This is a genomic window from Streptococcus mitis, assembly GCF_005144795.1.
Taxonomy (GTDB): domain Bacteria; phylum Bacillota; class Bacilli; order Lactobacillales; family Streptococcaceae; genus Streptococcus; species Streptococcus mitis_BB.
The window spans coordinates 1-57,671 of sequence record NZ_SWFJ01000011.1; the positions used below are offsets into that span (position 1 = coordinate 1).

45 protein-coding genes and 1 pseudogene (1 of these 46 running past the window's edge) are annotated in these 57,671 nt (G+C 40.5%); 4 read left to right on the top strand and 42 right to left on the bottom strand.

All coding sequences use genetic code 11. The annotated features are described in order from the left end of the window. The 8 genes from FBF73_RS08120 to FBF73_RS08155 form a co-directional block, all read right to left on the bottom strand. A partial coding sequence (locus FBF73_RS08120) for a Rib/alpha-like domain-containing protein (RefSeq protein ID WP_169435201.1) occupies nt 1–2,921 on the bottom strand: 2,921 nt, incomplete at its 3' end. 80 nt (nt 2,922–3,001) lie between these two features. Further along, complete coding sequence (locus tag FBF73_RS08125) at nt 3,002–4,066, bottom strand: YSIRK-type signal peptide-containing protein (RefSeq protein WP_136937492.1); 1,065 nt, start codon at nt 4,064–4,066, stop codon at nt 3,002–3,004. A 375-nt stretch (nt 4,067–4,441) separates the two neighbouring features. Beyond that, nucleotides 4,442–4,831: a YtxH domain-containing protein gene (locus FBF73_RS08130; protein ID WP_000517381.1), complete on the bottom strand. Its 390-nt coding sequence runs from the start codon at nt 4,829–4,831 to the stop codon at nt 4,442–4,444. 15 nt (nt 4,832–4,846) lie between these two features. Beyond that, on the bottom strand, nt 4,847–5,230 hold the full coding sequence (locus FBF73_RS08135) for a DUF948 domain-containing protein (RefSeq protein ID WP_136937493.1): 384 nt from the start codon (nt 5,228–5,230) through the stop codon (nt 4,847–4,849). Beyond that, entirely contained in the window at nt 5,231–6,019 is a 789-nt protein-coding gene (lgt, locus tag FBF73_RS08140) for a prolipoprotein diacylglyceryl transferase (RefSeq protein WP_136937494.1), read from the bottom strand. Next, nucleotides 6,012–6,947 (bottom strand): HPr(Ser) kinase/phosphatase, encoded by a 936-nt coding sequence (gene hprK, locus FBF73_RS08145; protein WP_169435205.1) that lies wholly within the window; start codon nt 6,945–6,947, stop codon nt 6,012–6,014. Before hprK ends, lgt begins: the two co-directional genes overlap by 8 nt. Before the next feature lie 129 nt (nt 6,948–7,076). After that, complete coding sequence (gene rpsU / locus FBF73_RS08150; protein ID WP_000048054.1) at nt 7,077–7,253, bottom strand: 30S ribosomal protein S21; 177 nt, start codon at nt 7,251–7,253, stop codon at nt 7,077–7,079. Nucleotides 7,254–7,403: 150 nt separating this feature from the next. Further along, nucleotides 7,404–8,111: a glucosamine-6-phosphate deaminase gene (locus tag FBF73_RS08155; RefSeq protein ID WP_125411285.1), complete on the bottom strand. Its 708-nt coding sequence runs from the start codon at nt 8,109–8,111 to the stop codon at nt 7,404–7,406. Nucleotides 8,112–8,261: 150 nt separating this feature from the next. Between FBF73_RS08155 and queA the strand changes: the two genes are divergently transcribed. Next, a complete protein-coding gene (gene queA / locus FBF73_RS08160; protein WP_125411284.1) occupies nt 8,262–9,290 on the top strand; it encodes a tRNA preQ1(34) S-adenosylmethionine ribosyltransferase-isomerase QueA in 1,029 nt (342 codons plus the stop codon). A gap of 79 nt (nt 9,291–9,369) precedes the next feature. Here the strand turns inward: queA and FBF73_RS08165 are convergent, their stop codons facing one another. The 5 genes from FBF73_RS08165 to FBF73_RS08185 form a co-directional block, all read right to left on the bottom strand. Then, the gene (locus FBF73_RS08165; protein WP_136937496.1) at nt 9,370–10,230 is read right to left on the bottom strand and encodes a YihY/virulence factor BrkB family protein; all 861 of its coding nucleotides are present in this window, start codon (nt 10,228–10,230) and stop codon (nt 9,370–9,372) included. A 132-nt stretch (nt 10,231–10,362) separates the two neighbouring features. Beyond that, on the bottom strand, nt 10,363–12,417 hold the full coding sequence (locus FBF73_RS08170) for a cation:proton antiporter (protein ID WP_136937497.1): 2,055 nt from the start codon (nt 12,415–12,417) through the stop codon (nt 10,363–10,365). A gap of 11 nt (nt 12,418–12,428) precedes the next feature. Beyond that, on the bottom strand, nt 12,429–12,683 hold the full coding sequence (locus FBF73_RS08175; RefSeq protein WP_023945631.1) for a hypothetical protein: 255 nt from the start codon (nt 12,681–12,683) through the stop codon (nt 12,429–12,431). Beyond that, a complete protein-coding gene (locus FBF73_RS08180; RefSeq protein WP_033684903.1) occupies nt 12,676–13,233 on the bottom strand; it encodes a tRNA (mnm(5)s(2)U34)-methyltransferase in 558 nt (185 codons plus the stop codon). The genes FBF73_RS08175 and FBF73_RS08180 overlap by 8 nt, the downstream gene beginning before the upstream one ends. Beyond that, a complete protein-coding gene (locus tag FBF73_RS08185) occupies nt 13,217–14,173 on the bottom strand; it encodes a TIGR01212 family radical SAM protein (RefSeq protein WP_023946280.1) in 957 nt (318 codons plus the stop codon). The genes FBF73_RS08180 and FBF73_RS08185 overlap by 17 nt, the downstream gene beginning before the upstream one ends. A 91-nt stretch (nt 14,174–14,264) precedes the next feature. On the opposite strand from FBF73_RS08185, the gene FBF73_RS08190 reads away from it, so the two are divergent. Continuing rightward, nucleotides 14,265–14,624 (top strand): DUF3397 domain-containing protein, encoded by a 360-nt coding sequence (locus tag FBF73_RS08190; protein WP_136937498.1) that lies wholly within the window; start codon nt 14,265–14,267, stop codon nt 14,622–14,624. Nucleotides 14,625–14,812: 188 nt separating this feature from the next. Here FBF73_RS08190 and FBF73_RS08195 read toward each other — a convergent pair whose 3' ends face one another. The 6 genes from FBF73_RS08195 to miaA form a co-directional block, all read right to left on the bottom strand. Further along, nucleotides 14,813–22,312 carry an Ig-like domain-containing protein gene (locus FBF73_RS08195; RefSeq protein WP_240798249.1) on the bottom strand — a complete coding sequence of 2,500 codons (7,500 nt, stop codon included), beginning with the start codon at nt 22,310–22,312 and terminating at the stop codon, nt 14,813–14,815. 240 nt (nt 22,313–22,552) lie between these two features. Then, nucleotides 22,553–23,308, bottom strand: a complete 756-nt coding sequence (locus tag FBF73_RS08200; RefSeq protein WP_136937499.1) for an SDR family NAD(P)-dependent oxidoreductase — start codon at nt 23,306–23,308, stop codon at nt 22,553–22,555. A gap of 20 nt (nt 23,309–23,328) precedes the next feature. Beyond that, complete coding sequence (gene rnz / locus FBF73_RS08205) at nt 23,329–24,258, bottom strand: ribonuclease Z (RefSeq protein WP_136937500.1); 930 nt, start codon at nt 24,256–24,258, stop codon at nt 23,329–23,331. 14 nt (nt 24,259–24,272) lie between these two features. After that, complete coding sequence (locus FBF73_RS08210) at nt 24,273–24,896, bottom strand: cystathionine beta-lyase (RefSeq protein ID WP_136937501.1); 624 nt, start codon at nt 24,894–24,896, stop codon at nt 24,273–24,275. Continuing rightward, complete coding sequence (gene hflX / locus FBF73_RS08215; RefSeq protein WP_136937502.1) at nt 24,889–26,127, bottom strand: GTPase HflX; 1,239 nt, start codon at nt 26,125–26,127, stop codon at nt 24,889–24,891. The genes FBF73_RS08210 and hflX overlap by 8 nt, the downstream gene beginning before the upstream one ends. Further along, entirely contained in the window at nt 26,120–27,004 is an 885-nt protein-coding gene (gene miaA, locus FBF73_RS08220) for a tRNA (adenosine(37)-N6)-dimethylallyltransferase MiaA (protein WP_136937503.1), read from the bottom strand. Before miaA ends, hflX begins: the two co-directional genes overlap by 8 nt. A 120-nt stretch (nt 27,005–27,124) precedes the next feature. On the opposite strand from miaA, the gene FBF73_RS08225 reads away from it, so the two are divergent. Further along, the gene (locus tag FBF73_RS08225) at nt 27,125–27,295 is read left to right on the top strand and encodes a DUF3042 family protein (RefSeq protein WP_001051780.1); all 171 of its coding nucleotides are present in this window, start codon (nt 27,125–27,127) and stop codon (nt 27,293–27,295) included. Between the two features lie 50 nt (nt 27,296–27,345). Here the strand turns inward: FBF73_RS08225 and FBF73_RS08230 are convergent, their stop codons facing one another. The 17 genes and pseudogenes from FBF73_RS08230 to FBF73_RS08310 all read right to left on the bottom strand — a co-directional run bounded on the left by FBF73_RS08230 (nt 27,346) and on the right by FBF73_RS08310 (nt 50,976). Next, nucleotides 27,346–28,185 (bottom strand): thymidylate synthase, encoded by an 840-nt coding sequence (locus tag FBF73_RS08230; protein WP_136937504.1) that lies wholly within the window; start codon nt 28,183–28,185, stop codon nt 27,346–27,348. 95 nt (nt 28,186–28,280) lie between these two features. Next, nucleotides 28,281–29,240, bottom strand: coding sequence for an ROK family glucokinase (locus tag FBF73_RS08235; protein WP_136937505.1), 960 nt, complete (start codon nt 29,238–29,240; stop codon nt 28,281–28,283). 111 nt (nt 29,241–29,351) lie between these two features. After that, nucleotides 29,352–29,804 carry an excalibur calcium-binding domain-containing protein gene (locus FBF73_RS08240; protein ID WP_136937506.1) on the bottom strand — a complete coding sequence of 151 codons (453 nt, stop codon included), beginning with the start codon at nt 29,802–29,804 and terminating at the stop codon, nt 29,352–29,354. A gap of 49 nt (nt 29,805–29,853) precedes the next feature. Beyond that, on the bottom strand, nt 29,854–30,471 hold the full coding sequence (locus FBF73_RS08245) for an alpha/beta fold hydrolase (RefSeq protein WP_136937507.1): 618 nt from the start codon (nt 30,469–30,471) through the stop codon (nt 29,854–29,856). Then, a complete protein-coding gene (gene pabB / locus FBF73_RS08250; RefSeq protein ID WP_136937508.1) occupies nt 30,472–32,193 on the bottom strand; it encodes an aminodeoxychorismate synthase component I in 1,722 nt (573 codons plus the stop codon). It abuts the gene before it with no gap. Between the two features lie 72 nt (nt 32,194–32,265). Further along, on the bottom strand, nt 32,266–38,190 hold the full coding sequence (locus FBF73_RS08255) for a ZmpA/ZmpB/ZmpC family metallo-endopeptidase (RefSeq protein WP_136937509.1): 5,925 nt from the start codon (nt 38,188–38,190) through the stop codon (nt 32,266–32,268). 2 nt (nt 38,191–38,192) lie between these two features. After that, nucleotides 38,193–38,756, bottom strand: a complete 564-nt coding sequence (locus tag FBF73_RS08260; RefSeq protein WP_169435202.1) for a TIGR01440 family protein — start codon at nt 38,754–38,756, stop codon at nt 38,193–38,195. Nucleotides 38,757–38,870: 114 nt separating this feature from the next. Then, a complete protein-coding gene (locus tag FBF73_RS08265) occupies nt 38,871–40,562 on the bottom strand; it encodes a cache domain-containing sensor histidine kinase (RefSeq protein WP_136937511.1) in 1,692 nt (563 codons plus the stop codon). Continuing rightward, entirely contained in the window at nt 40,559–41,296 is a 738-nt protein-coding gene (locus FBF73_RS08270; protein WP_136937512.1) for a response regulator transcription factor, read from the bottom strand. The genes FBF73_RS08265 and FBF73_RS08270 overlap by 4 nt, the downstream gene beginning before the upstream one ends. Nucleotides 41,297–41,366: 70 nt before the next feature. Next, complete coding sequence (gene msrB / locus FBF73_RS08275; RefSeq protein ID WP_136937513.1) at nt 41,367–42,479, bottom strand: peptide-methionine (R)-S-oxide reductase MsrB; 1,113 nt, start codon at nt 42,477–42,479, stop codon at nt 41,367–41,369. Between the two features lie 9 nt (nt 42,480–42,488). Beyond that, nucleotides 42,489–43,052, bottom strand: a complete 564-nt coding sequence (locus FBF73_RS08280) for a redoxin family protein (RefSeq protein WP_136937514.1) — start codon at nt 43,050–43,052, stop codon at nt 42,489–42,491. Nucleotides 43,053–43,065: 13 nt separating this feature from the next. Beyond that, on the bottom strand, nt 43,066–43,776 hold the full coding sequence (gene ccdA2, locus FBF73_RS08285; RefSeq protein ID WP_136937515.1) for a thiol-disulfide oxidoreductase-associated membrane protein CcdA2: 711 nt from the start codon (nt 43,774–43,776) through the stop codon (nt 43,066–43,068). A 165-nt stretch (nt 43,777–43,941) separates the two neighbouring features. Next, nucleotides 43,942–44,477: pseudogene (locus tag FBF73_RS08290) on the bottom strand (GNAT family N-acetyltransferase). Between the two features lie 448 nt (nt 44,478–44,925). Then, on the bottom strand, nt 44,926–45,750 hold the full coding sequence (gene nadE / locus FBF73_RS08295; protein ID WP_136937516.1) for an ammonia-dependent NAD(+) synthetase: 825 nt from the start codon (nt 45,748–45,750) through the stop codon (nt 44,926–44,928). Further along, entirely contained in the window at nt 45,747–47,207 is a 1,461-nt protein-coding gene (locus tag FBF73_RS08300; RefSeq protein ID WP_136937517.1) for a nicotinate phosphoribosyltransferase, read from the bottom strand. The genes nadE and FBF73_RS08300 overlap by 4 nt, the downstream gene beginning before the upstream one ends. A gap of 481 nt (nt 47,208–47,688) precedes the next feature. Beyond that, entirely contained in the window at nt 47,689–48,099 is a 411-nt protein-coding gene (locus FBF73_RS08305; RefSeq protein WP_125411260.1) for a GNAT family N-acetyltransferase, read from the bottom strand. A gap of 192 nt (nt 48,100–48,291) precedes the next feature. Further along, nucleotides 48,292–50,976 (bottom strand): SEC10/PgrA surface exclusion domain-containing protein, encoded by a 2,685-nt coding sequence (locus tag FBF73_RS08310; protein ID WP_136937518.1) that lies wholly within the window; start codon nt 50,974–50,976, stop codon nt 48,292–48,294. Between the two features lie 192 nt (nt 50,977–51,168). On the opposite strand from FBF73_RS08310, the gene FBF73_RS08315 reads away from it, so the two are divergent. Further along, nucleotides 51,169–52,101 carry a helix-turn-helix domain-containing protein gene (locus FBF73_RS08315; protein WP_136937519.1) on the top strand — a complete coding sequence of 311 codons (933 nt, stop codon included), beginning with the start codon at nt 51,169–51,171 and terminating at the stop codon, nt 52,099–52,101. Nucleotides 52,102–52,225: 124 nt separating this feature from the next. Here the strand turns inward: FBF73_RS08315 and FBF73_RS08320 are convergent, their stop codons facing one another. The 6 genes from FBF73_RS08320 to murC all read right to left on the bottom strand — a co-directional run. After that, the gene (locus FBF73_RS08320; protein ID WP_169435203.1) at nt 52,226–53,590 is read right to left on the bottom strand and encodes an amino acid permease; all 1,365 of its coding nucleotides are present in this window, start codon (nt 53,588–53,590) and stop codon (nt 52,226–52,228) included. A gap of 75 nt (nt 53,591–53,665) precedes the next feature. Further along, a complete protein-coding gene (greA, locus tag FBF73_RS08325) occupies nt 53,666–54,148 on the bottom strand; it encodes a transcription elongation factor GreA (RefSeq protein ID WP_000818750.1) in 483 nt (160 codons plus the stop codon). Between the two features lie 58 nt (nt 54,149–54,206). Then, a complete protein-coding gene (gene mltG, locus FBF73_RS08330) occupies nt 54,207–55,910 on the bottom strand; it encodes an endolytic transglycosylase MltG (protein WP_136937520.1) in 1,704 nt (567 codons plus the stop codon). A 177-nt stretch (nt 55,911–56,087) separates the two neighbouring features. Then, nucleotides 56,088–56,636: a GNAT family N-acetyltransferase gene (locus FBF73_RS08335; RefSeq protein WP_136937521.1), complete on the bottom strand. Its 549-nt coding sequence runs from the start codon at nt 56,634–56,636 to the stop codon at nt 56,088–56,090. Then, nucleotides 56,633–57,100, bottom strand: coding sequence for a GNAT family N-acetyltransferase (locus FBF73_RS08340; RefSeq protein WP_136937522.1), 468 nt, complete (start codon nt 57,098–57,100; stop codon nt 56,633–56,635). Before FBF73_RS08340 ends, FBF73_RS08335 begins: the two co-directional genes overlap by 4 nt. Before the next feature lie 9 nt (nt 57,101–57,109). Further along, on the bottom strand, nt 57,110–57,671 hold the 3' portion of the coding sequence (gene murC / locus FBF73_RS08345; protein WP_136937523.1) for a UDP-N-acetylmuramate--L-alanine ligase. Its footprint extends 773 nt past the window's final position; 562 of the gene's 1,335 nt are visible here — the last part of the coding sequence; its start codon lies beyond the right edge, outside the window; it ends in the stop codon at nt 57,110–57,112.

Sequence of the window (57,671 nt, forward strand, 5' to 3'; positions counted from 1 at the left end):
GGTGTGCCACTTGTGTAAGTTGTTCCTGTTGGGATTTTCTTACCGTTTGCTTCACTTACTGGAATCTCTACTGATTCTCCTGGTTTACCACTTCCGTCATTGTACTTCGGTGTGTAATCATCTTTATCACGGTTGACTACTGTTACAGTGACTGGGACTTCCTCTTCTGATCCATCTGGATATCTTACGAGAACTTTGCCTGTTACTTTATCACCTGGATTCTTATCTGATGGAATGGTTACTGTTACTTTTCCTGTAGTTTTATCTACTGTGATGATTCCTGGTGTGCCACTTGTGTAAGTTGTTCCTGTTGGGATTTTCTTACCGTTTGCTTCACTTACTGGAATCTCTACTGATTCTCCTGGTTTACCACTTCCGTCATTGTACTTCGGTGTGTAATCATCTTTATTTGGACGTCCTACGACTACTGGAACATTTACTGTATCATGTGAACCATCTGGGTATGTGACTTTCACTACCGCATTTCCGACATTACCTGATGTATTTGTTGACGGTTTACTTTGTACCGTTAAAGTTCCTGGAGCAAAGTTTTGTACTTTAGCCTTCACTTCATCATCCGTAATGTTATGGTTATACGGAACTGTTAAGGTTTCTCCTGTTGGGTTGTGAGCGTCCGCTTGGCTTCGTACTGTAATTCTAATTTGTTTTGTAGTTAAACGATTGTTTTTATCGTACGCCTTAATTGTTACAGTATAATAACCTACTCCTGCTGTTGGTGTTCCTGTAATTTGGTTGTTCGCATATCTTAATCCTGCTGGTAAATTAGTTACTTCAATCGGATTATTATCGCGCATTCCTACTCCACCTGTATTATCTACAGCTGTTACTGGAATTGGCGTAATAGATTCATTTTTCGTTACTGTTGCGCTTTCCGCTGTAATTGTTGGTCCTGTTACGTCGGTTACTGTAACTGGTACATTTACATTGTCAAATGTTCCATCTGGGTATGTGACTTTCACTACCGCATTTCCTGCGTTTCCTGCATTCGCTGTTGATGGTCTACTTACAATTGATAAAGTTCCTGGGCCTGCATTACTTACTTTTGCTTTTAATTCCGCATCTGTAATGGTATGGTTTTGATTTACAGTTAATCCTGCTCCTGTTGGATTGTGAGCGTCCGCTTGGCTCCGTACTGTAATTGTGATTGTTTTTGTAGCCATATTCCCATTTTTGTCATAGGCTTTAATGGTTACTGTACTATTTCCAGGCGCTCCAGTCGGTGTTCCTGTAATTCGATTATTCGCATATGTTAATCCTGATGGTAATCCTGTTACTTCGATCGGATTATTATCGCGCATTCCAACTCCACCTGTATTATCTACAGCTGTTACAGAAATTGGAGTGATTTGTTCACGGCTTGTTACTGTAGCATTACCTGCTGTGATTGTTGGTGGTATATTGTCACGTTTAGTTACAGTAAAAGTAAAGCTCACTGGTGCCGCTCTGTGATTAGCATTATCCGTAGCATTAAAAGTAATTGTATTAGTCTTACCAACATCTTCTGCCGTTGTTGTAATCGTAATAGTTCTTATTTTTTCAGTATCAGTGTCTGTTGGTGAAGTTACAGATGCTTTCCCTGAAAAGACCCTAGTACCGTATTTTGTTAGAAAATCATTAGCATCAAGATTAACATGTTTATTATCTCTTGCTGTTACTGTAAAGGTTACATTTTGTCCTTCAACTACTGTTTGATTAGCTGGTGTAATAGCTAATGTTGGAGCTTGTGTGTCTGGTGCTTCTGTTGGTGTAACTGGATCACTTTTCTCAGAAACTACAACTCCGCCATTGTCAACCGTTGTTTCAGCTTTAAGAGGATTTCCTGGTAAAGCTCCGGACACTGTAATTCTTGCAGTTGTCCCATTTGATGTCCCTTGTCCAATTACACGATCTCCATCATATAATTTTACAACAGATCCATTTTTAACCCCGCTGCCTACATTAACTTCTATTGTTTGATTTGTTAAGCCTTTTTTGTTCACTACGCTCGTTGTAATCGTCGGTTTTTTAGGGTTAACCGTAAAGTGAACTTTTCCATCTGATCCTGAATTTGCATCTTTTGATGTAGAGCCATCTTGGTATCTTGCAATTGCTGTATAAGTAAACTTACCAGCATTTGCTGTACTTGGAGAATTATTTCCTTCCCAACTCCAGCTCATTCCAGCAGGGAAATCTCCACTGCCCTTACGCGTAATATATTTATCCGCTACAGGATTACCAGTGTTTGGAATGGTGTCTCCTACAACTTTTGTATGTCTGCTACCTTGGATAGGATATAGTTTTGCTTGTTTTTCTCTTAAGGTTGGTTGTACTGGTTGGTCTGGATAATCTGTATATTTTGGTTCACTTGCATCTTTTCCTGAAATGAATGTATATGCTTGGTTTGTAGTAAGTCCAAATGTACCAACAACTGCTAATGCAAAGGCCTCTCTTACCTGATCATCTGTTACTCCAGCTTTTAGCTTAGCTTTCACTTGCATGTGAATCGCAGAATCTCTATCCTCTGTTTTAACCCCAAAACCATAAGAGTATCGATTAAATTTGCTTTCCGTTCTTGTTACCGCATGAATTAAAAGTGGATCATTGCTATTCCCCTTAAAAGTATCACGCATATCTCGATTATATTCACCGTTATGTCTAATATCTAAAGCATTGAAATACGTTAATTTTCTCCAACCTGAACCATAATCAGTTGAATTATTTAAGAAATTAACATTATGAGTAGCAGTTCTAGTAAAGTTTTCTGGATTTTGAGAAAGCGTTCCAGAGTTACCATTTCTCGTATAAGTTTCAAATTTTAAATCTCTTAAAGTATTACCTTTATAAAGACCCTCGCTTGTTAAATCTAAAATTTGAGGTGGTAAAATTAATCGATAGATTTGATATCTACTTAGGTGCGCCATTGAGGCACCATCATTATTGAAGAAAACATCATAAACTACATAACGTTCTCCATCGATTGTTGTCGTTTTAGCGAACATATCTACTTTTTTTCGGTATATTCTCTTAATCCATTTCTAACGACTCTGCTTCCATCACTCGCACGGTGACGTTGATAAATCAATAAGTTGTCACTTGAATCCCATCTTGAAGAAATTGAAGCCGCTCTTACATTTGTTCCTTCTTCAATTTTATTTCCGTTACGTGGGTCATTCTTACCTGAAGTTAGACGCAAAGTCGCTATCTTGACAGAATTAAATGTTCTTTTTACACGCTGATTCAAATCCTCAAGTTCATTAGATGTTACCCTAGTATTTGTCAATAACCCTTGAGCAAGTGAGAGAACTTCATTGGCTTTTTCCAACACTTCTTTAGTTGTTTCATTTTCAGGCAAATCAAGAAGCGCAGCTTGTAATTGATCAGTAGATAATTTTAAAGATTCTTTTTTCTCTGTTATGCTTTTATCAGCTTCCTTGTTTTGAGAAGTAGATTTTTCAGCTTCACCTAGTTCAGAAGTAATTTTATTATCTTTGACTTCAGTCTTGTTCTCAGTTGCAGTTTCTTGAACCTTGCTTGATTCTTTAGTAGCATTTGATAAGACAGTTAAGTCACTTTCTAAAAGGGAAAGTAGTTCATCTACATCCTTCTGTGTTGCAGTATCACTATCTAGTAGGGCTTGTCCTTTTTGAACTCTGTCCTTAATCGGAGAAATAACTGACTTGTCAAGATCTGATTTCGATGAAAGAGTAGTCTTTAACTCTTCAACTACTTTTTTTAATTTCGCTTTATCAACCACTTTGACAACGTTTTCATTTTTGGTTGTCGTCTTCTTCTCCAAAGGATTCTGTGCAGCTTCTACTTTGATAACAGTAGGTTGTTGAATCTCTGCGAGTGATTTATTCTTCTCTTTTTGATTATGCACATCTGTGGTATTTTGTGAGTTGTTTTCAATCACACTATCCGCACTAGCAACACGCGCACCCAAAAACATCAGTGCTGCAACAGCCACTGACGCCGCACCAAAGCTATATTTACGAATAGAGAAGCGTAGAACCTTTTCACGTTGGTGACGCTTTACTCTACTTAGTGAATTCGATTTGTTTTCCATTTTTCCTCCTTATGTCAAAACACAAAATCAAATTAAAAAGCAATTTTTATAGCTAATCCCAAGTAGGAATATAACCATAAAAAATCACTATGATGAGCATTTTACACATCACAGCTATTACAGCTCGATTATACCACAATCAACATATTTAATCAAATATGTAGCGTTATACTGATTAAAATTATAGGAAAATGCATATTTAAATATAATATTATAAATATATTAAAATATTGTGTAGCAAAAACAAATCTATTCATAGAAAAAGTATACTAATTTCTTTTTAATCAAGGTTTTATCTACATAAAAAACCTATAAGCTCTATAGAGATATAATCCACTAGAGAGTTTATAGGATCTAGAATAGTTACTATTTATTTTATTCTTCTGTTATGTCAATAACAATCTCTTCTGATTCATCAAGAGTTTCGGCCTTTTCTTGCCATTGCTCCTTGAGATTATTGAATCGATCTTTTGATGCTTCTGTCGCTTGACGAGCACATGATTTGGCTTGAGCAAGTACACTGTCCACAGTAATTTCACCTGACTCAACCTGTTCTTTGGTTTTAAGAACAAAATCTGTAGCCTGCTCCTTGACTTCTGTCAGTTTTTCACAGACTTGCTCCTTGGCATACTCAGGATCTTCTCTCAAATCATCCAGAAAATCTTGAGCCTGACTGCAAACTTGTTTGCCCTTATCGCTTGTTAAAAACAAGGCAAGAGCTGCACCTGAAACGGTTCCTAAAAGGATTGAGGATAGTTTACCCATAAGGATTCTCCTTTTTTATTTTTTGAAAAATTTACTTGCAAGACGAAGAGCTGACAAACTTGCACCAGTCTTGAGTGTTTTCGAACCAGCTGATGAAGCTTTCTTGCTCAAGACACGCGCATGGTCATTGAGGTCTGAAACAGATAGAGATAAATCTGCAACAGCACTAAAGAGTGGATCAATCGTTGCCACCTTGGCATTGATATCATCTGCCAAGACATTGACCTTAGCTAGTAATTCATTGGTATGATGCAAGGTCACATCCACATCTGAAGTCAAGGTTTTAATCGTCTTTTCTGTTTCATCAATCACACGTCCAAGCTTTTGTACAGTAATAATTAGATACACTAAAAATACAATCAAAGCAAGGGCTACAAGAATATATGCAACTTCTAACATTTACTTTTCCTCCTCTGAAATATAGTAAGGGGCCTTCTTTCGATTTTGATATAGAATGATAAAAATACCGAGACCGATAAGGACAACTGATAGCCACTGAGATACTCGAAGACCAAAGAACATGAGGCTATCTGTTCGCATGCCTTCGATGACCATACGACCAAAACCATACCAAATCAAGTAAAAGGCAGTGATATGACCTCGTCTGAGGCTCTTCCATTTTCGTCTGAATATCAGAATCAAGGCAAAGCCAAGCAAATTCCATAAGGACTCATAAAGGAAGGTCGGTTGACGGTAGCTCCCATCAATATACATCTGGTCACGGATAAAGCCAGGTAGATAATCCAGATTATCCACTGCTGCACCATAAGCTTCTTGGTTAAAGAAATTGCCCCAGCGCCCCAGACTTTGGGCAATCATGACGCTGGGCGCCGCAATGTCTAGAAAATCCCAAGTATTGATGAGTTTGCGATCAGCAAAGATGTAGAGTACAAGAGCCCCAGTTATTAAACCACCATAGATGGCCAAACCACCATTCCAAATGGCAAAAATTTCTCCCAAGTTCTGACTATAGTAATCAAAACGGAAAATAACATAGTAGAGACGAGCTCCTAAAATAGCCAGAGGAAAGGCTACTAAGATAAAATCTAAAATATCGTCTGGTATGATCTTCTTCCTAGGCGCTTCTTTCATGGTCAAATAAACCGCAAGAATCAAGCCTGTCACAATACACAAAGCATACCAACGAATGGCTATAGGGCCTAGATGAATAGCAATTGGATCAAGCATTAGGCACCTCGTTCTGAGCAATAAGATTTGTCAAGCGTTCTTCGAACAAACGCGTCGCATCAAAGCCCATTTCCTTAGCACGATAATTCATGGCAGCTGCCTCAATCACAACAGAGATATTACGACCTGTTTTCACTGGAATGCGGATACGAGGAATGGCTACGCCAGAAATTTCAAGTTCCTCTGCATTGTTTCCAAGACGATCAAAGGTCTTATGCGTATCATAGTTTTCCAAGTAAACAGCTAGCTGGACTTGTGAAGAATCCTTGACCGCACTCGCACCGTAGAGGCTCATAATATCGATAATCCCAACCCCACGAATTTCAATCAAGTGTTTCAAGATTTCAGCAGGTTCTCCCCAAAGAGTTAATTCATCCTTAGAATAAATATCTACCCGATCATCTGCCACTAAGCGGTGACCACGTTTGACAAGCTCCAGACCTGTCTCACTCTTACCGATACCACTATCACCTTGAATCAAGACACCCATCCCATAAATATCCATCAAAACACCATGAACACTGGTACGTTCTGCCAAACGAGAATCAAGGTAATTAGATAACTCTCCAGACAAACGACTGGTCGCCGTACGGCTGGTTAAAATGGCAATCTTACACTCTCTAGCTGCCTTTAACATTTCTTCTGGAACCACCAAACCACGAGCAACAATGACTGCTGGTGTCTCAGGTAGAAACATTTTTTTCAAAACTTGGTAACGGTTGTGAGAGGACATTGAAACGAGATAGGACCACTCCTTCATTCCCAAGAGCTGGATTCGCTCTGGCGTGTAGTAGTCAAAATAGCCCGTCATTTCAAGACCAGGTCGCGTAATATCCGCGGTATTGATTTCCTTTTCAAGTAATTCTGGTTCGCCATAGACAATGTCTAGTCTAAGCTTTTCAATCACTTCTTTTACTAAAACCGACATCATTTCCTCCTTCAAATGAGTTCTTCCCTCTATTATATCAAATTGTAGGAGGATATTTCAGATTTTTGCAAGCTTTGGAGTATTTATTTAAAAGAAAAAGACTAGATTTCTCTAGCCTTTCATTTCTAATTAGAATTTTTTACGTTTACGAGCTGCTTCTGATTTACGTTTACGTTTTACAGAAGGTTTTTCATAGAATTCACGTTTGCGTGTTTCTTGAAGAGTACCAGCTTTAGTAACCGCACGTTTGAAACGACGAAGTGCGTCGTCAAGAGATTCATTCTTACGTACTACTGTTTTAGACATTTTTTTCACTCCCTTCAAGTTCAATATCTATTATATTCTACACGTAAAAGGAATAATTGTCAAGAAAAAATGCGGTTTAATTTTGATTTTTTCTGCCATTTATACAAGTCGTGAAAGCATTAAATAGAAAAACTGAAAGAGTTCACTTTTTTATTTTTCAAGTAAACTAAGCGCTTCAGCATCTGCGATGATGGTCACATTCGGGTGATTTTGTAGGCTACTTGCTGGCAAACTCTCAGTCACTGGACCAGACACGGTTCCAGCAATAGCTTCTGCTTTCGACTCACCGTAAGCAAATAGAAGGATAGACTTGGCATCCAAGATATTCTTAATCCCCATTGAAATGGCTTGGGTTGGGACGTCTTCAATCTTGTCAAAGAAACGTGCATTTGCTTCAATAGTAGACTGATCAAGATCTACAAGGTGTGTTTGACTGTCAAATGGAGTACCAGGTTCATTAAATCCGATATGTCCATTGCGACCGATTCCCAAGATTTGGAGGTCAACTGGATGGTCGGCCAAAATTTGGTTGTAGCGTTCAACTTCAGCTTCAGCATTGTCCTTAACCCCACGAGGCAAGAAACTTTCTTTAAATGGTTTTTGGTTAAACAAGTTTTCTTGCATGAAGTAACGATAAGACTGTGGGTTGTCCCCATCAAGCCCTACATACTCATCTAGGTTGACACTGGTTAGATTTGAAAAATCAAGGTCGCTCTCAACAATTTCCTTGTAAAATTCAAGTGGACTGCTTCCTGTTGCAAGTCCTAGGGTTTGAGCGCCGTTGGCCAATTTTTCCTTCAAAATCTCAAAAGCAACTTTTCCACCTTCGATTTGGTTTTCAACTTTAATAACTTTCATCTTTTCATCCTCCGTTTTAATCTATATTTATTATATGGTATAGACCAATTCTTGTCAAGTGAAAACGATTTAATTTCTAAAAAAAGAGCGTCCAAACTTGAAACATGTTATAATGGATAGGATTAGAACTTAGAAAGAATGAACAGATATATGAATACAGCTGATTTTGATTTCCACTTACCCGAGGAATTGATTGCCCAAACGCCTCTTGAAAAACGAGATGCTTCTAAACTCCTCATTGTCAACCGTGAGACGGGAGAAATGCAGGATAAACACTTCCACTCTATTATTGATATGCTGGAACCTGGCGATGCCCTTGTCATGAATGACACCCGCGTTCTCCCTGCCCGCCTCTATGGTCAAAAGGAAGAAACTGGAGGTCATGTGGAACTTCTCCTGCTCAAAAATACTAGTGGAGATGAGTGGGAAGTTCTGGCTAAACCTGCCAAACGCCTCAAGGTCGGGACTCGTGTCAGCTTTGGTGATGGTCGCCTCAGCGCTGTCGTTACGGAAGAATTGACCCACGGTGGTCGTATTGTCCGCTTTGATTACCAAGGAATTTTCCTAGAAGTTTTGGAAAGTCTGGGTGAAATGCCGCTACCACCTTATATCCATGAAAAACTGGATGACCGCGAACGCTATCAAACTGTTTACGCCAAGGAAAGTGGCTCTGCTGCAGCACCTACTGCTGGTCTCCACTTCACCAAAGAACTGCTGGCAGAAATCCAAGCCAAGGGTGTTCATCTAGTCTATCTGACGCTTCATGTCGGGCTCGGAACCTTTAGACCCGTTTCAGTTGACAATCTGGACGAACATGAAATGCACTCAGAATTCTACCAACTTTCTGAAGAAGCAGCTACCACTCTTCGCTCTGTTAAAGAAAACGGTGGTCGTGTCATCGCTGTCGGAACTACTTCTATCCGCACCTTGGAGACTATTGGTTCCAAGTTTGATGGGCAAATCCAAGCAGATTCTGGCTGGACCAATATCTTTATCAAACCTGGGTATGAATGGAAGGTCGTAGATGCCTTCTCAACCAACTTCCATCTGCCAAAATCAACTCTGGTCATGTTAGTTTCTGCCTTTGCAGGTCGCGAATTAGTCTTAGATGCCTACCACCATGCCATCCAAGAACACTACCGCTTCTTTAGTTTCGGTGATGCCATGTTTATCTATTAATTTTCATAATCAAAAAACGCATATTATCAGGCATTATAAAACCTTGATAGTATGCGTTTTGTTATGGATAAAAAATGAATTAATTTATTCTAAAGCTCGGATCTTTCAAACTCTGCACACTGGCATTGATTACCGCACCGACAATCAAGATCTTAGCGATGAGAATAAACCAGAACATCATGACCACCACGACAATCGAACTGAAAAAACGGACGTCCACTAGGTGATTGACATAATTGTTGACATAGACTGAAAAGATATTAAGTAGTAAGACCAGAGTCAGCATGACAAAGGCACTACCTGGCAATACATGTCGAATTCGTCGGACCTTAACATTAGGCAAGAAATAATAAAGCATGACCAAGATTGCAAAAATCAAGGCATAGACCAAGGGGCCTGTTAGGTCTTGCAGATAATCAAAGAGAGGACTATCCGATTTCCCGTAGCTCTTGATAAGGTTGAGAAGCATGCGGCCAAAAACACTCAAAAACAGAGCTGAGGCGAAGAGAATCTGCAAGCCAAAACTGACAAACAAACTCATGAGCTGACTAGAAATCATTCCACGATTTTTAGCTACTCCGTAAGCTTTATTGAAGGCTTTCTGTAGGAAATTCATTGATTTTGAAAAGGTCCAGAGGGCTGACAAAACCGCAAAACTCAATAAGCCCGTTGACGGTTGGGTCAGCACTTCTGTAATAATCTTTGCGACCACATCATACATGGTTTCTGGCAAAAATTCATTGACAACCTTTAAAAAATTAGAGACTGGAATCTGAAAATAAGGGAGGATATTAACCACCACCAAAAGCAGGGGGAAAATCGAAATCAACCAATAGTAGGCTACTGCGACGCTGGTCAACTCACTATCTGATGCTTGATAATAATGTAAAAAAGCTTTTAATAAAGGTTTGTCTATCAGCTCTTTCCACCACTTCTTCATGTCACACTCCTTCACTTACAATCTTATACTCAATGAAAATCAAAGAGCAAACTAGGAAGCTAGCCGTAAGCTGTACTTGAGTACGGTAAGGCGACGCTGACGTGGTTTGAAGAGATTTTCGAAGAGTATTAACTAATTTCTTCTTACCAATTCCACCATATCATAAGGCAGGGTATTGGCAGTTTCCTTCAAGGAATAGTTCTCTAAGTTATTGACATTTTGTCGTAACTTCTTGGCATACTTGGTCGTAATCAATCGTTTTTCTTCGTATTCGAAAATCAACTTGCGCTCCAGATAATAGCCTCTCAGCATTTCATCGATATTGTTGGGCTTAACTCGGTTGATAACCCGCTCGACAAAGGCACCACTGGTGATAATAGCTGTTTCTCGGAGACGAGAATCCTGCATGAAGCTGATCAAAGAACTCTTGTAAACACCTTTTAGGTTCTCTAAACTTTCGATGATCATCTCAGTATTTTCTAGATAGAGCTCTGCAATTTGGTCATAGTCAAGGGCTCTGAGTTTCTGTGATTCTTCATTTTTCCAACTGCGAAAGGTCTTGCCTAAGGTAAAGACTTCATGAAGGAGAAAACGTAACATCCGCAAGGAAACAAGGAAATAATAGGTCAATCGTGAAGCAAATTTACGATTGATACTTTGTTCCATGTTTTTCAAATAACGTTGGTAGACTCGATAGGCACGCTCACTCATCTTGTCTTCTTCGTAAGCCTGTTCCAAACCATCACTTTCAATACTGAGGATGAGAAGTTTCAAGGCCTCCCAGTCCTCTTGTTCACCCTTATTTTCTTGACTCAGGATAAGATTCTCTATTCGTCCATGGTAATTGTCAATGGCTGCATAGAGAGGGAGCTTATTCTTATGAGTTTCAAGTTCTTTTTCTAACTCCGAAGTAACCTCATTCAAAATGGCGATATGCATGAGATAATCCTTGCTTTCTTCCTGTTCATCCGAAAGATGGGGCAAGACCAAGAGACCTGTTAAAAAGCTTACAAGTGTCACACCTGCGACGAGGAAAAGCAAGAGAGGATACTCCTGCTCTAGATTACTTGGTATCAAAAGAATCGTAGCAATCGACACCGTTCCCTTAACACCTGAGAAGGTCAAGAGAAGCATGTCCTTCATATACTTATTTAACTTTTTCTTGAGACGTCTAGTCCTATAGGCATAATAGCCATAAATCATGACAAAACGAATAGCAAAGAGGAGAAAGGTAAGGACTATAAGAGATACCAATAACAGTAAGGGATTATAGATTGGATTGGTCAAGATAGGCTCTGCTATCATTTCCAACTCCATCCCTAAAATCACAAAGACAGAACCGTTCAGCATAAAATTCACTGTATGCCAAACCGTCTCGGTCACCGTATCCACTTGGGCTTCGAGGAGCGTAATTTTCTTAAAACGGCTTGCCTTTAGAATCCCAGCAACTACAACGGCAATAATTCCTGAAACGTGTACTTCTTCTGCTAGAAAGAAGGTTATCAAGGGTAAACTCAATTCCAGAAGGAGCTCACTAGCAATATCTGTTGCTCTCACACTTAGCAAGAAACTATGGAGGAAACGGTTGGTCATGGCTGTTAAAAAGCCAATCAAAAAACCGCCTAGTATTGAAAAGATGAGCGAACTACTCGCTTGCCCAAGGGAAAAGGCCCCAGTTGTCCAAGCTGTCAAAGCTACCTGAAAGGCAACCAAACCTGATGCATCATTCAAGAGTCCTTCACCCTTAAGGATATTGGACACACGCTTAGGAAAGCTAAAACGCTCCGAAAGAGAAGCAAAAGCCACCAAGTCCGTAGGCCCAAGGGCTGCCCCAACAGCCAAACAAGCTGCCAAGGGAAGGCTGAGCCAAAGAAGATGGGCCAAGCCACCCAAACTCAGGGTCGAGATGAAAATCACTGGAAATATGAGATAAACAATGATTCGCCAGTGTTTTAAAATAGCCGTAATATCTGCTTCCTCTGACTCTCGGAAAAGCAAGGGCCCGATAACCAAGGCCAAAAACAACTCCGTATTGAGATGAAAATCGGTATTGGGTAAAAAGAGACCAATCACAATTCCCAAAAGAATTTGCACCAAAGGAAGAGGTAAAAAGGGCAGGAGCTTATTGGTTGTACTTGAGACAATCAAGACCAGTAAAAATAGGATGAGGTAAATCAGTAATTCCACGCACGACCTCCTTAATCTTTTTTACAACAAGATTCAAACATCTCCTTCTGCTCTTTGATTTTTTGGTCAATCTTGGAACAATCCTTGTGCTCAATTTTTCTCTGGCACCGTTCCATTTCAAGAGCAACTAATTTTTTCTTGATTTTAAGCATTTTTTTGCTCATATGCGCTTGGTCTAGCACTCCCACTGCTCGTTCGTGGTGGGTTGATTCGACAAAATTCTGGCGCATGGCATCCAGCTTTTCACGTAGGTATTGTTTATCCATGTCTATATCTCTCTAATTTTTCAATCATTACTAAAAATGGTGGGTTGTTAACTTGATTAAGAGTTCGGTAAATGGCAGCTGTGTACTCTTGTTGGTTCAACTGACTAACAAAATCCAAGACAGCATCCCTCTCGAGGTCGCCTCCTTCATGACCATAGTAGATCATGATAGCAATCCGTCCCCCTTTGACAAGCAAATGACACAGCTTTTCTAATGCTTCAATCGTTGTCTGAGGTCGGGTAATGACGGATTTATCAGCAGACGGCAGATAGCCCAGATTAAAGATCCCTGCCTTGGCTTCAGTCACAAACTGGTCCAGTATCTCATGACCTTGCAAGATTAACTGGGCATTTGTCAGGCCAGCCTGATGCAAACGCTCTTGGGTCTTTTCCAAGGCTTGTTCCTGAATATCAAAAGCATAGACTTGCTTGGCTAGCTTGGCTAAAAAAAGCGTGTCATGACCATTTCCCATTGTCGCATCCACTACGATATCATCCTGAGTCACTACCTCAGCCAAAAAATCATGTGCCATCTCAAGTGGTCTTTTCATTTTCAAACTCCTGTTTTACAGCCTTGCATCCTTGAACGCTTCCGCGACGTCGCATCTCCATCTCAATGCTGTTGAGAACTTCCCATTTATTGAGGCTCCACATAGGACCAATCAGCATATCCCTAGGTGCATCTCCTGTAATTCGATGAATGACGATATGCTTGGGAATGATTTCCAGTTGGTCACAGATGACCTTAACATATTCGTCTTGGCTCATCAGTTGCAAACGTCCCTCGTGGTAATCTCGTTGCATACGCGTATTGGTCATCAGGTGAAGCAAGTGCAGTTTAATTCCTTGAATATCGTTATCCGTAACACAGCGGCGGACATTTTCAATCATCATCTCATGGGTTTCACCAGGAAGTCCATTAATCAAATGAGAAACAATCTCAATCTTGGGATACTTTCTCAAACGCTTGACCGTTTCCACGTACAACTCATAGGAATGGGCACGGTTAATCAGATCAGAGGTTGTTTCATAAGTAGTCTGCAAGCCCAATTCAACCGTCACATGCATGCGTTCCGATAATTCAGCCAAATATTCAATGGTTTCATCTGGTAAACAGTCTGGCCGTGTTCCGATATTGATTCCTACTACACCTGGCTCATTGATAGCCTGCTCATAACGCTCTCGGATGACTTCCACCTTTTCATGGGTGTTGGTAAAATTTTGAAAATAAACCAGATACTTCTGAACATCCGGCCACTTACGGTGCATAAAGTCAATTTCCTTATAAAATTGCTCACGGATAGGCGCGTCCGGTGCTACGATAGCATCTCCAGAACCTGAAACCGTACAAAAAGTACAGCCTCCATGAGCCACCGTTCCATCACGATTGGGACAGTCAAACCCCGCATCAATAGGGACTTTAAAGGTCTTTTCTCCAAAGAGTTTTCGATAATAATCATTCAAGGTGTTATAAGATTTCATAACTTTCATTATAACAAAAAACACCCACAATCTCAAAAGCCTGACTTTCCTATAAATTCCTCTGTTTCTCGTTTCCTTTAGCGATTTTTTATGATACAATATGGGTATGATTTTAATGAAATTAGCATCTATTTTATTATTGATACTGACTTTAGTAGTCTGCATTATCATAACCAAACTTTTTAGATTAAAAAAATTAGGACGAAACTTTGCGGATTTGGCTTTTCCAGTCTTGGTATTTGAGTACTACCTAATCACAGCTAAAACCTTTACCCATAATTTCCTCCCTAGACTGGGCCTAGCCCTCTCAGTCCTAGCCATTATTCTCGTCTTTTTCTTCCTTCTGAAAAAACGCAGTTTTTACTATCCTAAATTCATCAAATTTTTCTGGCGTGCAGGATTCTTAGTAACCCTTATCATGTATATCGAAATGATTGTTGAATTGTTCTTAATGAAATAATCGAATCCCTAAACATTTTCTAGGGATTTTTGCTTTCTCTACAAAATAGGATAGACAATAACACTATACAATTTTATATAATTTTATACAAAGAAAATCCCTTAGAAACTTATATTCCAAGGGATTTATCTTCTATCTAGGACAGAGTTTCTCTCTGATTTTTAATGATAAAGAAGGTATCAAAATTTCTAATCTTCTTTTTTACCTTTAGTGGCTACTAATCCTGCACTCAAACCGAGAAGAGCTAAGCCTGCTGCTACTGCTGCTTGGCTTGTCGCACTTCCTGTATTTGGTAACTGGGCTTTATTAGCTTGACCGGCTTCACTTGAAGCGATTTGTTTTGTATCTGCTTTTTCTGACACTTGTGGTTTTGTAGTTTCTTGAGCTACTGGTTTGGGTGTTTCGCCAGCTGTCCCCACTTCCACGATACGATCTTTTACAGCGACTTTATCGTAGGTGTCTTTGAGTTGGCGTTTACCATTGTCCACTTCAATCAAGCGAACACGGACACCTTGTTTTCCTTCTTGGAGGACACGGGTTTCACCTAGATACAACTTATCAGACTTACGCTCCTGAACTTTGAAGTCGATGGTTTCTTCTTCGACTACAAGTTCTGGTCTGTTGAGCACAAGATTTTTCACTTCGTCTTCTGGAAGAGAAGTGCCTGGGTTTGTCCCAACTTCCACGATACGATCTTGTGCAGCGACTTTATCATAGGTTTCTTTGAGTTGGCGTTTACCATTTTCCACTTCGATCAAGTGAACACGGATGCCTTGTCTTCCTTTTTGAATGACACGGGTTTCACCTAGATACAACTTGTCAGACTTACGCTCCTGAACTTTGAAATCAATGGTTTCTTCTTCGATTACAAGTTCTGGTCTGTTGAGCACAAGATTTTTCACTTCGTCTTCTGGCAGAGAAGTGCCTGGTTTAGTACCAACTTCTACTATACGATTTTGTGCAGCAACTTTATCATAGGTTTCTTTGAGTTGACGTTTACCATTTTCCACTTCAATCAAGTGAACACGAACGCCTTGTTTTCCTTCTTGGAGGACACGAGTTTCACCTAGATACAACTTATCAGATCTACGTTCCTGAACCCTGAAGTCGATGGTTTCTTCTTCGACAACAAGTTCTGGGCGATTCAGAACAAGATTCTTCACTTCGTCTTCTGGAAGAGAAGTGCCTGGGTTGGTTCCGACCAAGACGATGCGGTCTGTTGGTGCCTCTACCACTTCATGGAGTTTTTCTTCCTTACTTCCATTAGGATTTATAGCTGTGAAGATACGTTCCTTACCAACTTTTCCTTCTTGTTCTACACGAGTTTCACCAAGATACAGTGTTGAATCCTTTTTCTCAACTATCTTGTAGGCTATATCTTTTTCAACCAATTCAAGTTTTGGAAGTTCTTCTTGTACTGCAGCAACTGTTTTCTCAGAAACTGGTTTTTCCTTAGTCAACTGGATACGGTATTCCTTGACTTGTTTTCCATTTTCTGAAACAAGACGAACAAGTACTGGAAGACTATCATCGCCACTATCTACAACTGTTGAAGCTACTCGATTGATTTCTTCAACTGAGACTTTTGGACGTTGACCTTTATAGGTGATTTGATAATCTTGACGATTTTCAGCGAAATCAGCAAGTTCTTTTCCATCTACAAGAATCTTCGATTGAGTGCTTTCTTGAGGCAATTCGCTTGGTGCAAGGAAGGTCATCTCAATCATCGCAACACCGCTCTTATTTGCTTTACGCTCCATACGCCATCTCATAGCTTTGGCTTTGACAGCTTTAAATGTTACGTTTATTTCATCACCAGCTTCAATGTCTTTATCCGCACGATAAGGAACAGCTTCCCAATTTTCTGGGTTGTTGAATGGATGTCCTGATTCGTAAGCTTGGTAGTTTGAATAGTAGGTTGGCACTTCAAAGTCTGGACCGACATAGCGTTCCAAAACAAGTTTAGATGGTGCATCTGTACCACTATCTGCAAAGAACTGAACTTTTCCTTGTGCAACAGTCCGTTCTACAATCTTCCCATTTTCACGGAAGATTACGCCTGCTGATACTTCTGGATTGGTAGACGGTCTTGCAGACCAGTTTGTCCAACGACGATTTTCTGAATGATCTCTGTCATTGAGATAGTCAACGCGGTCATGAGAGTTTTTATCAATATCGTTGGTTGCTGAAGCAAAGGCCTGATTACCATTTTCATCATAGTTAGGGTTATCTGAAAGAGCCTCACCAAGTTTATCTGTCACTCGTACAGTGAACTCTGCAGTAAGATTGCTACCAAGGACATGACCTCGAACAGTAAATTGACCTGCTTTTGTCAGATTTTCTGCTGGAACTTCTTCCCATTCAACTGTCAGGTCTTTTGTTTCGTAGCCGTCTTTACCTGTGAAGTAAACTGGAACCTTAGTCGGCAATTCAAGTGCTTGACCTACTTGTACCAAGCGAGCTTGTTTAACCACAGCAACTGGTTTATGAGAAAGTAAGTTCTTATCCTTAGTGAAGTGCAGACGGTATTCTCCTAAGATGTCGCCATTTTCAGCTTTCGCGATGACACGAACTGGCTCACCTTCACGAACACTTGGAACAACAGTCGCTAGGCCATTGTTGCTAACACTTGCTGTGACTGCGGGAACTTTTCCATCTACAGACTCAAGGTAGTAGTCTGTCAAATCAGGGTTGAAGTTTGCTAAGTCTTTGCCGTCAACTTGGATTCTTGTTTGTCCTTGTTTGGCTGCCGCAACTTGTTTCGCAAAGATTTGTACTTCTGTGATAGACGTTCCACGCTTGTTATCTGCTTTAACCATGCGAATACGAACAGCATAGGTTTCAACTTTATCAAAGCTAAAGTGGTTCATTTCTCCAGCCTTGAGTTGAGCAGGGGCTTTTAGATTAGTCACTTGTTTCCAGTTAGCAGAATCATTAAAGACATGGTCCTCATTGCCTACAAAGCTAGGATTCTTAGGAGCTGTTGGAGCAGTATTACCAACATAATACTCAATCACATAAGACTTCGGTGCACCAACGCCATGGTCTTCGTGGAATCCGACACTTAGATTATCAACGGAGCGTTTGCTCAAGATACCTGAATCTCCAAACAGAACACCGACTGAAGCTTCTGGATTACTACGATTCCAGTTTGTCCAACGATTGGCTGGTCGGTCATTAAAGGAAATCAATTTATCGTTGACATTTGAAACAGGGTCGGTTGGATTTGAATCTGAAGCAAAGGCAAGTGGCAATTCTGAACCGGTCCATTGGTCTGAAATGTTTGCACCTTGCTCAGTTTGAGCAGATACGCGAACATGAAGTTTAGTTGTTAATTGAGTACCTTCTAAGCGACCATTAACTGTAAAGACACCTTCCTTAGAGTATTGCTCTGGACGAATCGCATCCCATGCAACCTTAGCTGATGAAACGTGACCATTTGAATCATATGTACGAACGCTTTCTGGTAATTGTGGTGCTTCTGCGATTGGAGTTGTCACACTAACTTCTTCAACTGAAACGATGCCTTCTATAGATACTTTAGCACGCGCTTCCAGGTCAATGCCTTCAACTTTACCTAACACTTCAAAGCTTTGATAGTGGTCTAGTTTTTCTTTCGGAATAGCTTGCCAAGTGACTTTGTGAGCTTTAGGGAAACCTTTGTCATACTCAACCGTTACTGTTGACGGAAGAGTAGGTTCTTGGTGTAAATCTGTCACTACATTTACAGGACGGATGGATTGCGCAATCTTCTTCTCAGTATTTGCTTGTATAGTGAGATTGATTTGACCTGTAGCACCCTCATATTCAGCTTTCAGAGTAAGTGCTCCTGGTTTATGCAACTCAAGCATTCCTTTTCGGACTGCAACTTCCCCTTCACCGCTTGTGGAGAAGGTCACCTTATCAGCTGGTAATACAGCTTGCGTTCCATCTTGATAGTGAGCTCGAACTGACAATTTGACTGTTTGGTCTTCTTTGAGACTGTCAGCTTGTTCCACTTGCAAGCTCAAATGAGCAATTTTTGGTGCTTCTTCTAGGAATTGAATTGCATAGGTTTGAAGAGGGCCACCATCTTTAGACTGAACAAAGATGCTTGCACGCATGCCGTTTGCTGCGCTTGCTTGAAGAACTGTAACATCCGCATTTTCAGCACTTGCTGTTACTTCTGGCAATTGGGCACCATAAGCAAGAGTGCGGTATTGCATTGGTTGTTGACTAGTAAGCCCTGTTACTACTTCACCTCCAACAGTAACAGTTGGCACTACAGGTGCTGCAGCTTTTCCTTCTTCTACCACAAGGGTTGCATGAATAGTTTCTCCAGCTAACTGACCAGTCATTTGAATACGTGATCCAGCTACTGAAAGTTTGGCTTTATCTACTTCCGCAATCTCCCAGCTATCTACTTCGTACTCTTGTACACTTCCATCGGTTACAAGTATTGACACATATTTATCTACAGTGTTCAAATCTGCTCCTGGAGTAACACGTTTAACTGTTGGTAATTCTTTCGCAATTGCTAGAACCTCGACACGAGCCTCTACCTCACGTCCATTTGCTGTACCTTTAACAGTCACAACTCCTGCTTGACTAATATCGACTTGAGACCAAGTTACTGGAAGTTTTTCACGACTACCATCGCTGTATACAAAACCTACTGTTTTCGGCATTTTTGGTTCTTTACCAATTAATGTACGAACTCTTGCTACTTCTGTCCCCAAAACAGTCTTCTCTTGTCCTTCTTTTTTACCAGTAAAGACAGTTACTTGACTAGATTTCAAGAGATCTGAATGGGCTGTCAGTGTGAATTTCCCTGCTTGCTCAGTTGATTTGACAATGGCAACACCTTTACCATTAAATGCTTTACGAATCCAAGAACCATCTGCTTGCGCCTTATAGCGTTCACGGCTGGCTTGTTCCCCGTTATCGACACCGACAAGTTGGCCTTGTCCGTGCAATTGGAAGCGAACCAGATTATTAGCAGTTGGAACCACATTCCCTTGGCTGTCAACAATTTCATAGTAAATGTAAGTCAAGTCTTTTCCATCTGCTGCGATTGCATGATCTTCCTTGATAAGACGAACACCTGCTGGTTGACCTGCTGTCGTAATCTTATCTCGAGCAATTTCCTTGCCAGATTCATCACGAGCAATTGCTTCCAAGGTACCTGGTTGATAGGCAACTTTCCATTCAAGATAAAGTTCATTAGCATTTGCACCTTCTTGGTAAGTCCGCCCATCGCTGGTTTGTTTTTTATTAAACGTCTTAAGACCGAGAGATTTTCCATTCAAGAACAATTCAACACTTGCAGCGTTTGAATAGGCACGAACTGGAATCTTACCTTCTGCGTCAGCTACTTTGGATGCTAATTCTTTGTTTTCCCAATTCCAGTGAGGAAGGAGGTGAACCATTGGTTTTTTCTTTGCAGAAACCCATTGACTTTGGTAGAGATAGAAGTCATGTTTTGGAATACCCGCTGTATCTACAATACCAAAGTAAGAGCTTTTAACCGGCGTGTGGTTTTGGTTGTGCCATGGAGTTGGTTCACCGATATAGTCCGTACCTGTCCAGATAAATTGACCAGCATAACCAGCATTGTCACGGTCAAAAGTCCATGAAGCGGTTGCAGTTTTACCCCAACCAACACGGTCGTTTCCATAATCTGACTGTTCGTAATGACGTTCAGGACCGTTACTATGTTTCAATTCACGTTCAGGGCGATAATAGCTACCACGTGTACGAGTAGCTGAAGATGTTTCTGATCCATAAATCAACCAATTAGGATGTTTTGCGCGAAGGGCCTTGTAATTATCTTCAGAATAGTTAAATCCAACCGCATCCAGTTCATCAGCAATTTTCTCATGCCCTCCGCTACCATTACCGAAACGGAACTTATCTGCTCCCATGGTAACATAACGAGTCTTATCAACATCCTTGATAACCTTGACCAAACGTTTAACAGTCGCTAGAGAATGGGGATCCCCATTTGCTTCACCGATTTCATTTCCGATTGACCACATGAAGATAGCTGGGTTGTTTTTGCCTCTTTCGACCATGGTACGTAGGTCAAAATCAGACCATTTTTCACCTTTTTTAGCCTCAGGGTGAGTAGCATCTTTTTCAAAGAAACGGCCATAGTCATAAGGTTTCTTTCCGCCATACCAAGTATCAAAGGCTTCTTCCTGAACGAGTAAACCTAGTTCTGCTGCGATTTGCAAGGTTTGTTCACTAGCAGGGTTGTGGGTTGTACGGATGGAGTTAACCCCCATCTCCTTCATTTGTTTGAGACGGCGATATTCTGCTTTATAATTTTCTTCTGCTCCAAGCGCTCCGTGGTCATGGTGCAAGGAAACACCATGGAATTTAATGCGTTCGCCATTCAAAGAAAAACCTTCATTTGGTGTCCAGTTGTAGTAGCGATACCCAAATAAATCTTTTTTAGCATCAACCAACTGACCATCTCGATAAACACGTGTAACTAACTCATACAAGGCAGGTTTGTCATTTAAAACTGTCCAGAGTTTTGGTCTTTCAACTTCTAAAATAGCATCAAGGCTTGTTGATTCATGTGCTTTCAAGGTACGGCTCTCTGTACGAACCAAACCTGTTACAGCCTGACCACCTCGCTCAATGATTTGATATTCTGCTACAAGTTGGTGGTCTTTATCGTCTGTATTGATGATTTTGCTGGTTACATGCGTTTCAACCTTGCCGTGTTGCTGTTGTTCTAGTTTTGGTGTTAAAATAGTTGTCCCATTTTTCTCAACATGCACCTTATCTGTCACTTGTAAAGTCACATCACGATAGATACCACTTCCTGAATACCAACGGCTACTTGGCTGTTTGTTGACTGCATGAACAGCAATTACATTCTCACGTCCATCTTTGTTCAAATAGTTAGTGATATCATATGAAAATTGGTTATAACCATTTGGGTAATGACCCACTAACTGACCATTGACATAAACTTGAGAATCCATGTAGACGCCATCAAAAGTAAGGCGAACATTTTTCTTGAGGTCTTTTTCATCTAGTTTGAAAGTCTTGCGATACCAAGCTTCCCCACCGTTAAGCTGTCCACCTTCGTTTTGTGCAGGAGATTCATGATCGAAATCATTAAAGATACTCCAGTCATGCGGTAAATCTAATTTTTTCCACGTAGATACATCTGCATCCGGTTTAATGGCTTCCTTAGAATTCGCATTGAGTTTAAAGTGCCAATTTTGATTAAAATTCACTTTCCTGTCTTCAATCATTTGATTGACTTCTTCATTTGTTACAGCTTTAGCATCTTCCTTGAGCGGTTTTTCTTGACTTGAAGCTTGTAATTCTATCCTTGGAGCTTTTTCTTCCTGTTTAGCAGACACTTTTTCCTCTTTTGGAGTTACGACTTCATCTTCTTTCTTCTCAGATGAAATAGACTCAGTTACACTAGGTTGTTTTTGTGCTGTCCTTTCAACTACTTTTTTAGTTTCCAAAGCTTGATCAACCTTTTCTTCTGCTATCGTTTTTTCCTCTTTAGGTTTCTCAGCAGTATGAGTAATAGGTGTTTCATCCGCATAAACTATAGATTCTCCAGCTATACTTCCACCTAATAGAACTGCACAAGTCCCAATCATTACTGAGCAAGCTCCCACAGCAAACTTACGAATGCTATAAACTCTTTTCCGATTCCAATGGCCTTTTCCCATAAAACCCTCCTTTTAGTAATCGCTTTCATTTTTATGTAAGCGCATAACTTTTAATAGTCTTTTTTATTTTATAAAATAATATAAGAATTTTCAATACTTTAAACATATAAAATAATATTTTTGATTGTTTTTTCTAAAATTTATGAAATAATAAAAAAACTGAATGTAGTTTTAAAATAAAAAATGCTCATTAACATTTAAATTAAAAGAATTAAAAAGTCCCTTTAAAAGGAACTTCTTCTACTTATAATTAAAAGTCTCCCCTGCCAACTTATCAGCTAGCTTAGGAAAGAGAGTATAAAACTTATGGGCTAAGTTCAACAAAACAGGAAGATTAAGTTCTCGTTTGTTTTTTCCTATAATCTTGACAATCTTTTTAGCCACTGCATCTGGTTCTAGCAGGAAACGTTCAACCGATTTGAGATAGGTGCCATCTGGGTCGGCTTGGTCGAAAAATCCTGTTCGGATTGGTCCTGGATTGACTGTTGTCACATAGACTCCATATGACATAAGTTCGAGGCGCAGAGCATTTGAAAAACCAATAGCCGCAAACTTAGTGGCTGAGTAGAGACTAGACTTGCCAGTAGCAATCAAACCTGCCATGCTAACGATATTGATGATATGACCTTGCCTCTTCTCCTTCATACGAGCCGCAAGGCGACGAGACATATTCATCAAAGCAAAGGTATTGACCTCGAACATCTGATGAATATCTTGGTCAGAAATCTGGTCAAATTCCTCAAAAATCCCGTAACCAGCGTTGTTTATCAAGACATCAATCTTGCCATAGCGGAGATAAAGGTCTGCTACCAGAGATTCTAAGGCTGAATCATCGGTAATATCGATTTCAATCAATTCTGCATGGGAATGATTTCCGTATAGTTGGGCTAATTTTTCCTTATTTCTACCAAGCAAGATGACTTGGTCATTTGGCAAGAGTTTGACCATTTCTTGGGCTAGGCCACCGCTAGCTCCGGTAATGAGAATAGTAGGCATACTTATCCTTTCCCAATCTTTTAGATTTCCACTTCTTCCAAGTCTTTGACCACATGGACATTTTCAAAAATGCTAGCAGCATCTTTCTTGAGCTTGCTGATATCTTTTGAGAGGAAACGAGCACTGATATGGTTAAGCAAGAGGCGTTTAGCACCTGCTTCTACTGCCACCTGCGCTGCCTGCATGTTAGTAGAGTGACCATGATTGCGAGCAATTGTTTCATCGCCCTTGCCATAAGTGGACTCATGAACTAGGACATCAGCATTGACAGCCAGACGCACACTGGCATTGGTTTTGCGGGTATCACCCAGAATGGTGATTATCTTACCTGGACGTGGAGCTGAGATATAGTCTGCTGCCTTGATTTTAGTTCCATCTTCTAAAACAACGTCCTGACCGTTTTTGATTTTTCCAAAAAGTGGGCCAAATGGGACGCCAGCAGCCTTAAGCTTTTCAGCATCCAGCGTTCCTTCCAAGTCCTTTTGCATGACACGATAGCCAACGCAGAAAATAGTGTGGTCCAACTCCTCTGCATACACAGTGAATTTATCTGTTTCAAGAATTTTCCCTAGAGAATCTTGGTCAAACTCATGAAAATGAATACGGTAGGGCAAACGAGAACCTGACACACGTAGACTGGTTAAAACAAATGATTTGATCCCTTGCGGTCCATAGATTTCCAAATCTGTCTGCTCTTCATTAGCCTGAAAAGCGCGGCTAGAAAGGAACCCAGGCAAACCAAAAATATGGTCTCCATGCAGGTGGGTGATAAAGATTTTGCTGATCTTACGTGGTCGAATTGTGGTTTCCAGAATGCGATTTTGCGTTCCTTCTCCACAGTCAAAGAGCCAGACTTCGTTAATCTCGTCCAAGAGTTTCAGGGCGAGACTTGAAACGTTGCGGGCTTTAGAGGGCTGACCTGCCCCCGTTCCTAAAAATTGAATATCCATTCGATACTTTCTAATTAATCAATATATAACATGGCTGTGCGGTTTTCCGATCGGAAATAGCGCTTGCCAGAAAAAGCAGTAGCTTCTTGCAGTAAATCCTCTTGGCTGTAGCCTTTGAGACGCTTACGACCATCAGCCAAGCTTTCCAAATCCGTCAAAGTTGTAAGACTCTCTACACTAACAACTTCCTCGTCCCCTACAGCCTTCATGTAAATCTTTCCAGACTCCTCAAAGACTAGCTGATGGGGGAATATTTGCGCAATTTCAAAAAGCAAGTCTTCTGAAATAACCTCTTTATTTTCAGAGAAAATTCGACCTAGACCCTCACTCTCATAACAAAAACCAAAGGATTTACCAGACAGATTGAGCCGGATAAAAGGCTTGTTTTCAAAGGTGAATCTTGGCTCAGCATTGTATAGGTTCAATTCCTGACTGACTTCTGCAAAATAATCCGTCGCAGCTTGAGGACTCTTTTTCTGGTAGAGTTCTGCAAAATAGGCATTGACCACACTTGGCGGAGGAGTGATCAGAGCCAACTGCTCCTGTTCTGTTTTAGCAGCTAGAAGCTGATCCAGATAGACCTTATCCAGACTTGTATAACCTCCATACTTTAGAGCCAAAGTTTTGATATCAGTCATAAAATTCTTCTAACCTCCATTTGTTTTTCTCAGAAATGTAGCCTGTAATGACTTCTCCGTCATCTTGATAGTCACGTTCTTCCAGAATCGCAACACTTTCTAAATCATGAATCTTATAGGACTTAGAAAAAGGCACGCGCAGGGTAAATCTCTCAAAAATCTCCTTGATTTTCTCTAAAAATAGTGCCTGCAAATTCTCACGACTATCCTCAGCCTTGGCAGAAATGAGGGCATAAGGCGTTTGGGTAGGGGTAAAGTCCTCCACCAAATCCGCTTTATTATAAAGGGTCAGACGAGGAATATCCTCCATGTCCAAGTCTTTCATGATGGACAGGACTGTTTTTTCATGCTCCTCGTGGTAAGGATTGCTGGCATCAATAACATGAACCAGAAGATCCACATGCTTGCTTTCTTCCAAGGTCGACTTAAAACTGGATACCAACTCTGTCGGCAAATCTTGGATAAAGCCCACGGTATCTGTCAAAGTTACTTGAAGATTGCCCCCCAGATGAATACTCTTAGTCGTCGCATCCAGAGTTGCGAATAGCTCATCTGCCTCATACTGGGTCTTGCTGGTCAAGGTGTTCATGATAGTTGATTTCCCAGCATTTGTATAACCAATCAAACCAATCTTAAAAGTTCTTGATTCCAAACGTTTTTCTCTGACAGTCGCCCGATTTTTCTCAACCACCTTGAGCTGACGCTCGATATCCGTGATTTGATTGCGAACGCTACGACGGTTCAGCTCCAGCTGGCTTTCACCAGGTCCACGGGAACCAATTCCCCCTGCCTGACGGCTGAGCATAATTCCCTGACCAACCAAGCGAGGCAAGAGATATTTTAGCTGGGCTAGGTGGACTTGGAGTTTCCCTTCATGGCTTCGAGCCCGCATGGCAAAGATATCCAGAATCAACTGCATACGGTCAATGACCTTGACACCGAGAACTTCTTCTAAATTGACATTTTGCCTTGGCGTCAGACGGTTGTTGACGATGACAGTGGTGATTTCTTCTGCATCCACCATGAGCGCAATTTCTTCTAACTTACCAGATCCGACGAAGGTCTTGGAATCATATTTTTCACGTTTTTGTCTGTAGCTATCTACAACGACTGCCCCAGCTGTCTTAGCTAGACTAGCCAATTCTTCCATAGAGAGATCAAAATTGTCCATGCCCTGCAATTCCACACCAATCAGCAGGACTCGCTCCTCTTTTTTTTCCGTATCAATCATCTAAAAACTCCTCTATCTGGCTTAAAATGCGGTCTTGCACACCAGCTTCTCCAATCTGATAAAAGGTGACCTGCATGCGGTTACGGAACCAGGTCAACTGACGCTTAGCAAAACGACGAGTCGCCTGTTTTAGACTCTCGCTGGCTTCCTCGAGAGTCTGCTCTCCACGGAAATATGGAAAGAGTTCCTTGTAGCCAATGCCTTTGGCAGCCTGCACATCTGGATAATGGTCAAACAACCACTTGGCTTCGTCTAGAAGTCCAGCTTCAAACATCAGGTCCACTCGGTGATTGATACGTTCATATAATTGACTGCGTTCATCATCCAAGCAGATAATCAATGGTTCATACAAGGTCTCTTGATTTTCCAAATCCTGACCAAAATGGGCAATTTCCAAGGCACGCATAGCACGACGACGATTAAATTGGGGAATTTCAAGACCTGCTTGCTCCACCAAATGAGCTAATTCCTCATCTGTATAAGGCTCCAAACTAGCCCGATAGGCCAAAATCTCTTCATGGGGAGTCTCTCCACCGAGATGATATCCTTCTAGTAGACTCTGTATGTAAAGTCCTGTTCCACCAGCGATAATGGCAAGCTTGCCACGGCTGTGAATATCCTCAATAGCCATCTTAGCTTCTGAAACAAAATCAAAAGCCGAGTAAGACTCGGTTACCTCTCTAACATCAATCAAATGATGAGGAACAGCCGCTTGCTCCTCTGGGCTAGCCTTGGCCGTCCCAATATCAAGTCCTCGATAGACTTGCTGGCTATCTCCACTAACCACTTCGCCATTAAAACGCTTGGCCACTTCAATAGCAAGAGCTGTCTTTCCAACTGCAGTCGGTCCAACAATCACAATTATTTTTGTTTTCATCTTTTTTCCTTGAAAAATTCCCATTTTTTCGTTACTATTATTATAACACAAAAAGGTCAGTCAGAAAAATGTGACCTCTTGAGGAGGCTGGCTGATTGAGAATATAAAGGAGGAAGACTCATGGCTAAAGGATTCGCTAAAGGTCTTGTAACAGGTGTCGCAGGAACTGTCGCTGCCGTCGCAGGTGCAGTATACGCATTTAAAAAGAAAGTAATCGAACCAGAAGAGCAAAAAGCAGCTTTCATAGAAGAAAACCGTAAAAAAGCAGCTCGTCGCCGCGTATCACGTTAAAAAACAAAAGAAGTTGGGATTCATTGTCTCAACTTCTTTTTTCTATTCTTTTAAATAGCTAGGTCAAACTTCAACTGTGGCTTTACAGGGTCATAATCCACCAACTCAAAATCTTCTGCTTTGATATCAAAGAAACTAGTCCCATCAGGAACATTTAAAACCAAGCGTGGTTGGCAATTTGACGGCTCCCGACGGAGCAATTCCTGAGCTTGTTCAAATTGATTGTCATAGATATGGAGGTTGTTGATAAAGTAGAAGAACTTTCCAACCTTCCAGCCAAAATGCTTGGCAATCATCATTTGAAGAGCAACATACTGCATAGCATTGATGTGGTGGGCCACCAGCATATCGTTAGAACGCTGCGTCAAGGTCGCATCCAGATAGATTTCTCCATCAACACGGCGGACATCAAACATGGTCTGAAAGGCGCATGGGAGGAGGCCGTCCGTCTCATCAAAAGCTTGGTAATCCCAAAGGGAGATAATGTTGCGACGGTTCCAAGGATTAGCTTCCAACTGCTTGATAAGCTTATTGATAATATCGTGTTTCTTAACAATAGCACCATAGCGCTCACCGATGGTTCCTGTATTTTCCACTTCCCAGTCATTCCAGTAGTGAACATTGTACTTGTCATTGAGCACTTCTAGGCTATTAGACTGGTCTTGGTAAATCCAAAGTACTTCCTTGATAGCGGATTTGATAGCGATAGGGCGCAAGGTTGTGATAGGAAATTCCCCTTTTGCCAAGTCATACTCTGCAAAGGCACCCGTTACGTACTTAGAGTTGGCAACTGTCCCATCCTTGTACTTAGGACGAGCCTGCTCTGAAAAGACACCGTCTTTGAGGATTCGTTCAATATTCTCTTTAAAAATCGTATCTGCTTTTGTCATTTACTCTCACCTCATTTGTTTCCTAACTAGTATAGCATAAAAAAGAAAAGAGGAACATTACTAACTCTAGGTCAGCATTTTTCCTCTTTTTTATTTTACTGCAATACAAGTGATGCTGCTCCGATAACTCCAGCGTCGTTTCCTAGAGTTGCAAGAGCTAATTTTGTTGATGTGCGTACTTGTGGGAAAGTATTTTCATCGTAGACTTTTTGAACACCTTGTAGAAGGAATTCTCCTGCAGCCGATACACCACCACCGATAACGATTGTTGATGGGTTTAGGATTGAGCCAATATTGGCACAAGCGATTCCCAAGTAACGTGAGAAGTTACGGTAAACGATCAAAGCAAGGTCGTCTCCTTCTTTTGCAAGGTCAAAGACAGTCTTAGCAGTTACTTCTTCTCCATTATCAATCAAGCGTTTCAAGGCTGCATCGCCTTCGTATTCATCAGCATAACGACGAGTCAAGTTGACAATCCCTGTTGCAGAAGCTACTGTCTCAAGACAGCCTTTCTTACCGCAAGTACATGCGATTGGTTGGTCAAAGTCAACAGTGATGTGGCCAAGCTCACCTGATGCACCAGCCACACCGTGAAGCAATTTGCCTTCTGCGACAATACCGCCACCAACACCTGTACCAAGTGTCATAAAGACAACGTCTGGTTGGTTATCACCAGCACCCATCCAACGTTCACCAAGAGCCGCTACGTTGGCATCATTATCGATGAAGAATGGAATGCCCAAGGCTTTTTCAATCTTTTCTTTGATTGGTTGAAGGGTTTTCCAGTTCAAGTTGTAGGCACCAATAACAGTCCCTTTTTCACGGTCAACCACACCTGGTGATCCCATTCCAATACCTTGGAAATCTGTTGCTGCCAATCCAAGCAAGTCCAAACGATGTTGAATAGACTCAATCATATCATCTACAATATGACTTCCCTCATCCAAAATATTAGTCTTGATAGACCATTTTTCTTGGATTTCTCCTGCTGTTGTTAAGATTGCAAATTTGATAGAAGTTCCACCAAGGTCAATCCCAATAATCTTTTGACTCATCATATTCTCCTTTTTCATTATGAATTAACTGAAAATGCTTACAGATATAGTATAACAAAATTTAGTTAATCATGCAAAGGTTTGCATTAACGTTCTGGAATTTATTCTGACTTATGGTTTCCAGAGACCTGAAGCATCTACATAATAACGACCTCCATCAACTCGCTCATTTTTAGCCATTTTACCATCTGATTTCAAGTAATAGTTTCCCTGCCACGCATTTTTCACTGGATTTCCATTTTCATCAAAATAGTACCAAGAACCGTCCTGCTTAACCCAACCACTTGTTGTTGCTGAACTTGTGGCAGTTTGAGTTGTAGCCGCTTGCTTTGCTTTGAAAGCACCTTTTGGGGCATTTTTCAATTCACACGCCACACCATCATGATCACGGTCTAACTTGGCAGAATAACCAGGTTCTCCCTCATGAATATCCGCATATCCATTCGCCCAAGCTTCCTTACAGCTAGAAAAATGAATGTTTTCTTCTGCTAACATAGGTTTTGAAAACAAGGCTAAAATTGGCAAGGTAGCGAGACTCATTTTTAAAAATAAACGTTTGTTCATTTCTTTCTCCCATAATTATGATATCGTTTTCAATATTATTTTATCAAACTTATTTCAGCAATTCAAGAAAACTTCTAGTTATTGCTGCAAACTCTTTTGGTTTGACTCTATTCAAGACATGAGGACCGTCAGGGATAATCTGGAACTGGGAATTTGGCATCAGTTCTTGAATAGCTTTCATTGAACTGAGATTAGGCTTATCTTGACTACCACAAATTAACAAAGTTGGATAGGGACAATTCTTTGCAATCTCTCTTAAATCAAGTGTTTTTAATTCCTCAGAAACTCCAACCAAAAGCGATTTATCTGCTCCCTGTTTCTCAAATGTCCTTTTGGGGAGTAGTTTAAATATCAGCAACTGAATGTAAAAAGGGATATTGCCAGCTAGTTTCAATGGACAGCCTGACAAAACCAAGGCCTGAAGATTTGGTAAATCGTAACTGGAAAGTTCTAGTGCCAGAGCAGCACCTAAGGACAATCCAACCAAAACAAAAGGTTCTGTCTCTTGAGCTAGGTGCTGATAAACTCTATCCTTGACTTTTTGATAGCTGTTAACTTCAGAAGAAAATAACTCGATAGCCTCAGAAGGATAATCTGTCAGTAGATTCTGAACTTCTTTCCAAGACTCTGCTGACTGCCCTAACCCATGTAAAAATATCAGTTTCATCTACTTCTCCTGTAAGATTAACTCATACAAGCCTCTCACTGCATTACAGCCATAAATAGCTTCTGCTTGGGCTAAATCTGCCAAGGTCAAGACTTTTACCTCTACCTGTCCTGTTCCCAGCAAATTCTGACGATAAATTCCTGGCAAGATTCCAAGTCGGATAGGCGGTGTGTAGAGTTTCCCATCGATTTTCAGAACCAAATTTCCGATAGAGGTTTCAAGAAGTTCTCCTTTTCCATTATGGTAAATCTTCTCTTGTTTCCCTAGGCTCAAATGCGGTCTGTAAGTCGTTTTAAAATAGGTAAAGGCTTGTTGTAAATTAACTTCCTGCAGACAAAGTTGGGCCTGACAAAAACTTGGACTGAGGGGTGTTAATACTTGGCGATCGACTTCTATCCCTCCAGACTTGCTGAGAGAAATACGCAAGCGGTAATCTTGATTAGCATCACAAGCCTGACACTCTTCCTCTATCTTTTGTTTCAAGTTTTCTGAATCAAATGGAAAGGCAAAATACCGACTAGCTTTTCTCAGCCTTTCCAAATGTTGATCTTCAAACAACAAGTTCTTCTGACTGATTTTTCCAGTCGTAATCAGTTGGAAACGAGCTTGTTTACGATAGAGAACAGCTGCCTTTTGATGAACCTCGCGGTATTCAGATTCCCAAGTGCTATCCCATGTAATACCTCCGCCAACTCCATAGATAGCTTGTCCCTTGTAGAGTTGAATGGTCCGAATGGCCACATTAAAAATCCGTCGTCCATTTGGAAGTAAAAGACCAATGGTTCCACAGTATACTCCACGCGGATGTGGTTCCAAGTCCTTTATAATCTCCATAGTCGCAATTTTGGGAGCTCCCGTTATGGAACCACAAGGAAATAGAGAACGGAAGATTTCAACAAGGTCAACATCCTCTCGCAACCGACTCTTGATGGTTGAAGTCATCTGCCAAACCGTTGAATACTGTTCCACTTGGCAAAGACGTTCCACATGCTCACTCCCCACTTCAGAAATACGGTTCATATCATTGCGCAAGAGGTCCACAATCATCATATTTTCAGAGCGATTTTTGGGATCCTGCTCTAACCAACTAGCTTGGGCAAGGTCTTCTTGGTCAGTCACTCCACGCTGAGTCGTTCCCTTCATTGGTCGCGTTGTCAACTCACGGTCATTTTGCTCAAAAAAGAGCTCTGGGCTCATGGAAATCACTGCCATCTCGTCATGTTCAACATAAGCATTGTAGCCCGCCTCCTGCTCTACTACCATACGATTGTAGATGGCAAAAGGATTGGCACTTAAGTCTTGCTTGAGTTGGACGGTGTAGTTGACCTGGTAGGTGTCCCCCTGCCGCAAATGATGATGAATCTGGGCAATCGCCTTTTCATAATCCTCTGCAGATGTTACTTCCTGCCAATTTGAAGGCAAATCAACCTCATCATAAGTCAGAGGAATAGGGGAGGTCTCCACCTTATCGTGAACAGTAAAGTAAAGCAAATACTCGTCCAGTAAAGGAGATTTATGAACTGCTAATTTCTCCTCAAAAGCAGGTGCAGCCTCGTAGCTGACATAGCCCACCACATAATAACCTTGCTCTTGGTAGCTTTCCACTTGTGCCAGCAAGTCTGCCACTTCTGCTACATTTCTCGTTTTCAACTCTTTAATCGGCTGGGTAAAGGTGTATCTTTCCCCCAAAGCCCTAAAATCAATCACTGTTTTTCTATGCATACCTTAAGTATAGCACAAAAAGGCAGATACAGACAAAGCTGATCTACCTTTTTATTATTTTCTTACTATTGATTATGCTTTAGTGAATAAATCACCAGCAAATCCATCTGATTTCTGCAAGAGTTGTTTGTAAACCTTCCATTTAAGATCTACAGTATTCTTGAAATCATTACCTTGAAGGTCTTTTTCGACCGCTGCATCAAATAAGGTCTGAAGTTGTGCGTAAGTTGAAATCTTTTGACCATCGATTTCAATTTCAACAAAACCTCTTTGGGCTTTTTCGTGTACTTCATGATACCATGCTTTCTTCCATGCTTCTAAACTTTGGAATTTGCCGTTAGAAACTTTATTAATAATAAAGTCATCACCAAGACCTACATTACCAGCTGCTTTAGATTCTTGTTTGTATTTGTTTGATGCATAACCTAAGAACCCGTCTAGATAACCGAAGTAACCCCACATACGGAAGGTATTATGTTTGAATGAGATTGAACCAACCGCACTCTTACTTGTATTACCACCATAAATACCTGTCATCATATTTACTACAGTATAAGCAGAATCAAATCCTTCAGTACGGTAATGACCATTTCCTGGTAATCCATGTTTCGTTGCAAAGTTTCCATCAACCAGTTGATCAATACTTGTCAGCTTCGTATTCTTTTCGTCATCATTCAAATCACGAACTAAATCCCATTGGTGTGGTTCACCAACTAAGCCATTGCGATCCGCTTTTTCACGATATTTCTTATCGATCTTCTTGAACCACTTATCATTTGTTCCAGTATTTTTCTTGATAACAGACTCAGCTTCTAAGTAATCAAGCATCATCATGGATTCATTGTAATTCTTCATGTAGTTATCGATTTTCTCACGACTATTTAACACATTCGGATTATAGTTGTAAATTTGATTTCCATCATTTTGACGTTCGTAAGCCATGTTTAATCCTAAGGCACCATATTCACCATTTGGATTTGAAACTGATGGTGATTGTAACATACCTTGAGCAAAGGCTTCAACATCTGTTCCTTCACGGTGACGCCATGTTCCTAAGTAGGCCATACGGTCATTGATGTGAGTTGTTTCGTGAGTGAATGCAGATGTACCAAAATCACTAATCATGCTAGAGATGATGTAATATACCGCCTCTTGTGGTTGTGGATTTTGGAAGATATAAGCGTATGCACCCATTCCATTATATCCATGCCACTTATCAGTCGGACCATAGAATTCACGAATTGGAGCAAAATCGCCTTTCTTCGTATGTCCCATACGGTCAACCCATCCCAAACCTGGTACATCATGGTTATCCCAAATTGCAGATGGTACCATATTTTCACTCTTAAGAAGATTATTTCGTACATTATCAGCAGCAAGTCTTGACCAGAAGTCTAAGTAATTGATTTGTTCTTGCGCACGTAAATCAACTTGCTTCTTGAACGCTTCACGTTCTTCTGCTGTGTTCTTACCGTATTTCTCAAATGAACTAAAGGCAATGGTATTATAGGTCGTAATTAAGATCATATGCGCTTTCTTCAGATTCAGAAGTGGTAGAATATAACGTCCGTGATGTCCATTATTAATTACTTCATACAATTTATGTTTCTTATTCGCAAAATCAGGATTTGATGATTGTTTCTCAACAACATAAGCGTTATCTGCAATGTTGTTCTTGAACCAAGTATTCATATCTGTTTCACTAGTGAATAATTCCATGTTGTACTTCAGGAATTCGTGTAAGTTAGCTTTACCAGTAGCACTTGCAAGAGCTCTGTTAAATGCATCGTGTGATTGATCACCTTTAAGGTTGTTACCATTTGAAGCGAAGCTGATTAATCTATCAAGTACGTTAACGTTCTTACCGTAGAAATCAGGTTTAAAGGTCATCATATTTTTGATATTTAATCCGTCAAATTTAATTCCATAGTATTTGTTTAAATAAGCCAGAGCTAACATGATTTTAGCTTTGTTATCTTCAACTTTTTTAATCAATGCACGTTTAGCTGCTTCGTCCGTATTTAATTGATGGTCTTCATTTTCAACTAAAGCTTTAACTAAAGCATCAAGATTATCTTTTACTTCTTTGAAGCTTTCTTCCATGTATAACATCTTAGGATTGTTATTAATCTTACGAACTTCATCTGAATCAAGTTCAACAGAAGCTAATTTAGCTTTGATATCGCTGATCAATTGTGTCCTATCTTTAACAACCATATTTGGTGTATAGACAATATCACCTAATCCTTCAATACTATATTCACGAACTTGTTGAACCCTAGATTCTTTTTGTGTAATAGCTTTAATTTCTTTCGTCTTATCAGCGTAATGAATCATAATGTGATCAGCATCTGATAAGTCGGTCACAAATTGTCCATCTTTCATACCTGTAACAGATAAAACTTCAGTAGTTAGTAATTTATAATTTGCAGGAATCTTATTACCTTGGTTGACAATCCATTCTTTATTGTAGAACGGTTGAAGTTTTTCAATATTACGGTAAGCAAGCTCACGAGATGCGTCATAATCTTGAGTATCCTTGTAAGTGTCAGATTTTGGTTTTACACTATTTAGTGTATCTTCCACAAGTGGAGCAATTTCAAATTTATCAGCTGTAATCCCGAATGACTCTATTTTCTTGTTGGCTTCTTCTAAGCTGATCTCTTGGATTCGTTTACTACGAGAACCGTTAAATGAGTGAGAACCTTCACTCACATCTTTAACAACGTAGTTTCTTTCAATCCAGTTTTTTGTGTAATATCCACCTTCTGCTTCTAAATCTCTAGAACCGTAGAATTCTTCACCGTTTTTGACTTTCATCATTGAAACTGTGTCAGCAACACGCCCCCATGTCCAGTTTTTACTAATGAAACCACCTACCTCAACAGGGTTCTTCACATCAATAGTTCCTTTAGTAACAGCGTTACGAACAGAAGCGTATTTATCAATACCATTAGGATCAGAACCGTTATCGGTTCTAGCGACAAGTCCACCAACACGTGCTCTATCTGCAACAATATCAGCATCTACGTATGCATGTTTAATATTACCACGCCAAAGTTCTCCGGCGATACCACCAAGATCCCAACCTTTATTACCGACACCTGTTAGTTTACCGATGAAAGCAACATTTTTAAGAAGTCCACCAGTATCTCCTTTATTTACGATACCAGCAATACCATCTTTACCAAGGATACTACCAGTTACCTTAACATTTTCAACTGTGGCATTTTTAATTACTCTTGATAGTGCGGAAATATTTTCAATCCAAGGCATATTAATATTAACATTACCTAAGTTAATGTTTTTAACTGTACCGCCTTCAACGTTATCGAATAACTGACGAGCCATACTATGAATGGTATATTGTTTACCGTCAACACTTGTTAAAGTTCCGCTAAATTTACCAGGTACATATTGTTTATTCGGAGTTGGTACATTTGCTGCATTCAAATCTGCACCAAGTTTAAAGGTACCACTTGGATTAGCTTTCATAGCCGTTACTAGGTCGTTAAAGCTATAATATACATCACCATCGTGTGCTTTTTGTTTTTCAAAGTAATGGACATACTCGTTTGCCAATTTAGAAGCATCTGTGTGCTGAATCAAATCTGGTGCTTTGGCAGTGACTTTGTATAAAGTTTTTCCGTCTTTTTCTACTTCTTCAATCTTATCAACAGCCAGTCTTGTAACTTTGTTGTCGTGAGTTGTAACTCGTAGGTAGAGTGGAGCAACATCAGCTGGTTTTTCTGTCAGCAAACTAGTGTCTGTTTCATTACCGTCAGCGTCCACACTCATCAAGCTTGTTTCTTTGATGTTTTTAATTTCAACTTTTTTAAGGTCAATTCTTAGCGGTTCTTCCTTCAGAACTTCTTCCTCATCACCCTCACCACGGTCATAAACCATCTTCGTTTCAAGTTTATAATCTTTGTAGTACTGTAAGTCTGTCAAAGAAGCTGTTAGATCTTCTGGTGAAACATCCAATGTCTTCACAATCTCGTCACCTTTTTTCAGAGTTAGGGTGATAGATTTAATGGCTGCCTTACTTGGATTTTCCAAATTATAACGAATTTGAGATGATCGTTTCAAATCTTGAACATCAACAAGTGACAAACTTAAGATTGGTTTTTCAAAGTTTTTAGTTCCTAATTTGACGATACGATCTTGGTCTAACTCCAGAACCTGTTCCACAATTTTAGGTGCTTCTTCAGTTTTTAAACCTTTGATAGTTTTGTAAGTCTTGGTAACTTTTTTCTGTCCATCTTTTCCTTCTTGGACAGTAACTCTTTCACCTTTTTTCAGTTGGTCATCTTCTTTAACAACTTCCTTAAATGGAATCTTTTCAAGACTTTCTTCTATCAGAGTTCCTTCAATTGGTTTTGTCCCACGACTTATTTTTTTAGTGACTGGTTCTTTGATGACAGTAGTTGTTGTATTTAAAACTTGGTCAGTCTCAACACCTTCGAGAGTCTTATAAGTCGTTTTGGTAATTTTACTGCCCTTTTCTCCATCTTGAACTACAGTTTCTTCATCCGTATATTTGGTTGGATCCTCGATAATTTCTGTCTTATAGTCAATCTCAGTAGTAGTTTCTTTCGTAACCGCTCCCTCAGTTACTTTATATTCAGGTAACTTTTCTTGAACTAAAGATTCACCTTCTTTACTAGTTTCTTGAGTGCCTTTAGCCTCTATTTTGCCTGAATATGCTGCTTGCGGTTCTTGAACTAAAGACTCGCCCTCTTTACCGGGTTCCTGAGTACCTTTAGCCTCTATTTTGCCTGAATATGCTGTTTGCGGTTCTTGGACTAAGGATTCGCCCTCTTTACCAGTTTCTTGAGTGCCTTTAGCCTCAACCTTTCCTGTATATGCTGCTTGCGGTTCTTGAACTAAAGATTCGCCTTCTTTACCAGTTTCTTGAGTGCCTTTGGTTTCAATTTTTCCTGAATATACTGCTTGCGGTTCTTGAACTAAAGATTCGCCTTCTTTACCAGTTTCTTGAGTGCCTTTAGCTTCAATTTTTCCTGAATATGCTACTTGCGGTTCTTGAACTAAAGACTCGCCTTTTTTACCAGTTTCTTGAGTGCCTTTGGCCTCAACCTTTCCTGAATATGCTACTTGTGGTTCTTGAACTAAGGATTCGCCCTCTTTACCAGTCTCCTGAGTGCCTTTAGCCTCAACCTTTCCAGTATATGCTGCTTGTGGTTCTTGAACTAAAGATTCGCCTTCTTTACCAGTTTCTTGAGTGCCTTTAGCCTCAACCTTTCCAGTATATGCTGCTTGTGGTTCTTGAACTAAAGACTCACCCTCTTTACCAGTTTCTTGAGTACCTTTAGCCTCAATTTTTCCAGTATATGCTGCTTGCGATTCTTGAACTAAAGATTCGCCTTTTTTACTGCTTGTGTTGATAGTCGATTTTGATTCTTTAAAGTAACCAACATACTCATATCCTTCAATATGAATAACTCCTTTAGCCAAGCCTTCTTGTGTAGAGGCTGAAATAGTTTGGTTATAAGAAAGCAACTCTTTATTTTCAAATGCAAAGGCAGTAAAAGGTACAAAATTGCTGACTCCAATAGAACTGATTAAGAGAACCCCTAGTACTTTACTGCGGTGTTTCTTTGAAACTAATAGAACCGCTAGCGAGGCTGTTACCAAGCCAAGACCTGCTAGAGCAACTTCCTTACTGCCTGTGTAAGGAAGTTGTTGACTGGTAGTCGCCTTCTTGCGATAAACTACATAAATAATATCTTCATCTTGAAACTCTGTTGGAACCTCATGATGAATCAGGGCTTTTTCAGACTCGGTCAATTCCTGCTCCGCTAAATAACGATAATGAACGTTATGAGCACCACCGACTTCATTGGCTTGAACCTTGTCTACTGAAAGGGTACTGGCTCCAAAAAGGAAGGCCCCAATGGCTACAGGACCTACCCCAACAGTTAGCTTACGAATCGAATATTTGGTGATTTTTTCTAGTTGTTGTTTTGTTTTTTTCATTCTCACGACTTTCTGATAGAATCTTGCGGATAGTGCGCACGCGCACCTCCAATTAATTTTGGACGGCTAGCAAGAGCCGTTACATGGGCATGCCCAATTTCTCTCAAAAGAGGGCGAATCGGAACCTGAACATGCTTAATATGCATACCAATTGCAGTGTCTCCGATATCCAATCCAGCATGAGCCTTGATAAATTCAACCTCAACTGGATCCTGCATAAACTTGAAGGCTGCCAACTGACCTGAACCTCCTGCATGAAGGGTAGGAAGGACACTGACGATTTCCAGACCAAACTGCTCTGCCACCTGACGTTCAACGACGAGGGCCCGATTGACATGTTCACAACCTTGAACAGCTAGATGAATTCCTTTTTCCTCTAAGATATCTAGGATGGTCTTCACAATGATTTCCCCAATTTCTTGGCTAGATTCCTTGCCAATCTGACCACCTATCACCTCACTAGAAGAAAGGCCCAAAACAAAGATAGATCCTTGCTTCAAATTGGCCTTTTCTAATACATCTTTTACAATCTGGCTTGTTTCTCTTTGAATGTCTTTTTCCTTCATACTTGATACCTCTTTTGTCATTATCTATCATATCGTTTTTTCTACGTTTTAGCAAGATAGACAACCTAGAAAGCTTGCCCAATTACGCATAAAACTCCCAGAATTGACTGGGAGTTAACTAGTTTCTATTCTATTTATGTATATTTCAACTGTCGTACCTTTTGAGGGGGCAGAATCGATTTTCATCTGATAATCTTCTTCAAAATGAAGTTTGAGCCGCTGTTCAACGTTTTGAAGACCAACTCCCCCACGTTTGAGTTGACTTTGACTACTATCGCTAGCATCTTGGAAACCAACCCCATCATCCTCAATACGGATGACTAGTCCTCTATCCTGTTTCTGAACAGAAACTCGAATATGTCCCTGACCTTCTTTTTCTTTAATGCCATGGTAAAGAGCATTCTCTACAAGAGGTTGTAGGACTAGCTTAGGCAAGACTAGATTATCAAAGGCAGGATTTTCATCAATCTCATATTCCAGCTTATCTCCATAGCGTTGTTTCTGGATAAAGAGGTACTGGCGGACATGGTTGATTTCGTCAGAGAGGCGAATCAAATCATTGCCTTGATTGAGTGCTAGGCGGAAATAGGTCGCCAAGGACTTGGTCACTTGCACCACTCTCTGACTATCCTGAAATTCAGCCATCCAGATGATGGTATCCAAGGTGTTATAGAGGAAATGGGGATTAATCTGGCTTGATAAAGCTTGAAGTTCATACTGACGAGTCGTTTCTTCCTGCCTGCGAATAGCTGCCATCAGCTGATCAATCTGATCCAACATGGCATTGAACTGGCGAGTCACTTCTCTCAGTTCATGGGCACCAGCTTCCTTGGCACGAAGATTCTGATTACCAGAAGCAATCTCCAGCATGGTTTCTCTCAAGTCATTCAGAGGAGCAATCCAGCGTTTAAGACTAAGCCACACCAAGCAGAGACAGGCAAGAAGAGATGTGACACTGGCTCCAAGCAAGGTCCACATGAGTTGACTCCGAACCTGGTCTAACTTCTCCAACGAAGACACGCCAAGCACCGTCCAATCAGTTCCAGCAATCCTTTCCTGACTGACGTAGGATTTGTGATCTGGAGTATAGCCCTGCCCTGTCTCAATGTAGGGTTTCATAGCCTCCATTTCGCTAGACGAACTATAAACTGTGTGTTGAAGATGATAAACAAATTCATGGTTTTCATTGATGATAAAGGCAAAGCCCTGCTGCCCCAACTGGAGTTGATTTAGATAGGCTTCCAGAGTTTCATAAGAAATATCCAAACGAAGTACACCCAGATTAGCTCCCTTTGCATCAACAAGTTCTTGAGTGATAGAAATAACCCACTGACTATCTGATTTACGAGCTGGGGTCAAAACTGGCATGGCTCCCTGATGAATAGCCTTTTGGTACCAATCCTCAGCCATCATATCAGAGGAGGTTTTCATCTGCACACTATCATCCGTAGAAATGACCTGACCGGATTTAGTCACCAGCACAACAGTTTTCAAGTCCTTGTCTGCCTTCAAGATAGTCAAAAATAGATCTCGAATTCCCTTTACCTTGTCTTGACTGGGATTCTCAGCATAGGCTAGGACATCCGTCTGCTGGGTCAAACTGGTAGAGGTGGTTTCTAATTTTTTGATATAAGACTGGATAAAGTGGCTAGTCTGACTGATAGTCGTTTGACTATTGCCCTCAATGCTAGCCTCAATGGCTGATGAACTAGATTGATAGTAGAAAGTCCCAATCAAAGCTAGGAGAATGAGAAAGACCAGAAAGATGGAAATAACCATTCTGACTAGGAGAGAAGAACGCTTCATCGACCTTCTCCCTTCTTAAACTGACGAGGTGTCACACCCGCAATCTGTTTAAAACGTTGGGTAAAGTAATTCATATCTTCAAAGCCAACCTTTTCTGCTATCTCGTAAATCTTCAGATCCGTAGTTAAAAGCAAGAGCTTGGCTTGTTTGACACGTTCTCTCACCAGATAATCCTGAAAAGGTAGACCCAACTCTTTCTTAATCAAAGAACTCAGATAAGTCGGGCTAAAGCCCAAGTCACTTGCTAAAGACTTTAAACTGAATTGACTATCAGCTAGATGAGACTGGATTTTCTGAGCCATATTTCCCTCAAACTTATCAGTCAATAGATCTTGTAACTGCTCCTCTTTCTCTTCCTTATCCAACTTTTGCTTAATTTTCCCCAACATTTCCTCAATATCCTGACGAGAAAAGGGCTTAAGCAGGTAATCGTCCACACCTAGTTTGACAGCAGACAAAGCATAATCAAAATCATCGTAGCCTGTTAAAAAAACTAGATGCACCTGAGGATAGGTTTCTCGGACCAGACTGGCCAACTGGATGCCATTTAGCTGGGGCATGTTGATATCGGTTAGAATGATATCTGGCACATGCTTTTGAATCAAGTCCCAAGACTGCCTTCCATTTTCAGCCTGACCGATGATTTCCATATCGTAGGCGGCTACATTGACCAGCTTAGTCAAGCCTTGTCTTACCAGATATTCATCTTCTACGATTAAGATTGTATAGGTCATGCTCGGCTCCTTTGTCACTTACTAGTATCAGTATAGCAAAATTCTCCTCTAACTGCTTAGGAAAGCCCTCTTAATCGACATAATCTAGTAAATAAGCGTAGCCTTTTTCTTCCATTTGGTCTTTGGGAATAAATCGAATAGAGAGACTATTGATACAGTAGCGCAAGCCACCCTTGTCCTGAGGACCGTCCGTAAAGACATGGCCCAGATGAGAATCTCCAACTCGACTTCGCACTTCCATGCGTGTCATATTGTAAGACTTATCTTCCTTGTAGGTGGCAACATCTGGACTGATGGGTTGGGTAAAACTAGGCCAGCCACAACCAGACTCAAACTTATCCTTTGATGAAAAGAGAGGTTCACCAGTTGCTACATCCACATAGATACCAGATTCAAATTTATCCCAGTAACGGTTTGAAAAAGCTCGTTCTGTTTGATTTTTCTGGGTGACTGCATACTCCTCAGGTGACAAGGTCTTTTTCAATTCTTCATCACTTGGCTTAGGATATTTGCTGGCATCAATGACGGGGTAGGCCGCCTGATTAACATTGATATGGCAGTAGCCATTTGGATTTTTCTTTAGATAGTCTTGGTGGTAATCCTCTGCCACTACAAAATTCTTCAAGGCTTCCTTTTCAACTGCTAGAGGTTGATCGTATTTCTTAGCCACCTCATCAAAGACTTGGTTGATCACTTCCAAATCCTTGTCATCTGTGTAATAAACACCAGTACGGTACTGGGTTCCCACATCATTTCCTTGTTTATTTTTGCTGGTTGGATTAATGATGCGGAAGTAATGAAGTAAGATTTCCTTGAGGGAAATTTGCTTGGCATCATAGATGACATGGACGGTTTCCGCATGTCCAGTTTGGTTAATCAATTCGTACTTGGTTGTTTCCCCTCTACCGTTCGCATAGCCTGAAACGGCATCTATCACTCCAGGAACGCGCGAGAAGTATTCCTCCACTCCCCAGAAACATCCTCCAGCTAGATAAATTTCGTGCAAATCTGCGTCTTTACTAATTTCTGTTTTTTTCACTGTTTTTCCTCCTTGGCTGACTGATGCTTTCTCAATTTGCGAGCTATCTGTCTGCCCTGCATTTCGCATCAATAGAAAATAGAAACCGGTTATGGCTAGGAAAAAAATCCCTGCCAAGACAAAAAGTTTTACTTTATCGTTCATGACTTTTCTCTACCCCATTTCTTTCAATTCTTTTAAAATCATATCCTTATCCATAAAACCTGGTTGCGTTTTGACCAGCTTGCCTTCCTTGTCTATAAAGGCTTGAGTTGGATAAGAACGGACACCATAACTTTCCAAAAGTTTGCCTGATGGATCAATTAAAACTGGGAAATTTTTATAATTCAAGCCCTTGTACCAGTTTTTAAAGTCCGCTTCAGCTTGCTCCCCCTTGTGTCCAGGAGACACCACTGTCAAGACCACATAGTCGTCTCCAGCATCCTTAGCGATTTCGTCCGTATCTGGAAGGCTGGCTAGACAGATAGAACACCAAGAAGCCCAGAATTTGAGATAGACTTTCTTGCCCTTGTAATCAGACAAGCGGTAGGTCTTGCCATCTACACCCATCAATTCAAAATCAGCGACTGCCTGACCTTTAGTTGCAGTTTGCGCACTGACTTGTTCTGTTTTGGTTTGCTCCTTCATAGTAGCTTCGTCTGACATATTTTTAGCCGAACAGGCTGCCAAACAACAGATTGAGCCTACTCCAAGGAGACATGTTTGCCATTTTTTCATTTCTTTTTCCTTTCTATTCAAATAATGTAGTCAAAATGGAAGCATTTCCCAAAAGCACCAAGATTCCCATCACGATAATGAGGAAACCACCCACCTTTTTGAGGGTTCCGAGATAAGGATGGAGTTTTCGAAAATGTTTCAAAACATAGCTGGAGGCAAGAGCTAGAGCCAAAAATAGTAGTGCCAAGCCCAGCGTGTAAACCAACATGAGACCAGCTCCCTGCCAAGCACCTGAACCACCTGAAGCCGCCAAGGCCAAAACAGAGCCCAGAACCGGCCCCACACATGGCGTCCAAGCAAAACTAAAGGTCAAGCCCAGTAAAAATGCCTGACTATAGCCCTTACCCTTTTGCCCCTGTCTCTGTAGTTGTAGCCTTTTTTCCTTGTAGAGTCCCTTCAAATGTAAGACTTCCATCTGGTGCAAGCCCAAGAGAATGATAACCGCACCCGTCACATACTGAAACCAAGAAGCATATAGCAAATTGCCTAAAAAACCAGCTCCATAGCCTAGTAAGATAAAAACAAAGGAAATCCCCGCTATAAAGGCCAAAGTTCGCAATAGACTAACAAGTGAGATAGAATATTTTCCACTAGAAGCCTGAGCACCATCTTTGTCATCCAGTAAGACCCCTGCATAAACCGGTAACAAGGGTAAAATACAAGGAGAAAAGAAGGAAAGAATTCCAGCAAGAAAAACACTGATAAAAAAGATTATATTATCCATCGCCTTCCTCCATTCTTTGATTTGATAGGACTATTATAGCCCCAAAATTCCAGAAAAAACAGGGACAATGATAGGGAAAAATAGGAATTTAATCAGGTTATGTAAAAAATGTTGTAAAAAAGCCAGACACAGTCTGACTTTGATGGAAACTGAAAAGAAAATTCACTAGTCTTCCCTACTTATCTGATAATAAATCAGATCCGCAAGATAGTCTTTTCTCTCTACACCATTGGTAATAGTTTTTAGATAGGACATTCCAGCCTTCTCCATGACACGACCTGAAGCTGGGTTGAGACTGGCATATCGTGCTATGACTTTTTGAAAACCTGCTTGACTAAGATAGCTTTTAATGCCTCTGTCATAAGACCACGACCCCAATAGTTTTTTCCTAAGACATAGCCAATTTCACAACTTGAATCATCCTCATCTATCTTCACGATACTGATATCTCCTACCACTTGCTCTGGGTTTTCTTTGAGACAAATGGCCCATTTGTAATAATTGGGATTAGCATAGGAGGCAACCCAATTACGAATCGAGTTTCGAGTCACCTCGACATCAGAATGAGGATCCCAAGTGACATAGACCAGATTCTCAGCGGATGAAGCCCAATTCTGAAACATGGCTTCTGCATCACTTTCCACAAATCTTCGCAAAGTTAAACGCTCTGTCTGTAATATCTGCGTACCGATAGATTTCATTACGCTACCCCACTTTCTGATAGATGATTCTCTGCCCAACCTCAATTTAAATTTACTTTGCTTTTGAATTTCAAGATAATAAGCTAAAAAGGTCCACTGGATCTTCTTCGCTTACCTGTTTCCATGCTCGGGGTAAAAAGACTAAACTCAGTAACAACTAAAAAACAAGTTTTTCATCTAGTTACTTGACGTAGTCGCTGTCTGGTTTAAAATGCGCTCTAGCAAGCTTTTTCAAACCTAGTCATCGTTGCGGGGGTGAGACGACGAAATCGAACTCTGTGAGTTAACGGACCTTCTCTCACTTTCTTATTTCAAGGTGAGAAGCTGAAAACCTCCACTGGAGGTTCTTCTTGCTTTTTAATTTCAGGGCAAGAAGCTAAAAAGGTCCCCCGGACCTTCTTCGCTTTCTCATTTCTAGGCTCAGGGTAAAAAGGTCCACTGGACCTTTTCACTCCCAAAAGTCATCGAATACGGTGATGGGTAGGTGGCGTTTATGTTGGCCTTTGTGCCACCAGTTTTCGATTCTTGCTTGGGCTTCTGGGCTGATTGTTTTGCCTTCTAGGTAGTCGTCAATCTCTTCATAAGTGACTCCGAGAGCCACTTCGTCAGCTAGACCTGGTTTATCTTCTTCTAGGTCTGCTGTTGGGATTTTTTCATAAAGGGCTGGGTCTGCACCAAGTTCCTGCAAGAGTTGTTTTCCTTGGCGTTTATTGAGGCGGTAAAGAGGGAGAATATCTGCACCACCGTCACCAAACTTGGTAAAAAAGCCTGTGATATTTTCCGCAGCATGGTCTGTTCCAATGACCGCTCCGCTATGGGAACCAGCAAGGGCATACTGAGCAATCATACGGCAACGAGCCTTGATATTGCCCTTGTTGAAGTCTGAAACAGGGCTTCCTGTAGCTTCAACTGCAGCTGTCATGGCATCGGCCGATTCCTTGATATTAACTACCAAACTGACATCAGGCTGGATAAAGGCTAGGGCTTTTTGAGCATCTGCTTCATCAGCTTGCACTCCGTATGGCAGGCGGACAGCGATAAATTTGTAGCTGTTATCTCCCGTTTCTGCTCGCAGTTCTTCCATAGCTAATTGGGCCAAACGACCTGCCAAGGTTGAGTCTTGTCCCCCAGAAATCCCTAGTACAAAGGTTTTTAGGAAGGGATGTTTTTTCAGGTATCTTTTTAAGAAATCAATAGAACGACGGATTTCTTCCTGGGCATCAATCACCGGTTTCACGCCCAATTCTTGGATAATCGTTTCTTGCAAACTCATTCTTCTTCTCCTTCACCGAGGGCTTCCCTGCGCATTTTGTCTATCAAGTCCATCTTGTCTTGCCATACATCACGCGCCAAATCCACTGGATAATGCTGCGGATTGAGCACACGCTTGTACTCATCCCAAAGCTTGTCAAATTCCTTACGAGCATAATCCTGAATCTCAGTCAAGCTAGGCAGGTTGTAAATCAATTTTCCGTCTTTGAAGATATCCACCAAGAGAGGAACAGCGTCAAAATTACGAACGGTCTTCTTGATGTAAGTATAAGTCGGATGGAACATCTTAATTTCTGTCATGTCGCTCACATCCACACCATCATAGGTAATGTAATCGCCTTCTGACTTGCCTTTTTCACGACTGGTTATACGCCACACCTGCTTCTTACCTGGCGTTGATACTTTTTCCGCATTATTAGACAGCTTAATGGTATTGCGCATATTACCATTTTCATCTTCAATGGCCACAATTTTATAAACTGCACCAAGAGCTGGCTGGTCATAAGCTGTAATCAGCTTGGTACCCACGCCCCAGACATCAATCTTGGCCTTTTGCATCTTGAGGTTTAGGATGGTATTTTCATCTAAATCATTAGAAGCATAAATCTTAGCCTCTGTAAATCCAGCCTCGTCCAATTGCTGACGGACTTTCTTAGAAATGTAGGCAATATCCCCTGAGTCAATCCGCACACCCATAAAGTTAATCTGATTACCCAGCTCACGCGCCACCTGAATGGCAGCTGGCACACCAATACGAAGGGTGTCATATGTATCCACAAGAAAGACACAATTTTTGTGGGTCGCAGCATAAGCCTTGAAAGCTTCATAATCGTTACCATAAACCTGTACCAAGGCATGGGCATGGGTCCCCAAAACAGGAATGTCAAAGAGTTTACCAGCGCGCACGTTGCTGGTTCCATTGGCACCACCAATCACCGCTGCGCGTGTTCCCCAGATGGCCGCATCCATCTCTTGAGCCCGACGTGTCCCAAACTCCATCAAGGGTTCATCTTCTATAACCGAACGAATACGAGCTGCCTTAGTCGCCACCAAGGTCTGGTAGTTGACGATGTTCAAAAGAGCCGTTTCGACCAACTGACATTGGGCTAGAGGGCCTTCCACCTGCACAATAGGCTCATTGGCAAAGACCAAGTCCCCTTCTTGGGCAGAACGAACGGTCAGCTCCAACTTGAAATTGCGGAGGTAGTCCAAGAATGCCCCATGATAGCCTAGCGATTCCAAATAGGCAATATCACTATCTGAAAAACGCAGGTCTTCAAGATAACTCACAATTCTTTCCAAACCTGCAAAAACCGCATAGCCGTTCTTAAAAGGCTGTTGTCGGAAATACACCTCAAAGACCGCCTTTTTATTGTGAATCCCCTGGTCAAAGTAAACCTGCATCATGTTAATCTGGTACAAGTCCGTGTGCAATGTCAAACTATCATCTGGATACATACTTTTCCTACTTCCTTAGCTAGAAACCCATAAAAATTTTCAAAAACTTTCATGTATTCCAATAAATTAGTACTATTATATCACATTTTATCTGGATTGAGAAAAGAGTAACAAGCTATTCACCACTCTCCAGTTCATCCATATCTTGTTCAAACTTTTTCTGAGCCCATTCGCCATAGCTCAATGCAATATATAAATGTCATTTTGTAAAATTTTATTAACAAAAAACTCTCTACCATAAAAAATAGAGAGTGTTAAGTTTAAATATAGGATTTCAAAATATCGACGACATCACTTCTTTTCTTAACCTTATAGACCTTGATTCCCAATTTCTCAGCTACAATTGTATTGTCCTTCATATCGTCTAGAAAGACTCAATTTCTAGGTTATAACTGATATTTATTGATAACTACTCATATCCATCAGTCCAACTCCATACTTATGTGTGAGTTTCTATTTGTATTATACCTTCATATTCACCTTACAGATTCTTTTGGTAATAATATCTTTGCCCAATGTAGGGATAGTCTTGCAAAGCAAAGACTTCCTTGTAGCCATGCCTTTTATAAAAATCTGGAGCTTGAAACTGATAAGTATTGACAAAAGCAAAACGACAGTTTCGATTCTTGGCTTCAGTTTCTGCTTGCTGCAACAGTTTTGAACCGATTCCTTTCCCTCTCAGTTCCTCTTTTACAAATAAATACTCGATTTCTAGCCAATTTCCAAAAGTCTCTGCTATCAAACCTGCCAGGAGATTGCCCGTTTCATCTTCGACATAAAGATTAAGTGGCTCACTTTCAGCTTCTTCTCTTTTTGAACGGTTATAAACACGAATCAGATTCCCTATTTCTTGTGATTTATGGGATTCCTTATTTTCCAATCTAAAGTACATCTAAACCTCCTTAAACACTGTTACAGCTTGATTATAGTCTTATTTCAATAGACTGTCAAACTATCAAAAACCCACCAACCTGAGTTGATGAGTTTCAAAAAAGAGTAACAAGCACACCCGATATGGAGATGTTTGTTGCTTACTTATGAAAGCTATTTACGATAATACAAATGCAACTTTCTTTTTCAATTTTTATCCCTCTTTTTTCTTTAAAGCAATTCCTAATCCTGCTAAGAAGGCATATCCTAATAAAGCTAGTAGGCTCACTTGACTTCCAGTATTTGGCAATGCTTTTTGTCCAGCTTCTTCTTGGGCTGGAGATGGAACTGCAGGCGCTTGGTAGCTTGGTGCTGGTCCCACAGGTTTCACATCTTGGTTACCAGCCTGACCTGGCTCTTTGCCTGATTGCTCATTCTTTGTTTCATCTACCTTAGGCAATTTATCAAGTGGGAATTCTGGTAGTTCTGGTTGGATTAGACCTTCACCATTCACACCGCCTTTGAATTCTGGTTGTTCTGGAATGAGTGCGTCGTCGATTGTTTTACGAAGGAGAAGTTTTTGATACTCTCGTTCGGATTCGTCTTTTGCTTTACGAGCCTTCTCTGCTTCGTCTTCTTTTTGTCTCACATCACGTTTCAAGTCATCTACGTGTTTGCAAAATTCATCGAACTCGTTTGACTTCACTTTCAATTTAGATTCCAAGCTGACTTTGTCTTTACTCAAACGAAGGGTTTCTGCCAATTTGTCTTTTGCTTTTTGAAGGTTGTCTTCTGCGTCTTTCAATTCTTTGTCAGCTTTCAAACTCTCTATCTTCGTATTTTCCAAGTCTTTGTCTTTTTGCTGACTTTCGGCTAATTTCTTAGCCAATTCTTTGTCTGCTTCTTCTTTTGCCTTGCGAGCTTTTTCTAAACGAAGAGTTTTGGCGTTGTCGTTAAGTGTTGCTCGTTCTAGCTTACGTTTAGCATCTTCTGCCTTTTCTTTCGCTTTTTCTAGCTCTTTAACAGCTTCGGCACGTTTTGCTTCTTTAGCTGGTGTTTCTGATACTTCTTTTTCGAGGTCGGCAATGCGTTTCTCAATTTCTTGAAGTTCTATTTTCACTTTCTCTAAGTTGGCGTCAGCAGTCTTCTTATCAGCTTTGGCTTTTTCCAATTCTGCTTCGACTTGCCCCTTGTCTTCTACTGTTGGTGTTAGAAGGTTTGCTTTAGAGTTTGGTCCATAGAGTTCCTCGAATTTAGCTTTGCGGAGTTCTGCATCACCGTTATCGATAAGACTTTCTTCAGAGACGTTCAAAACGTGAATTCGGAACAGGTGTGTGAAATCAGGTAAATTCAGGTCTGTTAAAAATTGTCCACCTTTGATGATTGATGTGTTCACCCCTAAAGTATCGTCTTGTAGCAGGCTATAAAAGTGACCATATCCACCGGTCAAGTAACCTTCAGCAAAGAAGCTCATAAAGGTCTTCGTCATGTGTGCGATTAGTTCTCGGCTGGTCATTTTATCTGACCTCATTGGAATATTCATGAGATTCTCATAATATTGCCCATTCGTCTCAACACCTGGGTCTGCTGAGACTTTTAATCCTCGTTTTCGAGCAACTTCATTAATCCCTCGCCCAAAATGCCCATCACCTTGGTAGTCATTATCTTTATAGATTTTTGCGACTTCTTTTGCGAAATCTTTGTCGTTTGTGTTGAGTTTAGCTTCAGGTAATCCTAATTGTTTACGAAGACTGTTCAAAAGAGTAATGAATCGATCATTCAATTCATCTACAATATCTTGAGGTAGGTTGTTTGGGTCATATTTAACATCATTTCCCCCATCTTTGCTTCCATTCTCGTTAATGTTACGAATACGTTCCATCCAAGACTCATTTGTATCACGGTCGAGTTCCGTTAACTCATTTTCTAGTCGTCGAATATCTTTACGATAGTCTTTCATCCACTCTTCATGACGAGCGCCCCATTCGTCATACGCTTTGTTAATTTGTTCCACATCCATACCTGTCGTATCTGGATATGATTCTGGATATTTTTCCATATAACGTTTGATAAGCTCTTTAGCTTTTGCGATCCATTCTGGTCTTGCAGTGACATCTGTTGGGTATTGAGCAATTTTCAGCTTTTCTTCCGCATCTTTGACAGTTTTTTCCACGTCTTTTACAAGACCTTCTTTTACGGTTTTATCTGTATCTTTATCAGCTTTATTTTGACGCTCTTGGACTTTCTTAGATTCACGCTGTTTGTCATCTTCTTTTGCTTTTTCAAGCTCTGTTTCCGCATCGCGTTTGGCTTGGTATTTCACAAGGACATTTTTATCGGCATCCTCTTTTTCTTTTTGAGCTTTGCCTTTCGCGGTTGGGTCATAGTTGTCTTCTGCATCTTTCAGCTCTTTGTCAGCTTCGTCGGCACCTGTGCGGACCTTCTCAAGTTCACCTTTCGCACGTTTTGCTTCGTCAGACTTTTTGCCAACTTGGTCAGCCTTATTCTTTGCGTTCACGTCTTTGTCCGCTTTAGCCTTTTCTTTCGCGTCTATATCATCTGTTTCATATTTGATTTTCTCAGGTGTAGCTTCTTTTGCCTCCTCATATTCTTTTTCAAGAGCTTCTTTTTCAACCTTTTTAGCTTCTTTGTCTTTTTGGGCTTTATCAAGCTCATCTTTGGCTTTGCCAGCATCTTTTACTTTTTGGTCAGCATCTTTAGCTCTATCCACCGCGCGTTTTTCAGCGTCAAATAGGTCTTTGTTTGTGACCTTATCGTTGACCGCAGCAGTTACTGTGTTTTCAGTTGGCGCTTCAGTTGCAAAGACTGTTGGGGCAGTTGCGGCAGCTCCAAGTGATGTTGCAAGAGCAGCAGTTGTCATAATTAGGGACTTTTTCATCCTTATCTCCTTTACTTTTGATTGACTTGATTATACAGTAAATAATCCCCTTTTTGGAGATTTCTACCAAAAATAGTAGAATTTTATCCCCTCCTCCCGGATTTTCCAAAAAAATCTACTAAAAACAGTAGTTTTTTCAAAAATGGAGAAATTTAAGTTATAATAAAACCAATAAAAATTAAGGAGACTATCATGGAATTCAAACACTATGGAGAAATCATTCAAAAAATACGTCAAGATCGCAATATGAGTCTCAAAGAAGCTGCTGGTAACTCCATTACTCCCAACAACCTCAGTCGTTTTGAAAAAGGACTCGCTACTGTTAAAGTCGATACTTTTTTTGAAATTTTAAGCAAGTTTAATTTAGATGTAGAAGACTATATAGAAGTATTACACATTCATGATGAGGATGGCCAAAGAGCCAAACAATTTTTAAATGCAATATTTAAATTAGATCAAACGAAAGCTAAACAAATACTAGGAAAGAAAAGTGACTGGGGAAATATCTTAGAGTATTACACACTAAAATTATTTCTTGCAAATCACGTACATAAAAATAAAATGGATGAATTGACTCCTGATGAACTAGAAGCTATTAATTACTTGATCAACTATATCTTTAGTATTGATACTATTTATATTCGTGATTTTATTATTATTGAAGCTCTTTTTGGATTTAATGAGCAATTGTTTGAGTTAAAATTCCTTGAATACCTCGAAAAACTAATTATTAAGGGATTGGAAGAAGCTAAGTATAAAACTGAGAATTCTACTCGTAGATATGCTTCAACTGGAAAGCTTTTAATTAGAGCATATTCTCGCTATGGATATTATGATAAAGCTGAAAAACTTATCTATAGGTTGAAGATAATACTATCTCAAGAAGTCAGTTACGAAACCTCATTACTTCCACTATTCATTATAAACATATATGAAGTATACAATCTACTTCGACAAAATAACCCAAAGGCTATTGAATTGGCTAATACTGTCATTCATTACATGGATGCCCAAAACGAACTCTTCCCACTAGCATGGATGTTTGAAATAAAGAACACATTCATCCAAGACGTTCAACTACTGAATAAAACTGGCATTCCATTCCCTATGAATGATTGCGAGTAGCTATCAACATCAATCTGGAGCAAAATGTTTATAACTTCAAAACACCAAAGTCACTTGATTCTGGTGCTTTTTTGACTTGATTTTAAAGAAAAAACCCACCAATCTGAGTTGATGAGTCCTTAATCTATTTTCTAAATTTCCACTGGCTATAAATACCGAAACCGATAATCCAGATAGCTGAACCGATTGCTCCGACAAATGTAGACTCTTGTAAAAAGAGGGTTACAAAGACAAAGGCAAAGAAGAGCATGGTTAAGGGATTTAGGAAACGATAATGAGGCATGAGATATCCATCTGCCATAAAGTCCTGTGATTTGCGGTATTTAAGGTGAGCCACCATAATCAAGATATAAATGGCGATATAGACACCTGATGATGATGCCGTAATCAAGGCAAAAGCATCGGAAACACCTGGCAAGATATTGATAAAGGCTGCTAGAGCAATCAAGATTGCTGAAGCAATGATGGCATTTTGTGGCACATTGTGGCGAGAAAGAGTATCTGCCTTGATAGCCTTTAAGAATGGATTTGGTGAATCATGGGCAATCTGGTACAAATGACGACCTGTTGAGTAGAGAGTTGAGTTAAGAGCAGATGCTGCTGACGTCAAAACGACGAAGTTAATTAAGGCCGCTGCCCACTTGATACCTGCCAATTCAAATACTGTTACAAAAGGAGAATCAGCTGAAGCAAGTTCACGCCACGGTATAATAGCCATAATGGCTAAGAGGGCACCTCCATAGAAAAAGGCGATACGCAAAGGAATTTCCTTAACGGCTTTTGGCAAGACCTGGCGTGGATTTTTTGTTTCAGAAGTTGTTACCCCGATAAACTCAATCATGAGATAGGCAAAGAAAACCATCTGGAAGGCCATGACAAAGTTAACTCCACCATTAGGGAAGAGGGAGAAATTGTCAGCAATATTAGCCAAACTTGCTACTCCATGTGGTGTCTTAAAGCCTGTCAAGACCATAAAGACTCCTGTGGTAATCATAGCTAAAATAGCCACAATCTTGACCATAGCAAACCAGAACTCAACTTCCCCAAAGAGCTTCACCGCAATCAGATTGACCAAGGCTAGAATAGTTAAAAATCCAATCTCAATCATCCAACTTGGCCAGCTAGGGAACCAGAACTGAACATAGTGAGAGATCGCAGTGATTTCCGCCATACCGATAAAGACAACGGATAACCAGTAAGACCAAACTGAGAAATACCCCCAGCCCTTACCTAAATGGCGCGTGATAAAGTTGATAAAGGTATGTTGCTCAGGGTCTTGGTAGAGCATTTCTCCAACCGCACGCATCATGAGGAACATGAAGGCCCCTGTAATCATATAAATCAGTACAATGGAAGGACCTGTTAGGCTAATAGAGCGACCTGCTCCCAAAAAGAGTCCTGTTCCGATTGTTCCAGCGATGGCCATAACCTGCACATGACGATTAGTCAGACCACGCTCCATCTTATTTTTTTTCTTCTTTGAACTCATATCGTCTCCAATTCAATTTAAAATGGAAAAAGGAGTGAGTGAAGCGCACAGCCTCCCCACTCCTTTTTTCTGTTTTTAGGCTGTTTTTTCAACCTTTAAGATTTTTACATCATAGCTACCAACAGGTGTTTCAATGGTTGCTGTATCACCTGTTTTCTTGCCAATCAAGGCTTGTCCAATTGGGCTTTCATTTGAAACTTTACCTGCAAAGGCATCCGCACCTGCTGAACCTACGATAATATATACTTCTTCCTCGTCCTCACCAATTTCTTGGATAGTGACTGTTTTACCAATCGCTACTTCGTCTTGGGCAACTGAGTCGCTATTGACGATTTCAGCATAACGGATTTTTGTTTCCAAGCTAGAGATTTGTCCTTCAACAAAAGCTTGTTCATCCTTAGCTGCTTCGTACTCACTGTTTTCAGAAAGGTCACCGTATGAACGGGCAATCTTAATGCGTTCTACCACTTCTGGTCGGCGGACCAATTTCAATTCTTCTAATTCTTTTTCAAGTTTTTCCTTTTCCGCTAGGGTCATAGGATATGTTTTTTCTGCCATTTTTCTCAACTTTCTTATTTAACTTTTAAAGCAAAATTATGTGGCGAACCACATAATTTTAGTTTGCACTACTTGATTGGGATAATTTGCTGTTGATATGCTGTGCAACATTTTTATCATGTTCATCTTTGGTTGTTGCAAAGTAAACTTTTCCATCTTCAACATTGGCCACAAAGTACAAGTATTCACTCTTTGTTTGGTTAACACTTGCTTCAATAGCATCAAGACTTGGGCTATCAACTGGCCCAGGCATAAGACCCAGACGAGTATAGACGTTAAAAGGTGAATCAATATTTGTATCAATTCCAGCATCATCGGCTAAACTAATTTTCTGACCAAGTTTTCCTTGAGCATATAGAATAGCAATATTACTTTGAAGTGGCATACCAAGGTTCAAACGGTTATAGAAAACACCAGCAATTTTTTTGCGATCTTCTGTCTGAGCACCTTCTTTTTCTACAAGGGATGCAATCGTCAACAGTTCATTAACCGTCAAATTCTTTTCTTTAATCGAACTATAATAGTTTGATAAGGCCTTATCCATAGCAGACAGCATCTCATCAATCAAACTTTCAATAGTTGTGCTTTCCTTGATAGAGTAGGTTGCTGGGAAAAGATATCCCTCCAAACGATAACGAACACCCGACTCTTTTGTTGGCAAGCTTCCAAGCAAGTTTGGATACTTAGCTACCTCTTGAGCAATAAAGGTTTCATCTTGAACTTTTGTCAAGAAGGCATCTGCCGTAAGAGCTTCCTTAAAATTACCTTCAAGTTGTCCCACTGCTTGTGCGATTTGATCAATCGTATAACCTTCTGGAATTGTCAAGCTCGCAAGAGATGGGGCCTGAGGTTCAGGTGTACCACCTTTTTGCAATTCTTTAATCAAATCATCCGTACTCATACTCTTCATCAAGTTATAGTATCCTGATTTGAAATCAGAGTAATTTTTGTACTTAGCATACAAGCTGAAAATAATTCCATGTTTGACCAAACCAGATTTTTCCAAAGTATTCCCAATTTCTTGGACATTGGAACCTTCTGGAATTTGAACAGTAACATACTCCTTAGAATTCGCATCAATTGGTTTAAATGAATCTTGAATATAGACATAGCCAAAATAGCCACCAAGAGCAACAACTACCAAGAATAACAGGAAGCCAACAAGACATCCTTTCCCTTTTGACTTCTTCTTAGCAGTTGATTTTGTAGCTTCGCGACGACTACGTCTCGGAGCACTAGCTAGGCTGTCTGTTAATTCAGCTGACTCAGATAGATCATTATCCTGTGCAGGAGTACTAACTTCTTCCGGTTGTTTACTTATTTTATACGACACCGCAACCTTTGTTGGAATCTCGTTAAATTCTTTGTCTTCGTTAAGCTTTACAGGTTCTACTTTCGGTTGAACTGGCTCAAAAATAGGTTCTACAGGTTCAACTACAGGCTCAGTAGCCGCTTTAATTTTAGATTCTGCAACTTCTTCATTTGCTGCAATTTCATCCGAAATATCATTTGAACGTGACGGAACACTAGGAGCGTTCTTTAATATTTGATCCACAACAGAGAGAGAATTAGCCATCAACTCTTCTGCTGAAGGTTCGTGGTCCTGAGTTGACGGAACTACTGAATCTTCTGGAGACGAAGGAGTTTCAAAACTTGTAATCTCGTTTTCTTGCTCACTTCTATCTTGTTTTTTTACTCTCTCTAAATCACGTAAAATCTGCTCTTTAAAGCTTAATTTTTCTTCTTTTGGATTTTCACTCAAAAGATTTACCTCCTTGTTGACAGTCCATAATATTATATCTTAAAAACGAAAGAAAAGCAACCTAGCATGCTTTTCTGGCTTATTTTTTATACTCAATGAAAATCAAAGAGCAAACTAGGAAGCTAGCCGCAGGTTGCTCAAAACACTGTTTTGAGGTTGTAGATAAGACTGACGAAGTCAGTCACATATATACGGTAAGGCAACGCTGACATGGTTTGAATTTGATTTTCGAAGAGTATTAGCTTCCCAGACCATATCATACCAAGTTTCCCCTGCAAAGGTTGACTGAGACAGACCTTCATTGACAAATCCATGCTTTTCGTAGTAGGCGATGAGATAGTCATGACAGGTTAGATTAATGCCTTCTCTTTCGTGTTCAAGAGCCAGTTCTTTCAAGGCTGTTAGTAATTTTTGACCAAGTCCAAGGCCCTGTGCTTCTTTGGCAATAGAAAGACAGGTTACAGAGATATAGCCACCAGGCTCATGACTATAATCTTCTATCTCTTCTGTAAAAGACTGATCTTGCAGATGGCGGTATGGTCCAACTGGCCCTTCTATATACCCCATGATTCTGCCCTCTTTTTCTGCAACCAGAAACGAGGTCTGAATTTCTCGCAAATGCGCCTCAAAAACAGAGCGAGGAATGGCTTCTTCAACCGAGAAATTTTCTAGTTCAATCTCAACGATACGATCCAAATCTTCTAATCTTGCTTTCCTAATTTTCATTGCGCCTCCAGATAAAAGAGATTAAACCAAATCATACTAAAACCTTGACTAGCTGCATAAAGCGAATCTGTCTCTTCTTCATCAATAAAACCGTTCATTTCAAAATAGGAAAGAAGCTCATCAGGACTCTTCAAACGAATAGCTTTGTAATCCAGTTCAACTGCCACATCTTTCAAAGCCGCAAGAAGAAGCGTTCCCAAACCCTGTCTCTGATGGTCAGTATCAATGACTAAAGAATGTATTTCTAGACATTGCGGATTGTGTGGGTAAGGACCACCTAGAACATAGCCCAGAAGCTGATTTTCATCCCTAGCTAGAAGAAAGGTATCCGCACACTTACGGATACTTTCTTCTAAAATATGGGAAGGTTGCTGCTTTTCAGCTGGAAAAGATGAAGCCTGAAGTGTCTCTATCTCAGTCAAATCAGACTTACTTGCCTGAATGATCTTAATTGGAATTTCCATGAGAACGTCCTATTGAACATTGCTTGTCAAGTTAGACAAGAGACGCTCAAATGAGTATTCATAGGCTTGGATATCTCCTGCTCCCATAAAGACATAGACAGCATTGTCATGATCAAGGAGTGGAGAAACATTTTCAACAGTAATCACTTGGTGTTTCTTATTGATTTTATTGGCTAGGTCTTCCACTTTAACATCACCATGATCTACTTCACGAGCAGATCCATAAATTTGCGCTAGGTAAACTGCATCCGCTTGGTTCAAAGCGTGGGCAAAGTCATCCAACAAGGCAATGGTTCTTGTAAAGGTATGAGGTTGGAAGACTGCCACGATTTCCTTGCTTGGGTATTTCTGACGAGCCGCATCCAAGGTCGCAATGATTTCTGTTGGATGGTGGGCAAAGTCATCGATAATCACCGTGTCATTGACAATTTTTTCAGTGAAACGACGCTTAACACCAGCAAATGTTTTCAAGTGTTCACGCACCAAGTTCAAATCAAATCCTACTGTGTAAAGAAGACCAATAACGGCTGTCGCATTCATGATATTGTGACGACCAAAGGTTGGAATGTGG

Coding starts and splice junctions, on each gene's coding strand:
- FBF73_RS08125 (WP_136937492.1), bottom strand. CDS start 4,066: ATGGAAAACAAATCGAATTCACTAAGTAGAGTAAAGCGTCACCAACGT.
- FBF73_RS08130 (WP_000517381.1), bottom strand. CDS start 4,831: ATGGGTAAACTATCCTCAATCCTTTTAGGAACCGTTTCAGGTGCAGCT.
- FBF73_RS08135 (WP_136937493.1), bottom strand. CDS start 5,230: ATGTTAGAAGTTGCATATATTCTTGTAGCCCTTGCTTTGATTGTATTT.
- lgt (WP_136937494.1), bottom strand. CDS start 6,019: ATGCTTGATCCAATTGCTATTCATCTAGGCCCTATAGCCATTCGTTGG.
- hprK (WP_169435205.1), bottom strand. CDS start 6,947: ATGTCGGTTTTAGTAAAAGAAGTGATTGAAAAGCTTAGACTAGACATT.
- rpsU (WP_000048054.1), bottom strand. CDS start 7,253: ATGTCTAAAACAGTAGTACGTAAGAATGAATCTCTTGACGACGCACTT.
- FBF73_RS08155 (WP_125411285.1), bottom strand. CDS start 8,111: ATGAAAGTTATTAAAGTTGAAAACCAAATCGAAGGTGGAAAAGTTGCT.
- queA (WP_125411284.1), top strand. CDS start 8,262: ATGAATACAGCTGATTTTGATTTCCACTTACCCGAGGAATTGATTGCC.
- FBF73_RS08165 (WP_136937496.1), bottom strand. CDS start 10,230: ATGAAGAAGTGGTGGAAAGAGCTGATAGACAAACCTTTATTAAAAGCT.
- FBF73_RS08175 (WP_023945631.1), bottom strand. CDS start 12,683: ATGGATAAACAATACCTACGTGAAAAGCTGGATGCCATGCGCCAGAAT.
- FBF73_RS08180 (WP_033684903.1), bottom strand. CDS start 13,233: ATGAAAAGACCACTTGAGATGGCACATGATTTTTTGGCTGAGGTAGTG.
- FBF73_RS08185 (WP_023946280.1), bottom strand. CDS start 14,173: ATGAAAGTTATGAAATCTTATAACACCTTGAATGATTATTATCGAAAA.
- FBF73_RS08190 (WP_136937498.1), top strand. CDS start 14,265: ATGGGTATGATTTTAATGAAATTAGCATCTATTTTATTATTGATACTG.
- FBF73_RS08195 (WP_240798249.1), bottom strand. CDS start 22,312: ATGGGAAAAGGCCATTGGAATCGGAAAAGAGTTTATAGCATTCGTAAG.
- FBF73_RS08200 (WP_136937499.1), bottom strand. CDS start 23,308: ATGCCTACTATTCTCATTACCGGAGCTAGCGGTGGCCTAGCCCAAGAA.
- rnz (WP_136937500.1), bottom strand. CDS start 24,258: ATGGATATTCAATTTTTAGGAACGGGGGCAGGTCAGCCCTCTAAAGCC.
- FBF73_RS08210 (WP_136937501.1), bottom strand. CDS start 24,896: ATGACTGATATCAAAACTTTGGCTCTAAAGTATGGAGGTTATACAAGT.
- hflX (WP_136937502.1), bottom strand. CDS start 26,127: ATGATTGATACGGAAAAAAAAGAGGAGCGAGTCCTGCTGATTGGTGTG.
- miaA (WP_136937503.1), bottom strand. CDS start 27,004: ATGAAAACAAAAATAATTGTGATTGTTGGACCGACTGCAGTTGGAAAG.
- FBF73_RS08225 (WP_001051780.1), top strand. CDS start 27,125: ATGGCTAAAGGATTCGCTAAAGGTCTTGTAACAGGTGTCGCAGGAACT.
- FBF73_RS08230 (WP_136937504.1), bottom strand. CDS start 28,185: ATGACAAAAGCAGATACGATTTTTAAAGAGAATATTGAACGAATCCTC.
- FBF73_RS08235 (WP_136937505.1), bottom strand. CDS start 29,240: ATGAGTCAAAAGATTATTGGGATTGACCTTGGTGGAACTTCTATCAAA.
- FBF73_RS08240 (WP_136937506.1), bottom strand. CDS start 29,804: ATGAACAAACGTTTATTTTTAAAAATGAGTCTCGCTACCTTGCCAATT.
- FBF73_RS08245 (WP_136937507.1), bottom strand. CDS start 30,471: ATGAAACTGATATTTTTACATGGGTTAGGGCAGTCAGCAGAGTCTTGG.
- pabB (WP_136937508.1), bottom strand. CDS start 32,193: ATGCATAGAAAAACAGTGATTGATTTTAGGGCTTTGGGGGAAAGATAC.
- FBF73_RS08255 (WP_136937509.1), bottom strand. CDS start 38,190: ATGAAAAAAACAAAACAACAACTAGAAAAAATCACCAAATATTCGATT.
- FBF73_RS08260 (WP_169435202.1), bottom strand. CDS start 38,756: ATGAAGGAAAAAGACATTCAAAGAGAAACAAGCCAGATTGTAAAAGAT.
- FBF73_RS08265 (WP_136937511.1), bottom strand. CDS start 40,562: ATGAAGCGTTCTTCTCTCCTAGTCAGAATGGTTATTTCCATCTTTCTG.
- FBF73_RS08270 (WP_136937512.1), bottom strand. CDS start 41,296: ATGACCTATACAATCTTAATCGTAGAAGATGAATATCTGGTAAGACAA.
- msrB (WP_136937513.1), bottom strand. CDS start 42,479: ATGAACGATAAAGTAAAACTTTTTGTCTTGGCAGGGATTTTTTTCCTA.
- FBF73_RS08280 (WP_136937514.1), bottom strand. CDS start 43,052: ATGAAAAAATGGCAAACATGTCTCCTTGGAGTAGGCTCAATCTGTTGT.
- ccdA2 (WP_136937515.1), bottom strand. CDS start 43,776: ATGGATAATATAATCTTTTTTATCAGTGTTTTTCTTGCTGGAATTCTT.
- nadE (WP_136937516.1), bottom strand. CDS start 45,750: ATGAGTTTGCAAGAAACGATTATCCAAGAATTGGGCGTGAAACCGGTG.
- FBF73_RS08300 (WP_136937517.1), bottom strand. CDS start 47,207: ATGTATCCAGATGATAGTTTGACATTGCACACGGACTTGTACCAGATT.
- FBF73_RS08305 (WP_125411260.1), bottom strand. CDS start 48,099: ATGTACTTTAGATTGGAAAATAAGGAATCCCATAAATCACAAGAAATA.
- FBF73_RS08310 (WP_136937518.1), bottom strand. CDS start 50,976: ATGAAAAAGTCCCTAATTATGACAACTGCTGCTCTTGCAACATCACTT.
- FBF73_RS08315 (WP_136937519.1), top strand. CDS start 51,169: ATGGAATTCAAACACTATGGAGAAATCATTCAAAAAATACGTCAAGAT.
- FBF73_RS08320 (WP_169435203.1), bottom strand. CDS start 53,590: ATGAGTTCAAAGAAGAAAAAAAATAAGATGGAGCGTGGTCTGACTAAT.
- greA (WP_000818750.1), bottom strand. CDS start 54,148: ATGGCAGAAAAAACATATCCTATGACCCTAGCGGAAAAGGAAAAACTT.
- FBF73_RS08335 (WP_136937521.1), bottom strand. CDS start 56,636: ATGAAAATTAGGAAAGCAAGATTAGAAGATTTGGATCGTATCGTTGAG.
- FBF73_RS08340 (WP_136937522.1), bottom strand. CDS start 57,100: ATGGAAATTCCAATTAAGATCATTCAGGCAAGTAAGTCTGATTTGACT.